This is a genomic window from Spirosoma luteum DSM 19990 (assembly GCF_000374065.1).
In the GTDB taxonomy this organism is placed as follows: domain Bacteria; phylum Bacteroidota; class Bacteroidia; order Cytophagales; family Spirosomataceae; genus Spirosoma; species Spirosoma luteum.
The window spans coordinates 1-57,671 of sequence record NZ_KB893264.1 but is presented as its reverse complement, the minus strand read 5'-3'; the positions used below and the strand labels follow the sequence as shown (position 1 = coordinate 57,671).

General features: G+C 50.3%; 52 protein-coding genes (1 of these 52 running past the window's edge). 27 read left to right on the top strand and 25 right to left on the bottom strand.

The genetic code is table 11. The annotated features are described in order from the left end of the window. Positions 1 to 800, top strand: the 3' portion of a protein-coding gene (locus B156_RS0116995; RefSeq protein WP_281167513.1) for a phytoene desaturase family protein. The gene continues 685 nt to the left of window position 1, outside the view; only the last 800 of its 1,485 coding nucleotides appear in the window; the start codon falls outside the window, past its left edge; its stop codon occupies positions 798 to 800. 6 nt (positions 801 to 806) lie between these two features. On the opposite strand, the gene purQ is transcribed toward B156_RS0116995, so the two are convergent. The 5 genes from purQ to ahcY form a co-directional block, all read right to left on the bottom strand. Further along, the gene (purQ, locus tag B156_RS0116990; RefSeq protein WP_018620963.1) at positions 807 to 1,493 is read right to left on the bottom strand and encodes a phosphoribosylformylglycinamidine synthase subunit PurQ; all 687 of its coding nucleotides are present in this window, start codon (positions 1,491 to 1,493) and stop codon (positions 807 to 809) included. Between the two features lie 104 nt (positions 1,494 to 1,597). Next, complete coding sequence (locus B156_RS0116985) at positions 1,598 to 2,527, bottom strand: bifunctional metallophosphatase/5'-nucleotidase (protein WP_018620962.1); 930 nt, start codon at positions 2,525 to 2,527, stop codon at positions 1,598 to 1,600. Then, positions 2,505 to 3,245: a 5'-nucleotidase C-terminal domain-containing protein gene (locus B156_RS0116980; protein WP_018620961.1), complete on the bottom strand. Its 741-nt coding sequence runs from the start codon at positions 3,243 to 3,245 to the stop codon at positions 2,505 to 2,507. The genes B156_RS0116985 and B156_RS0116980 overlap by 23 nt, the downstream gene beginning before the upstream one ends. A 78-nt stretch (positions 3,246 to 3,323) precedes the next feature. After that, positions 3,324 to 4,478, bottom strand: a complete 1,155-nt coding sequence (locus tag B156_RS0116975; RefSeq protein WP_018620960.1) for a hypothetical protein — start codon at positions 4,476 to 4,478, stop codon at positions 3,324 to 3,326. A 98-nt stretch (positions 4,479 to 4,576) separates the two neighbouring features. Further along, positions 4,577 to 5,887 carry an adenosylhomocysteinase gene (ahcY, locus tag B156_RS0116970; protein ID WP_018620959.1) on the bottom strand — a complete coding sequence of 437 codons (1,311 nt, stop codon included), beginning with the start codon at positions 5,885 to 5,887 and terminating at the stop codon, positions 4,577 to 4,579. A 192-nt stretch (positions 5,888 to 6,079) separates the two neighbouring features. Between ahcY and B156_RS0116965 the strand changes: the two genes are divergently transcribed. After that, the gene (locus B156_RS0116965; RefSeq protein WP_018620958.1) at positions 6,080 to 6,550 is read left to right on the top strand and encodes a GNAT family N-acetyltransferase; all 471 of its coding nucleotides are present in this window, start codon (positions 6,080 to 6,082) and stop codon (positions 6,548 to 6,550) included. A gap of 19 nt (positions 6,551 to 6,569) precedes the next feature. Here the strand turns inward: B156_RS0116965 and B156_RS0116960 are convergent, their stop codons facing one another. From B156_RS0116960 to B156_RS0116950, 3 genes are all read right to left on the bottom strand, one after another. Next, positions 6,570 to 7,208 (bottom strand): SGNH/GDSL hydrolase family protein, encoded by a 639-nt coding sequence (locus B156_RS0116960; RefSeq protein ID WP_018620957.1) that lies wholly within the window; start codon positions 7,206 to 7,208, stop codon positions 6,570 to 6,572. A gap of 66 nt (positions 7,209 to 7,274) precedes the next feature. Then, on the bottom strand, positions 7,275 to 10,025 hold the full coding sequence (locus B156_RS0116955; RefSeq protein ID WP_026260880.1) for an NHL repeat-containing protein: 2,751 nt from the start codon (positions 10,023 to 10,025) through the stop codon (positions 7,275 to 7,277). A gap of 354 nt (positions 10,026 to 10,379) precedes the next feature. Beyond that, positions 10,380 to 11,747, bottom strand: a complete 1,368-nt coding sequence (locus B156_RS0116950; RefSeq protein WP_018620955.1) for a UDP-N-acetylmuramoyl-tripeptide--D-alanyl-D-alanine ligase — start codon at positions 11,745 to 11,747, stop codon at positions 10,380 to 10,382. A 74-nt stretch (positions 11,748 to 11,821) separates the two neighbouring features. Between B156_RS0116950 and B156_RS0116945 the strand changes: the two genes are divergently transcribed. Together B156_RS0116945 and B156_RS0116940 are read left to right on the top strand one after the other, a co-directional pair. Then, positions 11,822 to 14,071, top strand: coding sequence for a T9SS type A sorting domain-containing protein (locus B156_RS0116945; protein WP_018620954.1), 2,250 nt, complete (start codon positions 11,822 to 11,824; stop codon positions 14,069 to 14,071). A gap of 91 nt (positions 14,072 to 14,162) precedes the next feature. Continuing rightward, on the top strand, positions 14,163 to 14,516 hold the full coding sequence (locus B156_RS0116940) for a hypothetical protein (RefSeq protein WP_018620953.1): 354 nt from the start codon (positions 14,163 to 14,165) through the stop codon (positions 14,514 to 14,516). Between the two features lie 90 nt (positions 14,517 to 14,606). On the opposite strand, the gene B156_RS0116935 is transcribed toward B156_RS0116940, so the two are convergent. The 3 genes from B156_RS0116935 to B156_RS0116925 form a co-directional block, all read right to left on the bottom strand. After that, positions 14,607 to 15,359: a GLPGLI family protein gene (locus B156_RS0116935; protein ID WP_018620952.1), complete on the bottom strand. Its 753-nt coding sequence runs from the start codon at positions 15,357 to 15,359 to the stop codon at positions 14,607 to 14,609. A 58-nt stretch (positions 15,360 to 15,417) separates the two neighbouring features. After that, complete coding sequence (locus tag B156_RS0116930) at positions 15,418 to 18,243, bottom strand: outer membrane beta-barrel family protein (RefSeq protein ID WP_018620951.1); 2,826 nt, start codon at positions 18,241 to 18,243, stop codon at positions 15,418 to 15,420. A 472-nt stretch (positions 18,244 to 18,715) separates the two neighbouring features. Continuing rightward, a complete protein-coding gene (locus B156_RS0116925; RefSeq protein WP_018620950.1) occupies positions 18,716 to 19,747 on the bottom strand; it encodes an NYN domain-containing protein in 1,032 nt (343 codons plus the stop codon). A gap of 368 nt (positions 19,748 to 20,115) precedes the next feature. Here B156_RS0116925 and hisB point away from each other — a divergent pair, with 368 nt between their 5' ends. Both hisB and B156_RS0116910 read left to right on the top strand, forming a co-directional pair. Beyond that, complete coding sequence (gene hisB, locus B156_RS0116920; protein ID WP_018620949.1) at positions 20,116 to 21,264, top strand: bifunctional histidinol-phosphatase/imidazoleglycerol-phosphate dehydratase HisB; 1,149 nt, start codon at positions 20,116 to 20,118, stop codon at positions 21,262 to 21,264. Positions 21,265 to 21,523: 259 nt separating this feature from the next. After that, positions 21,524 to 22,108 carry a 1-acyl-sn-glycerol-3-phosphate acyltransferase gene (locus tag B156_RS0116910; protein ID WP_018620947.1) on the top strand — a complete coding sequence of 195 codons (585 nt, stop codon included), beginning with the start codon at positions 21,524 to 21,526 and terminating at the stop codon, positions 22,106 to 22,108. On the opposite strand, the gene nspC is transcribed toward B156_RS0116910, so the two are convergent. The 5 genes from nspC to B156_RS0116885 all read right to left on the bottom strand — a co-directional run bounded on the left by nspC (position 22,105) and on the right by B156_RS0116885 (position 26,817). Then, positions 22,105 to 23,277 (bottom strand): carboxynorspermidine decarboxylase, encoded by a 1,173-nt coding sequence (gene nspC, locus B156_RS0116905; RefSeq protein ID WP_018620946.1) that lies wholly within the window; start codon positions 23,275 to 23,277, stop codon positions 22,105 to 22,107. The genes B156_RS0116910 and nspC overlap by 4 nt on opposite strands. Before the next feature lie 21 nt (positions 23,278 to 23,298). Further along, positions 23,299 to 23,700: an energy transducer TonB gene (locus tag B156_RS0116900; protein ID WP_245563762.1), complete on the bottom strand. Its 402-nt coding sequence runs from the start codon at positions 23,698 to 23,700 to the stop codon at positions 23,299 to 23,301. A gap of 127 nt (positions 23,701 to 23,827) precedes the next feature. Further along, positions 23,828 to 24,658: an energy transducer TonB gene (locus B156_RS0116895; RefSeq protein ID WP_018620944.1), complete on the bottom strand. Its 831-nt coding sequence runs from the start codon at positions 24,656 to 24,658 to the stop codon at positions 23,828 to 23,830. A gap of 57 nt (positions 24,659 to 24,715) precedes the next feature. After that, positions 24,716 to 25,492, bottom strand: a complete 777-nt coding sequence (locus B156_RS0116890; protein ID WP_018620943.1) for a hypothetical protein — start codon at positions 25,490 to 25,492, stop codon at positions 24,716 to 24,718. A 110-nt stretch (positions 25,493 to 25,602) separates the two neighbouring features. Continuing rightward, positions 25,603 to 26,817, bottom strand: coding sequence for a saccharopine dehydrogenase family protein (locus tag B156_RS0116885; RefSeq protein ID WP_018620942.1), 1,215 nt, complete (start codon positions 26,815 to 26,817; stop codon positions 25,603 to 25,605). A gap of 182 nt (positions 26,818 to 26,999) precedes the next feature. Between B156_RS0116885 and B156_RS0116880 the strand changes: the two genes are divergently transcribed. Further along, complete coding sequence (locus tag B156_RS0116880; protein ID WP_018620941.1) at positions 27,000 to 27,440, top strand: WapI family immunity protein; 441 nt, start codon at positions 27,000 to 27,002, stop codon at positions 27,438 to 27,440. Between the two features lie 351 nt (positions 27,441 to 27,791). After that, positions 27,792 to 28,406, top strand: a complete 615-nt coding sequence (locus B156_RS0116875) for a TetR/AcrR family transcriptional regulator (RefSeq protein WP_018620940.1) — start codon at positions 27,792 to 27,794, stop codon at positions 28,404 to 28,406. Between the two features lie 102 nt (positions 28,407 to 28,508). Here B156_RS0116875 and B156_RS0116870 read toward each other — a convergent pair whose 3' ends face one another. Next, the gene (locus B156_RS0116870; protein WP_018620939.1) at positions 28,509 to 29,804 is read right to left on the bottom strand and encodes an aminopeptidase P family protein; all 1,296 of its coding nucleotides are present in this window, start codon (positions 29,802 to 29,804) and stop codon (positions 28,509 to 28,511) included. A gap of 150 nt (positions 29,805 to 29,954) precedes the next feature. Here B156_RS0116870 and B156_RS0116865 point away from each other — a divergent pair, with 150 nt between their 5' ends. Both B156_RS0116865 and B156_RS0116860 read left to right on the top strand, forming a co-directional pair. Beyond that, on the top strand, positions 29,955 to 31,499 hold the full coding sequence (locus tag B156_RS0116865; protein ID WP_018620938.1) for a S8 family serine peptidase: 1,545 nt from the start codon (positions 29,955 to 29,957) through the stop codon (positions 31,497 to 31,499). A gap of 34 nt (positions 31,500 to 31,533) precedes the next feature. After that, positions 31,534 to 32,259: a hypothetical protein gene (locus B156_RS0116860; RefSeq protein WP_157627082.1), complete on the top strand. Its 726-nt coding sequence runs from the start codon at positions 31,534 to 31,536 to the stop codon at positions 32,257 to 32,259. Positions 32,260 to 32,275: 16 nt separating this feature from the next. Here the strand turns inward: B156_RS0116860 and rfaD are convergent, their stop codons facing one another. Next, entirely contained in the window at positions 32,276 to 33,241 is a 966-nt protein-coding gene (gene rfaD, locus B156_RS0116855; protein ID WP_018620936.1) for an ADP-glyceromanno-heptose 6-epimerase, read from the bottom strand. A gap of 272 nt (positions 33,242 to 33,513) precedes the next feature. Here rfaD and B156_RS0116850 point away from each other — a divergent pair, with 272 nt between their 5' ends. Both B156_RS0116850 and lpxB read left to right on the top strand, forming a co-directional pair. Next, positions 33,514 to 33,930, top strand: a complete 417-nt coding sequence (locus B156_RS0116850; protein WP_018620934.1) for a 6-pyruvoyl trahydropterin synthase family protein — start codon at positions 33,514 to 33,516, stop codon at positions 33,928 to 33,930. Positions 33,931 to 34,040: 110 nt separating this feature from the next. Further along, positions 34,041 to 35,162 carry a lipid-A-disaccharide synthase gene (lpxB, locus tag B156_RS0116845; RefSeq protein WP_018620932.1) on the top strand — a complete coding sequence of 374 codons (1,122 nt, stop codon included), beginning with the start codon at positions 34,041 to 34,043 and terminating at the stop codon, positions 35,160 to 35,162. A gap of 352 nt (positions 35,163 to 35,514) precedes the next feature. Here the strand turns inward: lpxB and B156_RS0116840 are convergent, their stop codons facing one another. Next, positions 35,515 to 36,495, bottom strand: a complete 981-nt coding sequence (locus tag B156_RS0116840) for a UDP-glucuronic acid decarboxylase family protein (RefSeq protein ID WP_018620931.1) — start codon at positions 36,493 to 36,495, stop codon at positions 35,515 to 35,517. Between the two features lie 118 nt (positions 36,496 to 36,613). Continuing rightward, a complete protein-coding gene (locus tag B156_RS0116835; protein ID WP_018620930.1) occupies positions 36,614 to 37,945 on the bottom strand; it encodes a UDP-glucose dehydrogenase family protein in 1,332 nt (443 codons plus the stop codon). Positions 37,946 to 38,307: 362 nt separating this feature from the next. Between B156_RS0116835 and B156_RS0116830 the strand changes: the two genes are divergently transcribed. Further along, positions 38,308 to 39,447 carry an acyl-CoA dehydrogenase family protein gene (locus B156_RS0116830; RefSeq protein WP_018620929.1) on the top strand — a complete coding sequence of 380 codons (1,140 nt, stop codon included), beginning with the start codon at positions 38,308 to 38,310 and terminating at the stop codon, positions 39,445 to 39,447. A 91-nt stretch (positions 39,448 to 39,538) separates the two neighbouring features. Here the strand turns inward: B156_RS0116830 and B156_RS0116825 are convergent, their stop codons facing one another. Further along, positions 39,539 to 39,781: a GlsB/YeaQ/YmgE family stress response membrane protein gene (locus tag B156_RS0116825; RefSeq protein ID WP_018620928.1), complete on the bottom strand. Its 243-nt coding sequence runs from the start codon at positions 39,779 to 39,781 to the stop codon at positions 39,539 to 39,541. A 68-nt stretch (positions 39,782 to 39,849) separates the two neighbouring features. After that, entirely contained in the window at positions 39,850 to 40,620 is a 771-nt protein-coding gene (gene pgeF / locus B156_RS0116820; protein WP_018620927.1) for a peptidoglycan editing factor PgeF, read from the bottom strand. Positions 40,621 to 40,832: 212 nt separating this feature from the next. On the opposite strand from pgeF, the gene B156_RS0116815 reads away from it, so the two are divergent. From B156_RS0116815 to B156_RS0116800, 4 genes are all read left to right on the top strand, one after another. Further along, positions 40,833 to 41,231, top strand: coding sequence for a T9SS type A sorting domain-containing protein (locus B156_RS0116815; protein ID WP_018620926.1), 399 nt, complete (start codon positions 40,833 to 40,835; stop codon positions 41,229 to 41,231). Positions 41,232 to 41,528: 297 nt separating this feature from the next. Beyond that, positions 41,529 to 42,206, top strand: a complete 678-nt coding sequence (gene bla, locus B156_RS0116810) for a subclass B1 metallo-beta-lactamase (RefSeq protein WP_018620925.1) — start codon at positions 41,529 to 41,531, stop codon at positions 42,204 to 42,206. A 62-nt stretch (positions 42,207 to 42,268) separates the two neighbouring features. Beyond that, positions 42,269 to 43,174 carry a LysR substrate-binding domain-containing protein gene (locus tag B156_RS0116805; protein WP_018620924.1) on the top strand — a complete coding sequence of 302 codons (906 nt, stop codon included), beginning with the start codon at positions 42,269 to 42,271 and terminating at the stop codon, positions 43,172 to 43,174. 63 nt (positions 43,175 to 43,237) lie between these two features. Beyond that, positions 43,238 to 44,437 (top strand): threonine synthase, encoded by a 1,200-nt coding sequence (locus B156_RS0116800; RefSeq protein WP_040585857.1) that lies wholly within the window; start codon positions 43,238 to 43,240, stop codon positions 44,435 to 44,437. A 28-nt stretch (positions 44,438 to 44,465) separates the two neighbouring features. Here B156_RS0116800 and trhO read toward each other — a convergent pair whose 3' ends face one another. Further along, on the bottom strand, positions 44,466 to 45,443 hold the full coding sequence (trhO, locus tag B156_RS0116795) for an oxygen-dependent tRNA uridine(34) hydroxylase TrhO (RefSeq protein ID WP_018620922.1): 978 nt from the start codon (positions 45,441 to 45,443) through the stop codon (positions 44,466 to 44,468). A gap of 171 nt (positions 45,444 to 45,614) precedes the next feature. On the opposite strand from trhO, the gene B156_RS0116790 reads away from it, so the two are divergent. Next, the gene (locus tag B156_RS0116790; RefSeq protein ID WP_018620921.1) at positions 45,615 to 46,244 is read left to right on the top strand and encodes a deoxynucleoside kinase; all 630 of its coding nucleotides are present in this window, start codon (positions 45,615 to 45,617) and stop codon (positions 46,242 to 46,244) included. A gap of 1 nt (position 46,245) precedes the next feature. On the opposite strand, the gene B156_RS0116785 is transcribed toward B156_RS0116790, so the two are convergent. Beyond that, the gene (locus B156_RS0116785) at positions 46,246 to 46,641 is read right to left on the bottom strand and encodes a response regulator (RefSeq protein ID WP_026260877.1); all 396 of its coding nucleotides are present in this window, start codon (positions 46,639 to 46,641) and stop codon (positions 46,246 to 46,248) included. A 253-nt stretch (positions 46,642 to 46,894) separates the two neighbouring features. Here B156_RS0116785 and B156_RS0116780 point away from each other — a divergent pair, with 253 nt between their 5' ends. The 7 genes from B156_RS0116780 to B156_RS0116745 all read left to right on the top strand — a co-directional run bounded on the left by B156_RS0116780 (position 46,895) and on the right by B156_RS0116745 (position 54,517). Continuing rightward, positions 46,895 to 47,293 (top strand): response regulator, encoded by a 399-nt coding sequence (locus B156_RS0116780; RefSeq protein ID WP_018620919.1) that lies wholly within the window; start codon positions 46,895 to 46,897, stop codon positions 47,291 to 47,293. A 49-nt stretch (positions 47,294 to 47,342) separates the two neighbouring features. Then, the gene (locus tag B156_RS0116775; RefSeq protein WP_018620918.1) at positions 47,343 to 47,717 is read left to right on the top strand and encodes a hypothetical protein; all 375 of its coding nucleotides are present in this window, start codon (positions 47,343 to 47,345) and stop codon (positions 47,715 to 47,717) included. 851 nt (positions 47,718 to 48,568) lie between these two features. Beyond that, positions 48,569 to 49,579, top strand: coding sequence for a YheT family hydrolase (locus B156_RS0116765; RefSeq protein WP_018620916.1), 1,011 nt, complete (start codon positions 48,569 to 48,571; stop codon positions 49,577 to 49,579). 93 nt (positions 49,580 to 49,672) lie between these two features. Next, positions 49,673 to 51,607, top strand: coding sequence for a phosphoglycerate dehydrogenase (serA, locus tag B156_RS0116760; protein WP_052635764.1), 1,935 nt, complete (start codon positions 49,673 to 49,675; stop codon positions 51,605 to 51,607). Positions 51,608 to 51,693: 86 nt separating this feature from the next. Further along, positions 51,694 to 52,773, top strand: a complete 1,080-nt coding sequence (locus B156_RS0116755; protein WP_018620914.1) for an aminotransferase class V-fold PLP-dependent enzyme — start codon at positions 51,694 to 51,696, stop codon at positions 52,771 to 52,773. 150 nt (positions 52,774 to 52,923) lie between these two features. Beyond that, positions 52,924 to 53,619: a porin family protein gene (locus B156_RS0116750; protein ID WP_018620913.1), complete on the top strand. Its 696-nt coding sequence runs from the start codon at positions 52,924 to 52,926 to the stop codon at positions 53,617 to 53,619. Between the two features lie 61 nt (positions 53,620 to 53,680). Next, positions 53,681 to 54,517, top strand: a complete 837-nt coding sequence (locus B156_RS0116745; protein ID WP_157627081.1) for a hypothetical protein — start codon at positions 53,681 to 53,683, stop codon at positions 54,515 to 54,517. A gap of 77 nt (positions 54,518 to 54,594) precedes the next feature. Here B156_RS0116745 and B156_RS0116740 read toward each other — a convergent pair whose 3' ends face one another. Further along, positions 54,595 to 54,900: a hypothetical protein gene (locus B156_RS0116740; RefSeq protein WP_157627080.1), complete on the bottom strand. Its 306-nt coding sequence runs from the start codon at positions 54,898 to 54,900 to the stop codon at positions 54,595 to 54,597. 353 nt (positions 54,901 to 55,253) lie between these two features. Between B156_RS0116740 and B156_RS0116735 the strand changes: the two genes are divergently transcribed. Together B156_RS0116735 and B156_RS0116730 are read left to right on the top strand one after the other, a co-directional pair. Further along, a complete protein-coding gene (locus B156_RS0116735; RefSeq protein ID WP_018620910.1) occupies positions 55,254 to 55,718 on the top strand; it encodes a hypothetical protein in 465 nt (154 codons plus the stop codon). Positions 55,719 to 56,466: 748 nt separating this feature from the next. Continuing rightward, positions 56,467 to 57,671, top strand: a 1,205-nt coding sequence (locus B156_RS0116730) for a DUF4331 domain-containing protein (protein WP_018620909.1), incomplete at its 3' end; no start/stop codon positions are given.

Below are 57,671 nucleotides of genomic sequence, written 5' to 3'. Positions count from 1 at the left end.
AGACCATTGCCAATGCACTGACCGCTTATTTTCGCTCACTGGGCGGTACCATAGAAACCAGCCACCCTGTGGAATCCCTCCGGGATATCCCACCCGCAAAAGCCGTTCTGTTCGACGTTACACCAAAACAATTACTACAGATTGCCGGAAGCCGCTTCTCTACGCTTTACCGTAAACAACTGGAACGGTATCGGTACGGCATGGGTGTTTTTAAGCTTGACTGGGCGTTGGATGGCCCCATTCCCTTTAGGGCCCCCGAATGCCAGCGGGCGGGAACGATTCATTTGGGCGGCACACTGGAGGAAATCACGGCTGCCGAGCAGGCCACATCGTCGGGAAAGCATCCGGAGCGTCCGTTCGTATTACTGGCGCAGCAAAGCCTGTTCGATACCAGCCGTGCTCCGGCCGGAAAGCACACAGCCTGGGCATACTGCCACGTGCCCAATGGGTCTACGGTCGATTGCACGGACGTGATTGAAAAACAAGTGGAGCGATTCGCGCCGGGCTTCCGCGACCTAATTCTGGCCCGGCATACGATGAACACCCGGCAGATGGAAGCGTATAATTCCAACTACATCGGGGGCGATATCAACGGGGGTATCATCGATATCCGGCAGTTGTTCACTCGACCCGTCATCAGTCTGTCACCCTATAAAACGTCGGACCCGGATTTGTTTATCTGCTCCTCCTCTACCCCACCGGGTGGTGGGGTACACGGCATGTGCGGGTATCACGCAGCCCGAACCGCTCTCCACGACCGATTCGGGCTGCCGGTTTCTATCGAACTGGCAACGGGTTGATAACCCTTACACCAGTACCGCCTTTAGAATCTGGTCCATGATTAACCGGCCGTCGGTGTTACCCAACGCCGGGTCGGCCGCCCGTTCGGGGTGCGGCATCATACCAAAGACGTTCTTGCCTTTATTCGTTACACCCGCAATATTTTCCAGACTTCCGTTCGGATTGGCCGCCTGGGTAACGGCACCGGTTTCATCACAATAGCGAAATAATACCTGCTGATTATCGTTCAGGGATTTCAGCGTGTCGGCATCGGCAAAGTAGCGGCCTTCGCCGTGCGCCATCGGAATTTTGTAGGATGGTCGGTCAAGGCCGGCCGTCAGCAACGCATCGGGCGATTGAGGAGTCAGGTAAATATTTTTGCAGATATACTGCTGATTGGCATTACGAAGCAGTACGCCCGGCACCAGTCTGGCTTCGGCCAGCACCTGAAATCCGTTGCAGATGCCCATCAGGTAACCACCCCGGTTGGCGTGGGCAATCACCTCATTCATAATAGGGGAAAACCGGGCCACGGCCCCCGTGCGCAGGTAATCACCGTATGAGAAGCCACCAGGCAGGATAATAAAATCGCACCCCTGCAAATCGTGGTCTTTGTGCCAGAGTTTAACAACTTCCTGGCCCATCAGTTCCAGGGTATCGACCGCGTCCTGATCGCAGTTGGACCCGGGAAAAACAACAACGCCAAATTTCATAGAATCAAAAGAGCGAAAGAGTGAACGAATGAAAGAGTGACAATCCGGCCTACCGGATGGCGAGTTCGCTTTTCGCTCACTCACTTTTTTATCCATTGGCAAAGTTACTTCACTTCGAGGGATGTTCCGTTGTTCAGCGTGGCTTTTCCCCGCTCAAATGTCAGGTCGATGCGCCCCAGGTTAATACCTGCAAAGCCAACCTGGTTGATCCAGATGGGTTGCCCGTCCAGGTTAGTAGCCACCACGGGAGCCTCCAGAAAGGTATGCGTGTGGCCGCCAATAATCAGGTCGATGTTCCGGGTCTTGCCGGCGAGTACCACATCAGAAACCTTCGGTTCATTGTCGTATTTGTAGCCGAGGTGCGACAGGCAAATAACGTAATCGCAGGCTTCATCGCTGCGTAGTTTCGCGGCTGTGTCGTTACCCATTTCAACCGGGTTGAGGTACTTGGTTTCCCGGTAGGCATCTTTGGGAATCAGGCCTTCGGGTTGGATTCCTAAGCCGAAAACCCCCACCCGGATACCGTCTTTTTCAAACACCTGCCAGGATTTGGTTCTGCCGTCGAGCACCGTGTTTTTGAAATCGTAGTTGGCAATCAGGAGTGGGAATTTGGCTTTCCCAAACTGCGTCACCATGTTGTCGATACCTCCGTCGAAATCGTGATTGCCGATGGTACCAGCGTCGTAGCCCAATCGATTCATGGCCAGAATTTCGGGTTCGCCTTTGTACAGGTTGAAGTAGGGCGTTCCCTGAAAAATATCACCTGCGTCGAACAGGAGCGAATTGGGGCTTTCCTGCCGGATTTTTTGTATGAGTGTGGCCCGCCGGGCTACTCCCCCTTTCCCCGCATTGCGACTGCCATCCATCGGAAACGGATCCAGCCGACTGTGTACATCATTGGTGTGCAGGATGGTCAGTAAGGCGTTTTTACTGGTTGCTTTATTTCCGAGCACATCCGGTGCCACCGCACCAATGACAGCGGCTGTGCCCAGCAATTTGAGAAACTGGCGTCTATTCGATGCTAATGCGTCCATCAGAAACAGGAGTAATGGGTTGACCGGATTTGCCCTGTTGCCGGAAATAGTCGATCAGGGCATCCCGAATAAGATAGTTTATGTTTTCCCGCCGAATGGCGTTTTTAAGAAAATCGGCATTATCGCCCCCATCCGCAATATAATCACTCATGGCAACGACGTAGGTCTCATTCGGCTGGAGCGTTCGGCCATTGGTAAATGTTACCGACTGCACTTTACCCTCATGAATTTTAGTCCGTAAGCCACCCACCACCAGCTTGTTGCCAGCCGAAAAATGGTTCAGTAACTGATACACCATATCACCGGTGAGGGTTAGTACGACCAACTGATTATCAAACGGCATTACCTCAAAAATAGAGCCGGTCGTGATGTTCCCTTCGGGCAAATTGTTTCGGATACCGCCAAAGTTCAGGTGCGAAAAATCAACCGGTTTGCCATAACGCAGAGACGCCTGTTGCAACAGGGCATCGGTCAATAAGTCATTCAGCGGGCCATCGGGCTGGCCTTTTTCAATGCGGCCGGTGGTGCGGGTCAGCACCTCGTTCATGGTCCGGTCAAGTCCCTGCCGGTACGGTTGCAGGAAGTTAGCAACACTCGTGTCGGCAGTAGCCGTCAGAGAATCGACTCCGATTCGGTTAGCCGTTCGATTGGCGAGGTGATACCCGGAATGACAGGCCGACAAACCAGCCAGCGCTACCAGCAGCAAATAATTCTTCATATGTGTCAGCAAGTTCGGAAACTCCCCGCAATCTTGTAGTAATAAATCGCCAGAAAGGGATAGGCAGACCGAAAAGACCTATATTATTTTGCCCGATTTAGCCGGCAGAGCAACCGTTGTATGGTGGGGCAGGTAATTTACTTTGCGTGTCCGACCGAAGCCGCCAAAGCCTACCTGTAGATTTAGCAGCCCCCCCGAAAAAGGCTTTGCGTTCAAAATAGGGCTGTACGATACTTTCGTTCGTATAAACAGGAAGCTATCGTCCGAATGATCGGGTTTACGGGTATTATCGCCCAGCTTAAAATCAAACACGATCCCGGCGGTGGGCATGTGGCTCACCAGCGACAGACCCCTGTAGCGTTCATCACTTCGGTCTCGTGCCGCCAGGTCGAGCAGTAAGTAGCCAACATAAGGCATTAGCCGGATACGTGGCACATCAAGTACAACCTGCCCCAGGCCCACCTCCAGTAGCCTGGGCCTAACGGGTAAATCTTTGTCCCAGGTCTGATTCTGATGGGAGAACCCGGCGCGAAGGGTACCCGTGTACAAAGTCGGGTGTACCATCAGTATCGTCTGTCGGAGGGCTATATCGATGCCGAAAGCAATTCCCCCCGCCGGGCTGAATGTTTGTGCCAATGGGCCGGTGGCCAGAATTCCCCCTCCGCCAACGAACATCCCGAAACCAATTTTCGACGAATGATACGTGCTCACTAAATCCGGTACGTCGTGCAGTCGCTGCACAATTTGTTTTTCCCAGCGTTCGAGTGCCAATACATCGTCTCCCCCGCCCGTTTCGGACCGGAACCGGTTTACTTCATCGCCTAGTTCAGAATTAGTCAGGTATTCAATTTGCCGGGCACGTTGTTTAAATCGCCGGTCAAATCCGAGGGCAATCAGTTTGGCCTTCATCTGTCGGGTATGCACCTCTACCAGATCGAACAGGACCTGATTATACACCAGCGTCCGTTCATTCTGAGCCGTTTTTGATACCCACGACATATTCCGGAACATGAGGCAAAACGACTCAATGGCTGGCTGGCCAAAAAGCGATGTGGGGTGTACTTCGTAGCCAATCTGATAATAAAACTCGGAGCCACCCAAGCCGGGTTGGGTTGGCGAGTGGAAATCCGACAGTTGCAACCGTCGGGTGGCGCTCCAGTGCAGCGTATCAATCGTCACCTGACCTAAAACAGCCAGTGGAGATAATAGCAGCACGAGGAGTAGTAATTTCATGGTTAGGCGTCGTTTCCTTGTTCAATACTAACAATTTTTACGCAAAAAAGCGCGGTTCCATTGCCGGAACCGCGCTTTTCATTCTACACTCTTCACTATTAATACCGGTACATATCCGACTTGAACGGACCTTCTACCGCTACCCCAATGTAGTCAGCCTGCTCCTTCTCGATGGTTTCGAGTTTGGCCCCTACGTGCGCCAGGTGCATAGCCGCAACTTTCTCGTCAAGAATTTTAGGCAGTACATACACTTTGTTTTCGTAATTGTCCGAGTTGGCCCACAGTTCGAGTTGCGCCAGCGTCTGGTTGGCAAACGAACAGGACATTACAAAGCTGGGGTGACCCATAGCGCAACCGAGGTTTACCAGACGGCCTTCGGCCAGTACGATAATCTCTTTGCCGTCAATCTCGTACATGTCCACCTGCGGTTTAATCTGACTCTTGGTACTACCGTACGCTTTGTTCAGCCACGCCATGTCAATTTCGTTGTCGAAGTGACCGATGTTACAAACCACTGCTTTATCTTTCATTAGGCGGAAGTGCCGCTCTTTAATGATATTCAGGTTGCCGGTTGCCGTAACGAAGATATTGGCGCGCGGAGCGGCCTCGTCCATTGGTACTACTTCATAGCCATCCATGGCAGCCTGCAAGGCACAAATTGGGTCGATTTCGGTTACCAGTACCCGAACACCCACGCCCCGCAGCGACTCCGCTGAGCCTTTGCCTACGTCGCCATAACCAGCCACAACGGCCACCTTACCGGCCATCATCAAATCCGTAGCCCGCCGGATAGCGTCAACCAATGATTCGCGGCAACCGTACTTGTTGTCGAATTTCGACTTGGTTACGGAGTCATTAACGTTGATAGCAGGCAGGTGCAGCGTACCATTCTTCATCCGCTCGTACAGGCGATGAACACCCGTAGTGGTTTCTTCCGACAGCCCTTTGATGTTCTGAATCAGTTCAGGATATTCGTCGAATACCATGTTCGTCAGGTCACCACCGTCGTCCAGAATCATGTTGAGGGGCTGACGATCTTCGCCAAAGAACAGCGTTTGCTCGATACACCAGTTGAACTCTTCTTCGTTCATGCCTTTCCAGGCGTATACCGGAATGCCGGCGGCCGCGATAGCCGCAGCGGCATGGTCCTGCGTCGAGAAAATATTACACGATGACCAGGTTACGTCGGCACCCAGCTCTACGAGTGTTTCGATGAGAACGGCAGTCTGAATCGTCATGTGCAGGCATCCGGCAATCCGTGCTCCTTTGAGGGGCTGCGACGGACCAAATTCGGCACGGAGGGCCATCAGACCCGGCATTTCGGCTTCGGCAAGTTTGATTTCCTTGCGGCCCCACTCGGCCAGGGCGATGTCCTTAACTTTGTAGGGGACGTAGGTTGATGTTTGCATAAAACAGTTTGATAGTTACAATTTTCGATTTGATCCGGCACGCTTACTACCTATCGACGTACAATTTTCGAACCAGCGTGCATTCTTAGTAAAGTACAAAAATAAGCAGTACCGCTTAGAATCCCTACAGGAATCCGGATTCGTTTATCTAATGGACACGTCTGATTCCGTACATTGCGCCAAAATAGCCTGATGACTTCTGTGAATGTCCTATCCGTCATACCCTACTCGCCCGAGTACCAGCCCGATTTCAAACGCCTGAATGTAGCCTGGATCAGTGCATTGTTTGCCCTGGAGCCACACGATCTGGAACAACTGGATCATCCGGAAATCCACATCCTCCCCAACAACGGGGCTATTTTCCTGGCCCAGCAAAACGGTGAGATCGTGGGAACAGTCGCCATGATTAAAACCGGCGATCGTGAATTTGAACTGGCCAAAATGTCGGTAACACCCGCCATGCAGGGCCGGGGTGCGGGCAACCTGCTGGCCCTGGCGGCCATTGAGTACGCCCGTCGGCAGAACGCCCGTATTGTGTGGCTCGAATCGAACCGAAAGGCTGAGGCCGCCCTGCGGCTTTACGAACGCGTTGGCTTTCGGGAAGTCCCCCTCATTCCCTCCCCCTACGCCCGGGCCGATATTCGGATGGAGATGGTGTTGTAATTGTTGCTTCTACGGGTTTCTATTTCAAATACGGCTTCACAACGGTAGTCCACCGCTCGTATCCAGCCGGGAGCATATGCAGGCTGTCCTGCCGGAACAGTTCGGGAACGGGCTGCCCATTTGCCTGAAGCATGACGGGGCGAATATCCACGAACCGGGCCTTTTTCTGTTTGGCCAGGTAGTCTTTAATGAGCCGGTTGGCCGTATCGTTTTCCGCGAAGTATTTCCGGCGCGATGGACTGGGTTTTATGGCAATAAAGGCGAACGGAACCCTGGGTAACTTCTGGCGTATGTACTCGAAAAGGGTAACAAACCGATCGAACGTTTGCTGCCCGGTCTGCCCGGCAGCAATGTCATTCTCGCCCGCGTACAAAACGATTTGTTTCGGATGATAGGGAATAACAATCCGGTCCACATAGCGCATGACATCGCTCAACTGAGAGCCGCCGAAACCACGATTTAACACGGGTTTGCCCGGAAAGTCCGTAGCCAGGCTGCTCCAGAACCGAATGGACGAACTGCCGGTAAACAGAATAGGCCTTCGGGGTGGTGGCGTAGCCGAATCGGTTTTTTCAAACGCCCGGATTTCATTCTCGAAGGGAGCATTCTGGGCAGTTACGCAGAAAGGAAACAGAAATAAAAAAAGGTATCGTAGCATTGACATATCAGGCTTTTCAATCAAAAGACCGAACTACTCATAAACTCATGCTTTAATCTCTGCTTTTCAAAACGTAACCTTCCCCCCCGTAGTGAATAATAGCGTTCCATTCTGTTTCAGCACCCGAGCCTGTACAGCCTGATTGACCGTCACAGTATGCCCCGCAGAAACGGTCACCACATCATTCGCAGTGGGCAGGCAGGAACAGTTCCAGGTGGCAGTACTCAACCAGTTGCCGCTTTGTACGCTGGTAATAACGCCATTTATGATGATAGTTTTTGTTGCCGAACAACCATTCGTAGTACCGGTTACCGAATAAACCCCGGCCGTATTGACCACGACAGAAGCCGTTGTAGCACCGGTCGACCAACTGTACGTGGTAGCTCCGGCTGCGGTTAGGGTTACGGCCTGCCCGTTGCTTACCGTTGTGCCGGGACTGGCCATTATAGTCAGATTAAGAGTAGGATTTATGGTTAGGGTAACACTGGCAACCTGACTGACAGACCCATCGGTTGCGGTGACGGTGAGGGTGTAAGTCGCCGGGTTATTCACGATCGGAGCCGTGAAGGCAGGATTACTGCCAGTGGCTGAGAATCCCGCAGGCTGGCTACTCCAGGTGTAGGTAGTCGGGTTGAAACCGGCGGCTACAGCTGTTACACTGAAAGGGCCACCGGAACAGACCGCCAGCGAATTAGTCGGCTTTATGGTCACCGAGGGAACAGTCACCTTACGGACACGTTGATTATCCGAATCAGAAATGTAGAGGTTACCCACTCCATCCACGGCCACACTGAACGGGTTATCCAGGATAGCGTCTGTAGCCAATCCGCCATCGCCACCAAAGCCGTGCGAACCGGTACCGGCCACGGTAGTGATGATACCCGAAGTCGCTACTTTACGAATTAGATTGTTGCCATAATCGGCGATGTACAGATTACCATTGCCATCCACCACCACACTGGCAGGGTTGGCCAGACTGGCAGCCGTAGCCAATCCACCATCTCCGCCATAACCAGCGGTGCCGGTACCGGCTACGGTGCTAACGATGCCATTGGCCGCTACTTTACGGATGCGATGGTTCCCCTGATCGGCGATGTACAGATTACCGCTACCATCAACTACCACACTGGCGGTATAATTAAACCCCGCAGCCGTAGCTAATCCGCCATCGCCACTATAGCTGTTGGTGCCGTTACCCGCTACGGTGGTGATAATGCCGTTAGTGGCTACCTTACGAATACGATGATTCAGCGCATCAGCGATGTACAGATTACCAACTCCATCGACCGTTACACCCACCGGATTATTCAGGCTGGCAGCCGTGGCGGCTCCCCCATCGCCACTAAAACCATAACTACCGGTACCCGCTACGGTGGTGATGATACCGTTGGTCGCTACCTTACGGATACGATGGTTCAGCGCATCGGCGATGTACAGATTGCCCAGGCCATCTACCGCTACACCGGAGGGATTGGCCAGATTGGCGGCAGTAGCGACTCCCCCATCACCACCGAAGGTAAACAGGCCATTACCGGCTACGGTAGTGATAACACCCGATGTAGCCACCTTACGGATACGTTGGTTCTGCTGGTCGGCGATGTAAAAGTTACCCGTGCCATCAAAAGCAACCCCAACGGGATTATACAGGCTGGCAGCGGTGGCAGGTCCTCCGTCGCCCCCGTAATTGACCGTACCATTACCGGCCACGGTGGTGATAATACCGTTGGTCGCTACCTTACGGATACGGTGGTTCAGCGCGTCTGCTATAAAGACATTGCCTGTACCGTCTATCGTTACTCCACCGGGCGAATACAGACTGGTCATCGTAGCCATTCCTCCATCACCACTGTAAACACCGATCCCGTTACCGGCCACCGTGGTGATAATACCCAAAGTCGACACTTTACGAATACGATGGTTACTCTGATCAGCAATATACAGATTGCCACCTCCATCCACCGCTAGTCCGGCAGGATTATTCAGGCTGGTTGTATTGGCAGCAACGCCATCCTCATTGTAACCAGCAGTACCGTTACCTGCCACCGTGCTGATGATACCACTGGCAGACACCTTGCGGATACGGTGGTTACTGGCATCGGCGATGTACAGATTGCCCGAGGCATCTACCGTCACACCAGCCGGGGCATTCAGCGTAGCGGCCGTAGCGGCTGCTCCATCGCCACTAAAGCCAGCCGTACCCGTACCAGCCACCGTAGTGATAATGCCGCTACTCGCCACCTTACGGATACGATGATTCAACGCATCAGCGATGTACAGATTACCCGTTCCATCAACCGTTACACCCACCGGATTATTCAGGCTGGCAGCCGTAGCAGCTGCTCCATCTCCGCCATAACCAGCGGTGCCGGTACCGGCCACCGTAGTAATGATACCGTTGGTCGCTACCTTACGGATGCGATGGTTCTGCGAATCGGCAATATACAGATTGCCACTTCCGTCGAGTGCTATACCGGCAGGATTGGCCAGGGTGGCGGCTGTAGCGGCTCCCCCATCGCCACTAAAACCATAACTACCGGTACCTGCTACCGTGGTAATGATGCCCGAAGGAGCTACTTTGCGAATACGATGGTTCTGCTGATCGGCAATGTACAGATTACCGCTGCCATCCACTACCACACCAGCAGGGTTAGCCAGATTGGCAGCCGTAGCCGCACTGCCATCCCCCTTCAGATCTGAGCCTGCCACGGTCGTGATGATTTGGGCGGAGAGCCTGCCCGGTGCAGTAATCAACAAAACCAGGAAAACGATACATGACACTACGATTGATACACTGCGGGATAGAAGAGGTAATTTCATAAGGAACGGGAGACAAAGATTACCTACATAAAACATGCACCGCGAACAAAACTACTACCTTATAGTCAGCCATGTATCACTAGCTTACCATGTGGGTTTGTGCTTATAGTAAACCTGTTCAAACTTTACCTTATGCGGGAAAGACAAGGTCGCTTTTTTCATTTCAACGCAGGAGAAATCTCCACATCGAGTACCAGCACAGCTTAAGATTTCTCCTGCGTTGAAATGAAAAAAAGGCGATTCATTGTAGCCCAAAATCTGTCAGCTTTGAGGTTGCATTTAGACGGTCCGCCAGGCAAAAATCAGTTCTGTAGCTTCACTCAAGTAGTCTGGTCTGACCTCAAAGCATTTACACTATATAAACGGCACGACCGACTCCAGACTCATGCCCCGCGAGCCTTTCACCAATACGTGCGTATCGGTCATCGGGTTATCCATGACCCAATTGTGGAGCGAAAATTTATCGGGGAAGTAGTATGCTTTGGGTAAATAGTCGAGAGCGTAATGAATATCCTTACCGGCCAAAATTACTAAGTCAAACTTACTGTCGGCAATGAGTTTACCCAGGGCTGCGTGTTCGGCTTCGCTTTCATTGCCCAGCTCGTACATATCGCCCAGAATTACGGCTTTGCGTTTAGCCGGGGTAGCGGCAAACTGGCGAATAGCAGCAGCCATCGAACTGGGATTGGCATTATACGCGTCGAGCAATATCGTATTTGAGCCTTTGCTAATCACCTGAGAGCGGTTATTGGTCGGGTTATAATCAGCAACGGCGTGGCTGGCCTCTAGGGACGATACCCCAAAATAATCGCCGATAGCGAGGGCTGCCAGCATATTTTCGTAATTGTACTGCCCCGGCAAGTGCGTAGTTATTTCGCGGCCATCCGCATCCCGAAAAACAACAACCGGCGATTCCTGAACTAATGCCATTGGTTCGGCGGGGGAATTAACCGCGGCCGATTCCACGGCGGCAGTATCCACTGCGGGGTAAAAAATAACTTCGGCGAAAACGGTTTCGGGACGGGCGCTTTTCAGCCGTTCGCGGTACATGGCCATCAGGGTTTTATCCCGTGAGTTAATGAATACCGTTTTGCCCTGCGCAATCAGGTAATCATACAACTCACCCTTGCCTTTCCGAACACCTTCCATCCCACCGAAACCGTCCAGATGCGCCTTGCCGACGTTGGTAATCAGGCCGTGCGTAGGTTGGGCAATGGAGCAGAGCAGCGCAATTTCCTGCTGGTGGTTAGCCCCCATCTCTACCACAGCCAGTTCGTACTGCTCATTCAAAGCAAGTATAGTGAGCGGCACGCCGATGTGGTTGTTCAGGTTCCCGATGGTGGCGTAGATCCGGTATTTTTTTGATAGCACTGCCGCAATCAGTTCTTTGGTGGTGGTTTTACCGTTGGAACCCGTCAGACCAATGACCGGAATGGTGAGCGTTTGCCGGTGGTGGCGGGCCAGGTCCTGCAAGGTCGTCAACCCATCCTCAACCAGCAGGCAGCGGTCTACATCCCGAGCGGCTACGGCCGGGTCGTCAACCAGGGCGTAACGGGCTCCGGATGCCAGTGCCTGTTCCGCAAATTGGTTACCGTCGAAACTGGGGCCTTTGAGCGCCACAAACAGGCAGTCGGACGTAATTCGGCGGGTGTCGGTCGAAACGCCGGTACATTCCAGAAATTTAGGGTATAGTTGGTCGGTTGACAGCATGCCGATAGACATAAAGAGAGACTATGTTCGTTGTTTCTGTGAACGTTGCGCACGAAGGCCGACGATTCACAACGTCCCAAAATTAGATGAAAAAGCTGTTTACGCTTTGTTTTTTGCTGTCGTCCTGTTTCAGTTACGCCCAGTCGGCGGGGAAAATTGCGTTTCGGTCCGACCAAAGCCCTCCGGTTAGCCTCAACGGTAAAGCGCTGCTGAATCCGTGGGCGGGTGGGCTGAACGCCCCGCAATACTCCACCATTCGCCTGAACGACGACACCCGCGACGACCTGGTGGTATTCGACCGGACAACCAGTAAAATCAGTACGTTTATTGCCATCGACAACCCGACCGGCAGCGGCATTGCCTGGCAATACGCCCCAGAATATGAGTCAGCGTTTCCTTCCTCTCTCTCTAGTTGGTTCCTGCTGGTCGATTACGACGGCGATGGCCGTAAGGACATTTTTACGAGTACTTCCAGCAATGTGTGGGTGTATCACAACGAATCACAGAATGGGCAAGTCGTTTTTAAGCTGGCTGCTAGTCCGCTCAAAACGGATAGTTTCAGTGGCCTCACCATTCCCCTGTACGTCAGTAGTGTCGACGTGCCTGCCATTACAGATTTTGACGATGATGGCGACATCGACATTATCACCTTCGATGCTGACGGCAACATCATTGCCTATCAGCAGAATATGAGCGTGGAGCGAACGGGTAAGAAAGGACTGGAGTACAAACGTACCGGCGACCTGTGCTGGGGCCATTTCCGGAAAGAATTCTGTAACGATTTCACCTTTGGGGTTCAGTGCGATGGCTCCGGGCGGGTAGGTACGACCGTTAGTCCAGGCCGGTTGCGCCCTCAGCACGTTGGCAATACGCTGACCGTAGTGGATACCGACGGCGACGGTAACAAAGACCTGTTGTTTGGGTTCGTAAGTTGCGAAAACATAGCCCGCCTTCGGAATAGCGGCCCCAATAGCGACAAGGCAAATTTTACGGGGTACGATAGTTTGTTTCCGGCTAAGGCCCCGATTCTGTTCCCGGCTTTCCCGGTAACTTTCTGGGAGGACGTGGATGGCGACGGGCAGAAGGATTTACTGGCCTCGCCCAATGTAAGTGCCAATGACGGGTATTTGTACGATTTCCGGGCATCGGGCTGGTTTTATAAAAATAACGGCACCACGCAGAAGCCATCTTTTCAACTCATTCAGAAAGATTTCCTGCAAGGCGATATGCTCGACCTGGGCGAACGGGCGGCCCCGGCCCTGGTCGACCTGGATGGCGATGGCGACCTGGATATGCTGGTTGGTTTTGGTGGTACGGGTTTCGGCTCTTCCTATCAGGCTGGATTATGGCAGTTTACTAACGTCGGAACGACGCAAAATCCGGCTTTCACACTCGTCACCACCGATTACCTGGGCCTAGCCAAATCATTGGTTCAAAGCAACACCGTTCCCTCCTTTGCCGATGTCGATGGCAACGGCAGTATGGATTTGATGCTGACCGGCGTTGGCAAGAGTGACGTTGAGGTGAGGGTATTCATCAATACCTCAGCCAAGGGGGCAGCCGTACAATTTGCGCTGGATAAAGCGATACTGTGGCCTACCCGTTCACTCATCGGGACAAACGATTTAGTGACCGTAGCAGACGTAGACCGGGATGGCAAACCTGATATGCTGGTTAGTAAATATAGTCTGGGTACGATTCAGTACTATCGGAATGCCGGAACCGCCGTTAGCCCTACGTTTCAGTTGCAGAATCAATTCTTTGGCGGCTTCAAAAACGATGATTTTTTGTACGCCAAAGCCCGCTCGCTGGTGGTGGCCGACCTGAACGGCGACCAGAAGAATGAACTGATTGCCGCTGCGGATAATGGTAGCGTTCGGGTGTACCAGTTTCCTGACCCAACCAGTGGTGCCCCCCTTACGCTTATCGACTCGCTGGCGGGCATTGGCCTGCCCGGCAAAGGGTTGATTGCCACCATGGGAGATCTGGACGGAGACCAGTTGCCCGACCTGATGCTGGGTAGCCTGGCCGGGGGACTCAGTTACCTGAAAAACACGTCGCAGAAAGTGGTCATTACGGCGGTGCAGGACGATGAGCCTATCAGCCCTTGGGCGTATCCGAACCCAACAGACCGATTCCTGACGGTACATGCCCCGTACAATGGCCGTGTCGAACTACTCTCTCTGTCGGGTCAGGTTATGTTACCTGCCCAACCCATTGTAACAGATACCGACACCCAACTCGACCTGGGAAGTCTGCCCGAGGGAACCTATCTGCTGCGGCTCCTAGCCGAAAACCACCCGCCACTGGTGCAGAAAATAGTTGTCTGGAAATAGGGTAAAACTCTTTTTCCTAACGATGGTTAGTACGTAAGAATGGTACCCAGCGAGGGTATAGGTACCCATTTTGGACAAAGCACGTACGACTATGGAAAACACGAATCAGCAAAGTCCCGACCAGGGTTCGGGCACGTCAACGAAAGGATTATCACCCCAGCATAACGACATGCCCGCCAATGAAGGCGACGACGCCGTAGTGTACGCAGGGCTGGGTGTCAATAATGAACCCGATATCAGGAACCAGGGCGACGAGGAAGGTACGGACACGCTGCTGTTTACGGATACCGCTACCGCCCGTCATGCTACGGACGGCGTATCAAACGATGCCGAACCCGATGAATTTCCGGTTGGGGTACTCGACGGAACCATGTCAGATGACGAGATCGATGAGCAGATTACTGAACTGGCCGAGGAAGAAGAGGAAGGCAATGAGCCTTATTAATTTATTACGATGGTGCCAGTAACCCGCTTACAGACCTTTGAGCAGGTTGTCTGTAAGCGGGTTGTCTTTAACGTATTCTGATCTACCCGTTTAATACCGAATTCTTGACCAGCCGAATGGGTTCCGGTGAGCGGTCATACTTTCCGCAATCTGTTCTTTGAGAAGTGTGTTGTAGCCCGCATCGTTCATTTTCTTACCTTTCTGTTTGGGTAGCTTCAAATCATCCGGCGTTATTTTTTTAAATGCTACGTTCGTCGCTTCAATAACTACGTCCCCATCATTGACATCCAGTTCCAGAATAAGCCCTGGCAAGCTATTCAGCATTTCGGGACCGGCGGGTATGGGAATGTCCTGGGCAAACCAGGCAACAATCTTTTGCTTCTTTATAGGATCTTCCGTTTCGGCTTTCATGCATATGTAGCCCGCTACCTCTTTAATTTGGTCACCAATTTTCCAGATGGGTGCGTGCAATGAATCCTCCACGATGTACGTTTTGCCCAGCATCTCGATGATGTCATTTTTTTTATCTTTCTCGAAATTTCGGTACACGAAAAAATCAGATTTCCGCCATGAGTATCCCCCTTCTTCGGGTTCATCGCTCAGATAGGTGTACAAACTTTCGTTGGGTGTAAACGTTAGTTTCATTTTAATACCCTTGTTATCTTCCTCCCAGTTCTTCCAGGTTTGAGCTTCCCGATCTTTCTGTTCCTGGCTCAGGAATGTTAGCCGGTTGGTAATTTTTATCCAGTGTTCTTTACGCACGTAGGTAGCAACCCCTTCGGTATTTTGAGCGTTGGCGACTATGGATAGCAATAGGCCAAATAGAATGACTAATTTTTTCATGGAGTCTGTTTTGTTCGTGTGTTTTTCCCGGGCAGTTTCTTTTACCCAACATGCATTACTAATAACTTTCCCGACGCATACTGGCTTTCACACCACGCATATTGTAGGTGAACCCTACTGTAAAATACCGCGCCAGCGTTTGAATCGTTTCCGACTGCGTGTAGTTGGCCCCTTGGTTAAGTGAAACAGCCACATTTCGATTCAACATATCCACCGCCGTCAACCGAATTTCTGCTCGCTTGGCTTTACCTAGAATATGATAGACTGATGCATTCCAGAGCGGAATACGCTGGTCGAAATTCAGCAGCGCATTTTTGCTGACTCTGTAATTCATGCTTGTATTGATATATAAATCGTGCGGGAGTTTCAGAGTCAGTTCACCACCGTAATTGTTGTTGGTAAAGTTCTGATTCCGGTCTGGATTGATTGAAAACTGAGTGTAATTGAAACCCAGATTGGCATTTCCATAAAAGGTTAGCCACTCAACGGGCGTCAGGCTCAATCGGGCTCCAGTGTAGTAGCTCTGCGAGCGGGTGGCATTAAGTACGCCGTTGATTCGAGTTGGGTTATCCCCAATGTTAAAGTTTCCATTCAAATCCAGTGTGGCCTTCGTCTTTTTCAGCGGAAATCCGAACCCAATGTACGACCCATAATTACTACCGCCCGACAGGTTTTCCGGCCTGATAACCGTAACCAGCGTTTGTGCATCGGTATTCTGACTATACACAATCTGATTTACGTACTTAGCCGCGTTTAATCCCACATACAGGTTCATGAAACTACCAGGATTGAAGTACTGAAAACCGGCATTCACATTGTGCGACAGTTGGGGCAGCAAATCGGGGTTGCCAACGTTGACATAGAGCGGGTTCGTATTGTTTATGATGGGCTGCAAATCGCGCGAAGTAGGAATCTGAACGTTTACGCTATACCCCCCGTAGAGATACCGGTTCTTTTTCAGATCGTAGTTAATGTTCACGTTCGGAATCAGCGTACTAAAAACCCGGTTAATCTGCCCGGGCTGGTAGGACTGATACTCCCCATTCAGGGTAAAACGCTGACTGGCCAGTCCCGCCGATACGTTCAACCCTTTGTAGGAATACCGAACACTGCTTCCCAACCGGTTATAGATGTAGTTATTCTTGTAGTACAGACTCAGCGTATCATTTCGGACGTACCGACTGTCACCCCGGTTAAATACATCGCGGTTTACTTCGTCATTACGCAAACTAAAATTGAAGAATGTTTCCCAGAAGAATCGTTTGGCAAAGGGTTCTACGTATTGCAAACTGGCTTTGTATTCGCTCCGAACAATGTCATTTTTCTGGTCCTGATGGATATCCGGCGACTTATCGGCCTGCGTTATGGGACCGGAATAGGTATTGTACGAATCCAGGTTCAGGGTAGCATTGTTTGTATTGACTTCATACGTGCCACTCACAGCAAAGCTCCGCCCTTTTTTGTGCATTTTTATCCGGTATATCAACGAGTTAGAGGAAGCAAACTGCCGCTGGTCGCTGGCATTGGTACTCCTATTATTCGTAATGGCTCCGTTACTACGGGTTAAATTCTGGTTTCGAAGCAGAAACGCGTTACCAATACCATACCGACTATTGTTGATAAATACCAGCGTACGCATCGTATCGAGTTGTTGCTCGTAACGCAGACTTACCCGGTGGTTGCCATTGAAATTAGTCTGATTACTGGCTTCATCTTTCGTGTACTGGCTTTGTGGTAGCGTGAAGTCGCTCAACCGACGGGCATCGAGTTGCAATCGGGTCTGATTATAATAATAGCTGCCACTCCATTTCTTCTCTTTTGTATCGAAGTTGTAGTTGGCTCCCCCGGCCGCATTTTTAGAAAAACCGACACCCTGCCGCCCACTCACCGGAATACCCAGTCCTTCGTCGCCACTATCCGAGAAATAGAAGTAGTTATTGCTAAAGCCAAAGTCGGCATTGTTATTAGCGTTGTAGGCATTACTCCCACGGAAATCCTGGTAATCATCGCGCGATAGGCCCTGTTGATTGGTGTTGTTGCCTAAGCCAACCAGGGAGAACTGATGCTTTGCGTTAAACTTATTGTAACTGGCCTTAACCTCTGCCCGGGGTGATACCTTGTTAGAAGCGGGTCCGGCGGCCGCCGTTATTTTGCCAAATCCCCCTTTTTTAAACTCCTCCTTCAATTCCAGGTTAACGGTCTTTTCCTTTTTACCGTCGTCAATACCGGTCAGTTTAGCCTGTTCACTTTTATCATTAAAGACCTGCACTTTGGTGATGGCTTCGGCCTGAAGATTTTTGGTAGCCTGCTTTGGGTCGTTGCCGAAGAAGTTCTTGCCATCCACCGTCACCCGTTTCACGTCCTGCCCCTGGGCTTTGATGTTGCCGTCCTGGTCGACCTGTACGCCCGGTAGTTTTCGCAACAAATCCTCAACGGTGGAACCGGGCGGCACTTTAAACGAACTGGCGTTGTACTCGATGGTGTCGCCCCGGATGGTGAGCGGTGCCTTTGCCGTTCTGACCACTACCTCAAACAATTCGCGGGTGATGGGTTTCATTTTCAGATCGCCCAGATCCATGACCGCATCCGTGGCCGGTTTGATAACCTCGTTGTAGGGAATGAACCCGACAAATGAGATTTTCAGAACGTAATTACCGGACTTGACATTTTTGAAAGCAAACGACCCGTTGCTGCTGGCTCTGGTGAAATTGACCAGGGAAGAATCTTTGGCACTCAGCAACATCACCGTCGATTCGGCCAGTGGAGCCGCCAGCGTGTCGACAGCGCGCCCCTGCAACGTAAAGCGAGCCGGACTCACCGGATTTTGGGCGTACAATACGCTGGTGATCAGGCAGAACACGGCCGGTAAGCAGATGTTTTTCATGAAATAACAAAGGGGAAGTTGAAATGGTTGAGGAAACAAATCTAAGGGAACACTTTAAACTATTTACATAGTTAACAAAATTTAACTAAAATTATAGTAGAATAATTTCTGCGGTTGTATACCGGTTTTTTTCAATGAGTCACAAATGAGTCAGAGGGTTGCAAGCCGTAAATCAAATGATGAAAAAAAATGCTTATTCCACACGTTCCACAAACAAGTTTATTTCCTATTGCCGTGGGTGGTTTAACTTCATTACAACAAACCGGAGAGCGAGCAGCGAACACAGACGAACCAGGGTGAATAGGTCCTCTGGACCGGTACACCAGGAATGACAGAAAATAAATCCCAAACAGATACTTCACCAGTATACGTCAGCCACTTAGATGGCAGCAAAAAAATCCCCGTTTCCGAACTGACACAGAGTCAATTCAGAAAGGGGGATTGTCAATTCAGCGTATGACGCCGGTAGTGGTTATCGTATCAACCGGACGTCAACGGCAATATCTTTTCCTTCCGCACTCTGGCTCACCGTAAATTCAACCTCGTCTTCTAACTGCAATTCGTTAAAATCCGTGTCGACCAGGCTGGTATAATGGAAAAACAAATTGTTGGGCGGGAAATTTACGAAGCCGTACCCCGTCTTTAAACTTCGGATGGTGCTTACTTTACGCCCATCCGGGTCATCGTCAATTAGTAGCGTATCGGCCAGGTTATAATTAGGTTCATCGGCTGGCGCGTAGGCAGACTCGTACGCATCGTTGGCCATCAACTCACCTCCATTACTGAAACCCGTTCCATTGCTATACGAACTCCCGTTAGCGGGCACGGCGGTAAACGTTGGACGGGTTTGCGGTTTCACGAATAAATTCTGAATGACAAGGTCGTTCCGGCGGCTCCGGTCATCAATCAGGGCGTGCATGCCAACGGGGTAGGATACTTCTTCCAGCAAATCCTGCGAGGTGCGCGTTACCTGCTTCTCCCCCTGTTCGTTCAGGAACTCAAAATCCCAGCTCAGCACCATAATACGCGAACCCAGGGTGTTCAGTTTACGGATGAGGGGCACGTAATCACCATCGGACGTGATAAGGACTACGACATCGAATTTCTTGTACTGAGCCAGTTCAAACGCTTCGAGTGCCAGCCATACATCAATCCCTTTCTCCTGCCGGTAACCCTGATACGTTTTTACGGGCAGGTAATGCGTAACAACTCCTTCCGACATGAGGATATCATCGAAAAGGCGGTCGTAAAAAAGTTGATTGCCGCGCTGATTAGCTTCGTGCGCATTAAGCCGCCCCCGAAAGTAGTGGGCATCGACAATCTGACAAAGGCGCTCATTGACTCCCTCCTCCTCGGCAACCTGACGACGGATGAAGGCGTGTAATCCTGAAATACTGATTCGGCTGCGACGCTCGTGAGAATAATTATAGTAATTACTTACATGCAAAAAATAGTTACCGTCATAAAAAACCCCAATACGGGTCAGTGTTGATGCTGAAGGCATATTTTACCTAAAATTTTATAGTTGTATAAATATGAGAGAATACAGGAGAAAAAATCCTCTTTAAGGTTGGGTGATAATAGATCGTGTGCACGGGTATAGCAACAAAGAATCAGTATAGGATAACCTGTTTAATTCGTATGCATCGAAGATGAAAGGAGCAATTCGGAATGGGGTAGTGACTGCTTATTTATGTACTCTTTAACCATTATACAACGAAAAAAGAACTGCTAAACTTACTTATAAATATATAGGATAGACGAATCAGTACTACTGGCAGTGGAAATAGTACCAAATGCCAGTTCGCAAATTTAGTACTTTTTTATAAGCATCGCATCAGACCTGTATCTTTGCGGCTTATTAAAGCCACTATGCAAAAAATTCTGTTTATCGACCGCGATGGTACGCTCATTCTGGAACCCCAGCCCGACCAGCAGGTTGATTCATTAGCCAAGCTCGACTATATCCCAAAAGCGATTTCGGCCATGCGCCGGATTGCCGAAGAAACCGATTACGACCTGGTGATGGTGACCAATCAGGATGGACTGGGAACAGATTCATTTCCAGAAGACACCTTCTGGCCTGCTCATAACAAGATGCTGGCTACGTTTGCCGGTGAAAATATCCATTTTTCAGCGGTCCACATCGACCGCCATTTCCCCCGCGACAACGCCCCTACCCGCAAACCAGGGACCGGGCTGCTTACCCGCTATTTTTCAGACAACTACGACCTGGCAAACAGCTACGTAATCGGTGACCGACTAACCGATGTGCAGCTGGCCATTAACTTGGGAGCCAAAGCGGTTCTTTTTCTCCCCCCAGGCGGGCTGGATACGGTACAAACAGCCGACATCGGCAGTCTGACCGAAGAGATGCAGCAGGCTATTGCACTCAGAACCGACGACTGGGATGAAATTTATGCGTTTCTGCGCCTGCCTGCCCGCATAGCCACCGTTGAGCGCAATACGAAGGAGACAAAAATTCAGGTTACCCTCAATCTGGACGGAACCGGTAAGGCCGACATTCATACGGGTGTCGGTTTTTTCGACCACATGCTGGACCAGGTAGCCAAACATTCGGGTGCCGACCTGACTATTCACGTAGACGGCGACCTGCACATCGACGAACACCACACCATTGAAGATACCGCCCTGGCCCTTGGCGAAGCGTACCGACGCGCCCTCGGCGATAAACGGGGCATTAGCCGCTACGGCTTTTTGTTACCGATGGACGAAGCACTGGCGCAGGTGGGTATCGACTTTTCGGGACGCCCCTGGCTGGTGTGGAGTGCGGAGTTTCGACGGGAGAAAATTGGCGATATGCCCACCGAAATGTTCTTCCATTTCTTTAAGTCCTTTTCCGATACCGCCCTCTGTAACCTGAATATTAAGGTAGAGGGTGATAACGAACACCACAAAATAGAAGCCATATTCAAGGCTTTCGCCAAAGCCATCAAAATGGCCGTTCGGCGGGATATTAACGAGCTGGATAACCTGCCCAGCACCAAAGGGGTTTTATAAAAAAACCTGTAAGGTCTTGAGACCTTACAGGTTTAAACCCTTACTTTTGTACCTGAATTCAACTTATACTTCGACATGGATTTATCAACCCCTTTGACACTTCTGTTCTACGCCGTTCTGCTTGCTGCTTCGTTTATGACGGGCCGGTGGCTGGAGCGCAACGACCGGAAATACTAGCCTTTAGTGAAGAGTTAGTAGTGAAGAATAAAACACTCTATTTGCAGTATTTTTCATTTTTCACTATCAACTCTTTATCACTATGCTCAGCGCCCTAACCCGTTGGCTGTTTAACCGTTTCGGATGGCGAATTTCCGGCCCCGTTCCCACCGTACCCAAAGCCATTTGGGTAGTAGCTCCCCATAGTACCAACTGGGATTTCCTGATCGGGCTGGGTATCCGCCCAACCATTCATATCTGGATTGAGTACCTGGCCAAAAGCTCCCTGTTTACCTGGTACTCAGGCTGGCTTTTTCGGGCGTTGGGTGGCAAGCCCGTCTACCGCGATAAATCCAATAATCTGGTGGATGCGATGGCCGCCGTGTTTCAGCAACACGATACACTGCACGTTTGCATAGCTCCTGAAGGCACCCGCAGTAATGTATCATCCCTGAAAACAGGCTTCTACTACATTGCGCTCAAAGCGAATGTTCCTCTTATTCTTGTTGGTTTCGATTGGCCCCGCAAGCTGGTTTTGCTAAGCGAGCCACTCTATGTTACCGGTAACTACGCAGCCGACATGCTCCCGTTTTATCAGTTTTTCTCGCAGGTTCAGGGCGTAAAAAAAGACTGGCTCAAGCGGTGGGAAGAAACCGGCCTTATTGACCAGCCAACCGGCCGTGTTTAACTCAGCCGGTCTTTGAAACTCTCGTAACCGTACGATTTCACTAACTGGAATTCCCCGTTTTCTTTCCAGATTCCGATGGATGGCAGGTTCACGCCGTTGAAGGTGGTAGTTTTCACCATCGTGTAGTGAATCATATCATCGAACACGATTTTATCCCCGATGTCAAGTGGCTTATCAAACGAATAATCCCCCATGAAATCACCGGCGAGGCAGGTCATACCCCCCAACCGGTAGGTGGGTTTGCCAGCAACCGGTTCATGGTATGAATCAATAATCCGGGGCTTGTACGGCATTTCCAGAGTGTCGGGCATGTGGGCGGCAAAAGACGTATCCAGAATAGCCACGTCGATGCCCTGACTATCAATCACATCGAGAACGGACGAAACCAGCACTCCTGTTTGCCAGGCGATGGCCGAACCGGGTTCCATAATAATATCCACGTTGTATTTCTGTCGAAACGTCATCAGCAAACCAATCAGGTGATTGGTGTCGTAGCCCTCGCGGGTCATCAGGTGACCACCCCCGAAATTGACCCATTTCGCCTGGTGGAGCAAATCACCAAACCGACTTTCTAGTGCGTCGAGGGTGCGTTCCAGCGTGAAGGAATCATTTTCGCAGAGCGTATGAAAGTGGATCCCTTCCAGCCCGTCGGGGAGTTGGTCGGGTAGCTGGTCGCGGGTGGCTCCCAGCCGGGAACCCGGAATGCAGGGATTATACATCTCCGTGGCCACTTCAGAATACTGCGGATTGACCCGTATGCCGCACGAAACCTTCCCCACGGCACGGCTACCGAACCGCTCCCACTGACTCCAGGAATTGAATGTCAGGTGACTGCTACGGCCAACGACTTCGTCAAAACTATCATCCTGATAGGCGGGAATGTAGGCGTGCGCTTTCACGCCCATGTACTCGTTCACGAGTTTGATTTCGTTGAGTGAACTGGCTGTTGCCCCGCTCAGGTATTCGCGTACCAGCGGAAACGCACTGTACATCGAGAAACCTTTTAATGCGAGAATAATGGTAACTCCGGCCGCCTGCTGAACCGAATCAATCAGGGCAAGGTTTCGGCGGAGTTTGGCTTCTTCCAGCACGAAGCAGGGCGAAGGAATGGGTCCCGCTCCGGCGTACCGGTCGGTACCATGTATATGGTCTGATAACGTCGTGTTCATGCCGCAAAGGTACGGCATCAATTACTTTGTTGTTCTTGGATAGTAGGTATAGTCGATACCAAAGAAAATGGGCAAGTTGTGTTTGACCCGCAGGATAACGTCCCCAGAAATGCCCGACTGACTACCAGGTTTCCAGCGGATCATAGCCTTGATAACGCGTACAGCTTCTTCATCGCAACCATAGCCAAGTTCCCTCAGCACCCTTACGTCGGCAATGTGGCCGTCTTTCTCCACGATGAATGACACAAACACCCTGCCTTTTATACCCACCTTCTGCGCTTCGGCTGGATACCGGACGTTTCCCTGCAAGTAATTTTTTAACGCACCCAATCCACCCGGAAATTCTGGCGGATGCTCTACAATCGTATAGACGGTTGTATCGGATAGACTGAGTTTTTGGGTAAATCCGTTACTGTTCAGCAACAACAGACAGATGATAAACGTAACAATTTGGCGTACTATCAGCTGACAACAGTAGCGGCAAAAGGACATGGCATATGATGTATGGTATGACTATGAGATGTAGAAAGACTCTATTTTCCACAGACCATCACTCCAGCGAGAACGAAATGGGCAGGTTGAATTTTACCCGTACCGCCCGACCCGACTGCCTGCCGGGTTGCCAGCGGGGCATGCTGTTGATTACCCTCCGTGCTTCTTCATCACAGCCAAATCCTATTCCTTTCAGCACCTGTATATCGGTCAGGCTCCCGTCTATATTGACCACAAAGCTAACATACACCCGTCCCGAAACATTGGCCGAAGTAGCCTGACGGGGGTAGTTCAGGTTTTTGCTCAGAAAGTTTCGCAGGCCATCCATGCCGCCGGGAAAGGCTGGTTGTTGCTCAACCACAACAAATGGCTCGTCCGTTTTGGGCACTACCTCAAGGGCTTTTTCCCCTACGGTTGGCGGGGACGCTTCGGGTGGAGCGATAATGGCCATATCGCCGGTACCCTCGGCGGTTTCGGCACCGGAAGTAGCATCCCTGAGTTGGTCTGTTGTGGCGGGTAGAACATCTTCTACCACATCGGCTTCGGGCATAACTATGGGGGGCAGGTTCCGAACGGTAGCAACTGCGGGAGCAGGCTCGGCCGGGGGAATGGAAATGGGTTGTTCGGCAGGCGGTTCGGCTACGTGCTGAAGTGTTACCTCCGTCATGGACTGGCTATTCGGGTTTAGTGACTGCGGCCAGAACCGATTGTACAGAATAGGCGTAGCGAGTCCGAGCAAAAACAAACCGATACCCAGCCAAAGAGCGAGGCTAAGCGTCGGTTTATACTGCTGGCGTAAGGCGAAAGCACCATAAGCCCGGTGGCGGGACTGAAAAATAATGTCGTCGTACGTGAGAGCGACTGTTTCGGGTGTATTGCTGGAGAACATAGCGTTGTTGATTTATACCGGATGGATGCCCGTTAGCGCTACTTTCCACAATCCGCCTTAAAAACTGTCGTACTTCTGCACGAGTTGAATGGCATCGTTTTCCGTTTTGCCGCTCAGCTTGTTTTGTTTTACAAATGCCTTCAGTTCATCGGTGTGGGCACCCAAGGCTTCGATAATTGACTTGTCAGACAGTTTTACTTTCTCCAGCGTCTGGTCCGGCTTGAGAATATAATAGGAAACGGCGTTTCTGAATTCGTCATAGCGCGTTCCATTTGAGTACGGGTTCTTGTAGTCGGCCGGTTTAAACGTTTTTAAAATCCGCTTCAACAGCGCTGATTTGTTTTGATACAACACCAGGAAATAACCTCCTTTCAGCACTTCGTCATCGGTTTTGGCCGTTGGAATATGACGAAACGTGTACACCTGCCCATCGCTGTTTTTGAACTGAAATGATTTTACCTGATTGGTATTCACAATAATGGAGTCATTACCCGCCTGGGGCCGGAGTAAAATCAGGTATTGACGATAGGCATCGAATTTTATCGGTACGTTGGTATAATGCTGTCCGGCTACCATTTCAATCTGCCCTTTGTTCCATTCCGGCAGGAAATAAGGCGTTCCCCGAAGTCCCTCATACCGATGGTCGATGGTGTTGATCATCGTATTAACCCCCTCTCCCACCACCTGATTCATCGACTGGTACGTTTCGTAGCCATTGCGCCGGTCATTGGGGTTAAAGGGCCGGGCTGGTTTTGCTTTGGTCGTATCGGTATTTTGGGCAGACGTGCTCAAAAAAATGAGTATGGCAGGGATGGTCAGGAACAGGAATTTCATGCGCTGTGGGATTGATAGAAAACAACGGAAACGTGGCGGTTCCCGGTTATGTTTATAACGAAAAATCCTGCCTTGTGGTAAAGCAGGATTCCCATTTTGGCTAATTTTTATCAGGCCGGGTACTCGTGCGGCAAGGTTGCATTCACCTGCTCATTCACGGGAAGCCCCTGTTTGTTCATTTGCTCGATAAACGGGTCGGGGTCGAGTTCTTCGCAGTTCCAGACCCCAGGTTTCATCCACACGCCGGTCAGCATCAACATGGCTCCAATCATGGCCGGAACGCCCGTTGTGTAGCTAACGGCCTGCCCGCGTACTTCGCGGTAGGTTTTGGCGTGGTCGCAGTTGTTCCAGATAAAGTACGTGCGCTCCTCATCGTCTTTCACCCCTTTTATCTGGCAGCCGATGCTGGTTTGCCCGGTATAATTCTCGCCGAGGGAATCGGGAGCGGGCAGCACTGCTTTCAGAAACTCAAGCGGCACAATATCCATCCCATTAAATTTAACCGGGTCGATGCGGGTCATACCCACGTTTTGCAGCACCTCCAGGTGCGTCAGATACGCCTGCCCGAAGGTCATCCAGAAACGTGCCCGCTTCAGGGTCGGAAAGTTCTTTACCAATGATTCCAGTTCTTCGTGGTACAGTACGTACGACTCCCGTTCGCCAATGCCGGGGTATTCGATGGGTTTGTGAATGCTCATGGCCGGGATTTCGATCCATTCGCCATTTTCCCAGTAGCGGCCCGGCTGGGTGATTTCCCGGATATTGATTTCGGGATTGAAATTCGTAGCGAATGCTTTGCCATGATCCCCGGCATTGCAATCCACAATATCCAGGTAATCCATCCGGTCGAAGTGGTGTTTGGCGGCATAGGCCGTAAATACCTGCGTAGCACCGGGGTCGAAACCACATCCCAGCAGGGCCATCAGGCCCGCCTTTTCAAAGCGTTCTTTGTAAGCCCACTGCCAGCTATACTCAAATTTAGCAACGTCTTTCGGTTCATAATTGGCGGTATCCATGTAGTGAACACCCGCTTCCAGACAGGCATCCATAATGGGCAGGTCCTGATACGGCAATGCTACATTGATTACCAGTACAGGATTGAATGAGTTGATCAGAGCTACCATGTCGGGAACCTGATCGGCATCAACCTGATCAGTTTGAATGGTTACCCCGTGCATTTCCCTGATTTCGGCCGCAATCCGGTCGCATTTTGCTTTGGTACGGCTGGCCAGCATAATGGACGTGAAAACGTCGCTATTCATAGCGCATTTATGCGCCACAACGCTGCCTACACCACCGGCTCCAATAATGAGCACCTTTGCCATCTGTCTGAGTTTAGTTGATTGAGTATTTTTTTACCGATGGCAAAGATAGGTAAAGTCGGGTACCAGCTATGGCATATAGTTGATTTCTGATGGGGTATGGCGAAGACGAGGAAGTGCAGTTCCTCAACAAATACTTAGTATATTTGTTAAGTAGACAAGACTCCTTCCAAACGATACTCAGCATGAAATTCATCTCTTCCTCCGACTCGACCGCTACCTTTGAACTAGCTATTCTGGGATACAGTACCACCACTAAAACCTGGCGGGACCGCAACCGGCTACAGTGCCGGTTTTCAACGCTTTGGGGACACAAGGCAGACACGCATTCGGCTCCCCTGCAAACCTGGGAGATCCGGCGTTTGTTGAGCGGGTTACAGCTACTCTGGACGAAAGCGACCAAGCATCTGACCCTTAGCTTTCCGGCGCCGGGACTGAGCCTGGATGCGAAAGTGTTGTCCAATGATGCATTTCGCCTGCAAATCCAGCTGGATTATGACCTTACACCCTCGTGGCACAAATACCCCGATTTCCCGATGGAAATGGCTATTTTTTTGAGCCGGGATCAACTACAGGAGGCCATTCAGGAATTAGCCGGCCAGGTTGACGCCTACCCAGAGCGATAAGCACTAATTCTGCCGCCGGTGCTTAGTCTTACTGCCTTGTTATTAACCAACAACAGGATCCGTTACGACAAAATCAGGCCGTTTACAGCACCCGCAGGCTTTTTTCGTCATTTTCACGGGAATTATGCTGGTTTCGTATATGGCCAGTGTTTACTTCTTAGTCTACTTTTCCCTTTTACTAAGTATTGTTACAAACTTCAGGAGAATGGTTGACAACACAGTGCCTAATACCCATATTTGTAACTATTGCCTACAGACTGGTGAATCCCCATCGTTCCCCATTATGAATAAACCTGATACGAATTAAAACTATACAATTCTATGAAAGTCGTTAAGCGAAGAAATCGCCAAATGACCATGGAACGCATTTTGCGCGCTATGGGCGATGTAATGGCCGAACGGGGTACCGACAAAGCAGGAATAAACGCCGTTGCCGACCGCGCGGGCGTTAACAAGGTACTTATTTACCGGTATTTCGGTGGCTGGAATGGTTTGCTGGAAGCGTACGTACAACGGGGATTTTTCCTGTCGATGTTCAATGAGAAGTTTCTGGATTCGGTACCCAATAACCTGGCTCCCGAAGCGCGTAGCAAGGCCTGGTCGGAATATACGATTCAATTCATGCGCGAGTTCCGAAGCCGTAAGTCATCACAGGAATTGATCCGCTGGGAAATGTCGAACGGAGGCACTGAGCTGGCCCGCCGACTGGCCGATTTTCGCGATCAGTCGTACAGTAACATGGTGAGCAAGCTGGCTCCTTATTCCGATTTCGACCCTACGGCTATTACCAGCCTAATGGTGGCGGCTGTTACGCATATTGTGCTCACCAGCGACCAGCGCGATCACATCGGCGACATTGACCTGCGTTCCGATGCGGGCTGGGAGCGCCTGGAGAAGGCCATTCGTCGGATTTATTCCAGCCTGAGCATCGCCCTCGAACGTGAAAACACCAAGCAGGTAGAATAAAATAGTTCGAGGTTTGATGTTTGTGGTTCAGGTGCCTTACTGGCAAAGTCCTGGGCCAACATCAACCAGCAAACATCAAACCTCTGGTATAGCGCTTAAATCCTACCTGTTCATTATCGACTCAATCTCGTCGGCTTCGACCGGAATGTTTTTCATCAGGTCAATATTGCCTGATTCCGTCAGGAGTACGTTGTTTTCCAGCCGAATGCCTAATTTTTCTTCGCGTATATAAATACCCGGCTCCACCGTAAACACCATTCCCGGTTCCATTTTCCGGTACTTGTTGCCCACATCGTGTACATCGAGGCCCAGAAAGTGTGAGGTGCCGTGCATGAAGTATTTCTTGTACAAAGGAGCATCGGGGTCCTGTTTGGCTACTTCTGCCTTATCCAGCAGGCCCAGCCCAATCAGTTCGGACTCCATCACCCTGCCCACTTCCCGGTGGTACTCGTCCCACAGGTTGCCGGGCCGCAGCATCTGGGTTGCTTCGTTCATTACCCGCAACACGGCATCATATACCGCCCGCTGCCGCGGAGAGAATCGACCGTTTACAGGCACTGAACGGGTCATATCGGCATTGTAGTTAGCATACTCTGCACCAATATCGAGCAGAATAACGTCCCCATCGTTGCACTGAGCACTGTTATCGATGTAATGCAGCACACAGGCATTGGCCCCGGAGGCAATAATCGGGCTGTAGGCCGCCCCTCGTGAACGATTTTTGAGGAACTCATGCATCATCTCAGCCTCAATCTCATACTCCCACACGCCCGGTTTAATGAATGTCAACAATCGGCGAAACATCGTTTCCGTCGTGTCGATGGCTTTTTGAATAAGGGGCAATTCCTGTGGCTGTTTGATGGCCCGCAACTGATGCATGAGTGGAGCCAGCCGTTCCAACTGGTGGAGTGGGTATTTCTGCCGGAATTCATCTACATACCGGGCATCCTGAGTTTGCACCGCCACGCCCGCCCGGGTGTGTTCGTTCGTGTTCAGGTACACGAAGTCGGCCTCATAGACCAGCTGGATAAAAATGGTCTCGAACTGATTCATCCAGAAAATCTGCTTCTGCGGTATACCGGTCACCTGCTCCGCTTCGGCCTTGGTTAATTTGTGGCCCTCCCATATTTCGATGAGTTCGCTGGTTTCACGCAGGAACAGCAGTTCCCGGAACTTCGGGTCGGGGTGTTCCGGAAAGAGTACCAGTCGGGTTTCTTCCTGATCGACACCACTGAGGTAAAAAAGGTCGTTGTTTTGCCGAAAGGTCATCGTACCGTCGGCATTGGTCGGCATAATATCATTGGCATTGAGTACTACCAGTGATTTTGGTTTCAGCAGTTGAGTAAGACGCTGACGATTGGTTATGAGAAGCTGATTATCAATGGGCAAATAGCGCATGCGTCCGACGGTTGAGGCTGATTTTCTGTTTATTCTTTATTTTTGCAAATAAACTCAAAAGCCGTAACAGTATCTACGGGTTTTCATGTTTAGTCTATCAGCAGCTTTCTGCCGAAAGGCCCTGCTCTTTTTCTGCCTAAACCTATTCTGATGCGCCAATTAATCGTATTCTTCTGCCTTTTTATTTCGTTTGCGGAGGCCCAGCCTGGTGCAGCCCAGGCTGGTGTCCCTAAGTATTGGGTATTGCTTCGTGGTAAGGAACAGACATCGACTCCGGCCCTGTCGAAGCAATCCCTGCTTCAGCGACAGCAGCAGCAGTTACCGGTTGACGAAACGGACCTGCCGGTGTCAGCGACCTATCTGGCTCAGTTAAAACAGGCGGGTGTTCAACCCGTTTGCCAGTCACGCTGGCTGAACGCGGTATCGGTTCGGCTAACTAGCGAGCAATACGTGCGGGTTTCGGCTATGCCTTTCGTCTCTCAGATTTTGGCCATCGACCCCGCTATTGTCGTAACTTCCCTCGGCGTACCGGCCAACCCGCAGATGGCTCCGGTACTTACCCAGATCCAGGCCCCCGACTTTGTGCAGGCTGGTCTGACGGGTCGGTTCGTTAACATTGGTATTATCGATGCCGGTTTTTTCGGAGCCGACTCGGCCAGTGCGCTCAAACACGTATTTGCCCGCGACGGGGTAAAGCGGGTGCGTGATTACGTCAACGAAAAGAAAACGCACGACAACCTTTTCCGCACCCTCGAAACCATGTCCGATTTCCACGGAACGGAAGTAATGGCCGCCATTGCGGGGAACGACCCAACGGAAAATATCCAGTTTGGCATGGCTACCGATGCTACGTTCTACCTGGCCCGCACCGACCAGGGAAACCGCGAATACCGGGGCGAAGAAGATTACTGGGTATCGGCTATGGAGTGGATGGACAGCCTGGGTGTGCGGCTCATAAACACCTCGCTGGGCTACGCCAAGGGCATGAGCAACCCGAAGGAAAATTACGAACCCAGCCAGATGAACGGCCATACGAGTCTGATTAGTAAGGCGGCTCAGATTGCCGCCGACAAAAAAGGCATTCTCATTATCGTGTCGGCCGGGAACGAGGGCGAAGACCGGTCGTGGCGCATCATCAGCACCCCCGCCGATGCGCAGGGGGTACTCGCCATCGGTGCCACCAACGGGCGACTCTGGAACCGCATTGGCTACAGCAGCATCGGGCCGGAAGAACTGCCGTATCTAAAACCGAATGTATCGTGCTTTTCGTTGTACGGCACCTCGCTGTCGGCACCGGTCATTACGGGATTTGCCGCCTGTATTATGCAGGCCAACCCCAAACTGACGAATAAACAGGTGATGGACATCATCGAAAAATCGTCGCACCTGTACCCCTACGGCAATAACTATATTGGCTATGGTGTGCCACAGGCATCACGGGCACTGGCATTACTCAAAAACCAGGATTCAACACCAACGGCCCGGTCGGTGAAGGCTACCGGCAAAACGCTGACGTTGCCCGTTGGGACACCGGAATCCATCGTATCGGTCTTTCACAAGAAAGATGCTACGCACGTGCTGAATCAGGAAGCAGGCAAGGTGAACAACGGCAAAATCACCCTGCGCCGGTCGACTGGCGAAAAACAGACGACGGTCGATTTAAAGAAAGAGGTGATCGAGGTGATCTGGGAGTGAGATGAAAAGTTGATGTGCATTAACGTCTTTAAAAATGTCATCTAACAAGCATCACGAATTCACAAAACTGGCTATGAATCAGTTGGCTGATTCGCTGTCTGATTTCACGATCCAGCAGGCGAATAAGTTCGTCAATGTACGAGGTGAATTCCCGCTGATTATTAAGCTTGATTATGTTGGTAAGTGGCGACTTAAAGGGGAAACACGCCTATACGTAGTGGCGGGTGTCGAGATCGCGGCTGACTACAGGTATTTCAATCCAGCCCGTACCTGGGTCAACGCTAAACAAAAGTTCTACATTACAAATTTTATGTGCGACCGGGCTTGCCTCCTCCCCAACGCTACACAATGGTATATATTGGAGAAAGGGGCTGATGGGCAGATTGATGTTGAAATGCTAAAGTATGAGTTGAGGCATTTTTTTCTACCCTATCTGAATCAGCTCACAAGCTTGGAAGGAATGATTGGTATACTCAGACGTAGCAAACTAGGTCCGAATGAACTGATAAATCCATCGCTTTATGGGCGCAAACATATTTATGACTGGTTTACTGTTATCTATCTACTACTTGAATTACGGCAAACGACCAAGGCTGAGCAATGCATTGATGAGCTCATTTCGCTCATTCACGATAATAATCTACCTGACCATGAACTACAAAACGTAGTTGTTATTCTTAACAGGCTACAGTTGGATTTTGGAACGAGCAAAATTTATCGGCACAGTGCAGGGACTCACACAATTGAGGTTATTGAATAGGCAACAATAGTACTATTTACAAATACGCCCCTTTGCTCAGGTAGTTCTTTACGTAGTCGGCGATACCATCCTCAAGCGTGTGAAAGTGTTTTTGATACCCGATGGAACGCAGTTTGGACATGTTTGCCTGCGTGAAATACTGATATTTATCGCGAATGTCGACGGGGGTGTCGATGAAGTCGATTTTGGGTTCCAGATCGAGGGCGCAAAACGTGTTTTTAGCCAAGTCGAGGAAGGTGCGGGCTTTGCCGCTGCCGAGGTTGTAAATGCCGGAGTTCCGGCGGTGGTGCATCAAAAACAGGCAAATATCTACTACATCTTTTACGTAAACGAAATCACGCATCTGCTCCCCATCGGCAAAATCAGGATTGTGGGAACAGAATAATTTCATCCCGCCCGACTGCCGTATCTGGTTATACGCATGAAATATAACGGATGCCATCCGGCCTTTGTGGTATTCGTTGGGGCCGTATACATTGAAGAACTTCAGTCCCGCCCAGAAGAAGGGTTTCCGCTCCTGCTCTAGCACCCAATTATCGAACTCGTTCTTTGAGTCGCCATACGGGTTGAGCGGTTTCAGCTGCGGAATTAGTGACTCATTATCATCATAACCCAGTTCGCCCAGGCCGTAAGTAGCGGCCGAAGAAGCGTATACCATTGGTATTTGGTACTCGATGCAGCGATGCCATATTTGTTTGGAGTATTCTACGTTCAGATGCTCAAAAATCTGCCGGTCAAACTCAGTCGTATCGGTACGGGCACCGATGTGAAAAATAAACTCTACCTCCTGATAATTCTGATCGAGCCAATCGAAGAAAACCTCCCGATCTACCCGTTCCTGAATACGTTTACCGACTAGATTTGCCTCCTTTTCAGGATACGAAAAATCATCAACAGCTATAATAAAATTGAAATTTTCCTGATTCAACCTGCTGATTAAACAGCTCCCAATAAAACCGGCGGCTCCCGTAACGATAATCATAAACTGGTGGTCGTAAACGTGTTCGTATTGATAACTAGCTAAGTACCACTAAATACTAAGTAAAACAGGCTGTAAAGATACAGGTTTTATATTGGAGAATGGACTAGCGTATTTAGAGATTAAATTGTACATTTCCAATACGGAGTCCAATACAGGCCAGTCTCATATTTATACCCATACTTTTCTGTTTACGGAGGGTCATTCCGTTTGTATCTTTGTGGCTTATTTTTCAAACCGGCGTTTCTGGCAACCGCCCCATCTAAACCAGACGAATGGTCTATATCAATCGAATTGAACACTTCAACGCGGCCCACCGGCTTTATAATCCAGCCTGGTCGGAAGAGCGGAACAAAGAAGTTTTTGGCCCCTGTGCGAACATAAACTGGCACGGCCATAATTTTGAACTTATCGTAACGGTAAAGGGAGAGCCCGACCCCGATACGGGATTTGTAATCGACCTGAAATTACTGGGCGACATCGTCAGGCGGGAAGTTATCGAGAAAGTAGATCATAAAAATCTAAACCTCGATGTCGATTTTATGCACGGCAAAATGGCCAGTTGCGAAATATTCATCACGGAGATTTGGAAGATTCTGGAGCGTGCGCTCGAACCCGTTACCGACGCCCATCTCCACCAGCTTCGGCTGTACGAAACTCCGAAGAACTTTGTTGATTACTTTGGTGAGTGAATCAAGTTAACCAGTCAGACGGTTAGTTGGTTAATAAGTTAATTCAGTAGCTAAACACGGACCGACTGGTTATCTTACTGGCTGCCGGGCTTACTAACTCACTATCGGTTATGACTTATTATTTGATAGCCGGTGAACGCTCCGGCGACCTGCACGGTGCCAACCTGATCCGGGCCATTCATGCCCATGACCCTCAGGCCAGTTTCCGGGCTTATGGCGGAGACCTAATGGAAGCCGCTGGTGCTGTGGTGGTGTGCCACTACCGTACTATGGCCTTTATGGGTTTTCTAGAGGTCGTAAAAAACCTGGGAACGATCCGACGCAACCTGCGCCAATGCCAGACCGACTTGCTGGCCCATCGGCCCGATGTGCTTATTCTGATCGATTATGCGGGTTTCAACCTACGCATGGCCCGGTTTGCCAAGCGGCATGGTATTCCTGTTTTTTACTACATATCGCCCAAAGTGTGGGCCTGGAACCAGCGTCGGGCATTGACTATCAAAGCTACTGTCGATCGGTTGTTCACAATATTACCCTTCGAAACCGAATTCTTTGCCCGGTACAACTTCAACGTCGAATACGTAGGTAACCCGCTGTTTGATGCGCTGGCTGAATTCCGGCCAGACCCGGCCTTTCGGGAAAAACTGGGCTTATCGGAACAGCCGGTCATTGCGCTCCTGCCCGGCAGCCGCCATCAGGAGATTACGGCCATTCTGCCCATTATGCTGCGGGTTACCGAACAGTTTCCCGCCTATCAGTTTTTGGTGGGCACTGTTAGCAACCTGCCTGCTACCCTGTACGACAATTTTCTGGTCAAGTACCCCACGGTAAAACGCGTTGACGACGCAGCGTATGACCTGCTGCATATAGCCACAGCCTCGTTGGTTACGTCGGGAACCGCTACGCTCGAAACTGCCCTGCTAAACGTTCCGCAGGTCGTGTGTTACAAAACAACACTGGTTTCCTACGCCATTGCCAAGCGGCTGATTGCCGTTCCCTTCATCTCGCTGGTCAATTTGATTGCCGACCGGGAAGTGGTGAAAGAGTTGATTCAGAATGCACTTACCCCGGAACGAATAACGACCGAGTTACGCGCTATTTTACCGGGTCAGCCGGGTCGGGAGGAACAACTGGCCGGTTATGCCGACGTACTGCAAAAAATGGGCGAGCCGGGCGCGTCCGAACGGGCGGGGAGGATCATGGTGGAAGAATTACGGCAGATGGCTTCATAGCCCTCTTCAGAACGGAACATCGCCCCAACTTACATACGAGTGTGTCAAATCATATTTCCATACCGCTCTCATATTAAGCGAAATACAGCTCCGGCAGTAGCATTTTTCGTTATAAAATCCCGAATACCAACGCATTACTGCTTTGTTCCGCATCAACTGTACCTGGCCTTTTTCCTGACATACTAACCATGTAGGCTCCGGTCAGATTCAGACCTGGCCTATGGCAAAAACCGAGGGGTCCTAAAAATGATTGGCGAACCATCTGGTTCGCCAATCATTTTTAGGACCCCTCAACGTTTACTATTCCGGATAGTTACCGTTACTGTATTCTTGTACAGTGAGCAAACTCAGGCTACTGTTTGTTAAACTCCCGGTGATAGGCCGCTTTGTAAAGTTCTTCCTCGGGTAAGCTTTTAAAATAATCGTACGTAATGCGCAGCCCCTCCTCACGGGTCACTTTAGGCTCCCAGTCCAGGATGGCTTTTGCCTTTGTAATATCCGGTTGACGCTGCTTGGGATCATCAGTAGGCAGGTCTTTAAAAATTAACTGCTGCTTCGTACCGGTCAGTTTGATAATCTCTTCGCCAAATTCTTTAATGGTAATTTCCGACGGATTCCCCACGTTGACCGGATAGGCGTAATCGCTGAGCAACAGCCGATAAATTCCCTCTACCAGATCATCTACGTAGCAAAACGAGCGGGTCTGGCTACCATCACCAAAAACGGTCAGGTCTTCGCCCCGCAGGGCCTGCCCAATAAAAGCGGGCAATACCCGACCATCATTCAGGCGCATACGCGGGCCATAAGTATTAAAGATTCGGACAATGCGGGTTTCCACACCGTGGTAGGTATGGTAGGCCATCGTCATTGCTTCCTGAAAACGCTTGGCTTCATCGTACACACCACGCGGGCCTACAGGGTTAACATTGCCCCAGTACTCTTCATTTTGTGGGTGAACCGTTGGGTCGCCGTACACTTCCGACGTGGAGGCAATCAGCACCCGTGCTCCCTTCACCCGCGCCAGACCCAGACAGTTATGAATACCCAGCGAGCCAACTTTCAGGGTTTGAATGGGTATTTTCAGGTAGTCGATTGGACTGGCCGGGGAGGCAAAATGCAGGATGTAATCCAGATTACCCGGTACATGGATAAACTTGGATACGTCGTGATGGTAAAATTCAAAGTTAGCCAGATGGAACAGATGCTCAATGTTACGGATATCGCCCGTAATGAGATTGTCCATCGCTATCACGTGGTAGCCTTCTTTAATAAACCGGTCGCAAAGGTGCGAGCCAAGAAATCCGGCCCCGCCGGTGATTAGTACTCGTTTCATTCTTTAAGATTAAGGTTTATAGTTTATGGTTTACGGTTGCGGCTCCCCGCTGGGACTGACGCGTAAGCTGCTCATGCGCCAGCTAACGTAAACCATAAACCGTAAACGACAAACTGTTTTATACTTTCTGCTCGACCGGTGCCAGTATAGCTTCCCGACCGACGCTGTAATAGGTATAGTTCTGTTCGCGCATCTGCTCAAGCTCGTACACATTCCGACCGTCGAAAATCACCTTGTTTTTCATCAGCAGGTTCATCTTGTCGAAGTCAGGTGTGCGGAACAGGGGCCATTCGGTAATGATGAAAAGCGCGTCGGCATCATCCAGGGCTGCGTATTGCGTATGCGCGTAGGTAATGGAATTACCCAGTTGATTACGAACATTGTCCATCGCTTCGGGATCATAGGCGGTAACTTTTGCCCCGGCATCAAGCAATGCCCGGATGTTATCCAGCGCGGGTGCTTCCCGAATATCGTCGGTATAGGGTTTGAAAGCCAGCCCCCAAACAGCGATGGTCTTCCCTTTCAAGTCGCCCCCGAAGTGATCCAGAATCAGCGGCATCATCTTGATTTTCTGCTCGTCGTTCACCTCCATCACCGATTTCAACACCTTGAAATCATAGTTGAAATCTTTGGCCGTTTTTGCCAGTGCCTGCACATCTTTGGGGAAACAGCTTCCCCCGTAGCCAATACCCGCAAACAGGAATCGCTTGCCAATGCGGCTATCCGTACCAATACCCCGCCGAATATCATCGACATTGGCACCGGCCCGCTCGCACAGGTTGGCAATCTCGTTCATGAACGTGATTTTAGTAGCCAGAAATGCGTTGGCCGCATACTTGGTCATTTCGGCAGAGCGTTCGTCCATAAAAATCACGGGGTTGCCCTGACGCACCAGCGGTGCATACAGTTTGTTCATCACCGCTTTGGCCCGGTCCGATTTTGTTCCAATGACTACACGATCAGGCTTCATGAAATCTTCAACGGCCACGCCTTCCCGCAGGAACTCGGGGTTCGAAACAACGTCGAAATCAACTACGGCATTGTCGGCAATGTGCGCATGAACTTTCTCGGCGGTGCCAACGGGTACCGTACTTTTATCGACAATAACAGCGTACTGACTAAGGATAGGGCCGAGGTCGCTGGCTACTTTCAGAATATATTTCAGGTCGGCAGAGCCATCTTCACCAGGCGGGGTGGGCAGGGCCAGAAAAATAACTTCCGCGTCTTTAATCCCTTCCTCGAGATTCGTCGTAAATAAGAGACGACCTTCTTCTACGTTCCGGTGAAACAGGGTTTCCAATCCTGGTTCGTAGATGGGCACAATGCCGTTATTTAGTTTCTCAACTTTTCGCTCGTCAATATCAACACAGGTCACCTGGTTGCCGGTTTCGGCAAAACACGTACCCGTAACGAGACCCACATATCCAGTTCCAACTACAGCTAATTTCATATCGATAGATTAACTAATATTTTTATAATGATAACAGACTGGCAGACTTACCTGATGTCACAAAAATAGGAGTTTTTTAATAGCCACCCCTATCTGCCTGTCAATAGTGACTTACCGGTACCGGAGTCCATCACCGGCAGAATCAGTTCTTCACCCATGAAATTGCACTATACCCATTAAACCAATTGCCGATAAACGAATCTAATCAGGTACAAAGACCCTGTTTTTCGCCCTTCTGCCCACCCCAACTACGAAAACAAACGACCAAACCCGTCAATAGGACCGGGCGGCAACAAAAGGTGAGCTTAATTGCTTACTTTGTATAAACCACAGATACGGTATTTTATCAGATCACTTCTTTCATGACAAACGAAATTGTAGAAAACCAAGAATTAATAGCCCAATCGGTACATGACCTGGGAGAACGGCTCATTAGACCAAATATCCGACAATGGGATGAAGACCAGCATTTTCCAGCAGAGTTATTTCAGCAGTTAGGTCAGCAGGGGCTAATGGGCATGCTGGTGCCGGTTGAATACGGTGGTACAGGCCTGGGCTACCGTGAATACGTGGCGGCTATTGTAGAATTATCTAGAATCGACGGGTCGGTTGGCTTATCAATGGCCGCCCATAATTCCCTTTGTACCAACCATATTCTTATGTTTGGTAACGAGGATCAAAAACAAACTTATCTGCCCCGGTTAGCCACCGGCGAATGGCTGGGAGCTTGGGGTCTTACCGAGCCTAATACCGGTTCTGACGCGGGCAACATGCGCACAACAGCGGTTCGGGATAATGATGGCTGGGTGCTGAACGGGGCTAAAAACTTCATAACCCACGGTAGAAGTGGCCATGTAGCCGTAGTAATTGCCCGGACCGGCGAGCCAAATGCCCCCCATAATGCCACGGCTTTTATAGTAGAACGGGGAACCCCCGGTTTTACGGGTGGCCGTAAAGAAGATAAATTGGGCATGAGGGCTTCAGAAACGGCCGAGATGTTGTTTCAGGATTGCCGGATCTCGGATGCTCAGCGACTTGGTCAAGTGGGCGAAGGGTTTATTCAATCGCTCAAAATCCTTGATGGTGGCCGGATATCGATTGCGGCCCTCAGCCTCGGAATTGCCTATGGAGCCTACGATGCAGCTCTGGCGTACGCCAAAGAGCGGGAACAATTTGGGAAACCCATTGCCAGTTTCCAGGGCATCAGTTTCAAACTGGCCGACATGGCTACCGACATCGAAGCGGCCAAACTCCTGACCTATCAGGCTGCCGATTTGAAAGATGCTGGCAAACCCGTGACCAAAGAATCAGCGATGGCCAAGTTATTTGCCTCCGAAACGGCCGTTCGGGTGGCCAATGAGTCGGTACAGATTTTTGGTGGCTATGGGTACACAAAAGATTTTCCGGCGGAGAAATTTTACCGGGATGCCAAACTCTGCACTATCGGGGAAGGAACCAGCGAAATTCAAAAACTGGTCATCTCCAGACAGATTTTGAAATAGAGAAACAAAGGAAAAAGGGGTAGCAAAGGGGGAAGGATAACTCCTATCCTTCCCCCTTTGCTACCCCTTTTTCCTTTTAATTTCTTCCTATCTATACCGCGCTGCTACGGCCTTTTATCAGCGCAGCAATACCAAGAATAATAACAGCCCCTACAAACGAAGTCAGAATCTGGTCAAGAACGCTGCCGTCACGGCCAAATAGCAGACCGCCAACAAATCCACCGGCAATACCGAGCAGAATCTGAACGATTAGCGAGAATGAAAACCGCTTGAAAACAAGGTCAGCCAGCCAACCGGCAATGGCACCTACTAAAATTGAAATTAAGATTCCCATACCTGTTGCGTGTAAAATGAAAAGTTGTTTAAGAAACAGTTACCTAACGGGCAATCAGGAGACATTGTTTAGTTTTTCAGCCCGATAACTGCCAGCATCCTGCCGGTTTGCCCATTTTCAGCGCGGAACGAATAGTACGTATCGTTATTCAGCACCGTCGAAAAAGACGACACAGCTATCTGCTTCGCCGGTATACCAAAGTCGATCAAACAGGATACGTTAGCACCTTTCAGATCAACACACGCTTTTCCTGTGCCAGACTTAGTTTGTTTATACGTTGCGGCAAACTGTTCGGCCACTTCCGGTCCAACCTCAAACGAGCATTCGTCAATACAGGTCCCGACGTAGGCGTAACACGCCCCCGACACCGTACCAAACCGCTGCTGCATCATAGTCAGCGTTTTCGTCACTATGCCCCCTACCGTTCCCCGCCAGCCCGCATGGATAGCTGCAACGGCCTGATGAGCCTGGTCGTAAATCAGGATAGGGACACAATCGGCAACGGTAACGCCAATCAGCAAGCCGGGTTGGTTGGTTATCAATGCATCGTACCCGTCAAAACGCCCCGCTTTGGTCGCGTATAAAACGTCCGTGCCGTGAACCTGATTGGAATACGCGAAGGAATGCGCATCAGCACCAATAGCGTCGAAAAATCGTCGTCGGTTTTCAGCTACGTTTTCTGGCGTATCCATCGTATTGATGCCTAGGTTGAGCGAGTCGAACGGAGCCGGACTAACTCCCCCATGTCGGGTGCTTTCGGCGGCAATGAGATCAGGGAAGTCGGCGAGGATGGCAGGAGTATAGTATAAACTGTTGGGTGTCTGAGTCTGAATGGACATATAATTGTAGCTACAAAGCAAATTTGCGACTTAACAAGCATCATTCCAACTAACCGTTCCCTCAACTAGCCCTGTATAATAACCACTCATCCAGCCGGAAAACCGTTCCGGTAGTTTGCTATGCATAGTACCGGCTAGTGCCTATATCTTTGTTTCACCAACCGGGAAGAACCCGGTGGAAAAATCGAAACAATCAAAAAACTATAATCACCATGAAAACGCTTATCAAATCCCTCGCCTTAGCCCTTTCACTGGCTGCTATTACCTCATCGGCTACTTTTGCCGAAACCAATCCAGGTGGTAAAGTAAAAGCGGCAGTTACCTACAAAACCGGCATTTACATGACCCAAAGCGGAAAGCTGAGTATTGCCCTCGATAAAGAGAAAGGAGGCACTGTATCGATTAGCCTGAAAGGTGCCGATGGTCGGCTACTGTATAGTCAGCATCTTGGCAAAAACGAGCAGATCTACCGCACCCGGTTGAATTTGAACCAACTGGAAGACGGCGTGTATCAGGTAGAAATCACCAACGGGGTAGAAACTACTACGCAAAGCGTAATCATATCGACCCAACAGCCTGCCACGCCCAATCGGCTTGTCTCAATCCGGTAAAGCAGTAGTTACAACATCAGAAAAGCCCTTATCCCGCATGTGGATAAGGGCTTTTTTCGGGCCTGACGGTCAACAATTGAAGTTATATCATCAGGCAAAAAAAGTTATCTGTAATTTTGCCCAACAAGATTGCCAGTGCGCTTCCTTACAGTTACTATACTGCCAGCCCCTACCATGGTAAAGTCTGCTCTGCTTCTAACGTTGCTAGTAAGCAAGTCGCTGTTTTTTAGCGATACACACCTGAGCGAAGGAAATTCAATAAACGGGAAGCTACCTTCAGAAGCAAACTTTTGGCTAATGGGGGACTCAATCGTCTATAAATCTGAAGAGTTGCACATCCGGCAGCTTTCCGATCATGTTTACATTCATACGTCCTTCCTGAACACCGATAGCTTTGGACGGGTGGCCTGCAACGGAATGCTTATCGTCAATGGTAATGAGGCCGTTATTTTTGACACACCCGCCGATAATAAGAGCTCAGAAGAACTGATCCAGTACATAACCGGGACGCTAAAAACGAATGTGAATGCCCTCATTCCCACCCACTTTCATGCCGATTGCGTGGGCGGTCTGGAAGCATTCAACGCGCATAACATCCCCGCCTACGCATCCAGTCAAACGATAGCACTCCTGAAAAGTAAAGGACAAAAATTCACTAAACCCATCAAGGCGTTTAAGGAAACCCTTACGCTGCCCGTTGGCGATAAAAAAGTGTACGCGGAGTATGTTGGCGAAGGGCACACAAAAGATAACGTAATCGGCTATTTCCCGGACGATAAGGCGCTGTTTGGGGGTTGCCTGATAAAAGAAGTGGGCGCAGCGAAAGGAAATCTGGAAGATGCCAACGTAGCTGCCTGGCCGGGTACGGTCAGCAAGCTCAAACAAAAATACCCGCAGGCAAAAATTATCGTTCCGGGGCATGGCAAACCGGGCGGAACGGAACTACTGGATTATACAATCCACCTGTTCCAGTAAAAACCCAACCCTACTCATTGGGTCAGCTTTGGCTCCAGGCTGGTCCATCAACAGTTCCCCTTATGCTCTCCTCCCGCCACCTTATTTTTATGGAAGTGGCCCGGTTACTAAGCTTCACCAAGGCCAGTCAGACCTTGTTCATTAGTCAATCGGCCATTAGTAAGCACATTAAGTCGCTGGAGTATTTTTACAAAACGGGCCTGTTCGAGCGGCACGGCAACCACATCAGCCTAACTAAAACAGGGCAGGCGCTGTACGATAAACTCCTGGAGGCAAGCCAGTTGCAGGAATCACTACACCAGGAAATTCAGCAACTCAACGAAACCTTCCGGCCACCCACCAAACTGGCCATTGGTGCCAGTACCACCATTAGTCTGTACGTGCTGCCCTCCGTGCTCTCTGCTTACCTGCGGCAATACCCTAACCTGCAAATCAATGTGCTCAACCGAAACTCAAACAACATTCAGAACGCCCTGCTGGCGCATGAAATAGACGTGGGGATTGTAGAGGGATTGACGCAGGTAAACACACTAACCTACACCCCGTTTATGACTGACGATGTGCTGGCGGTGTGTTCGGGGAAAAGTCCTTTACGCGGACGGGCACTCGTTGTTGCCGACTTGCCTACCATTCCGGTGGCGCTGCGCGAAAACGGGTCAGGCACGCTGGCGGTGATTGACGATGAGCTGGATAAAAGAGGAATTCCTGTGGCCTCATTGCCCGTGTTGATCCGACTGGGCGGGACCGAGGCCCTGAAAAATTTCGTTTTGGCCGATACCTGCCTGGCTTTCCTGCCCAAGCGAGCTATTCTGAAAGAACTGGCCGCAGGCGAACTAGTTGAAGTACCTATTCAGGACCTGACCCTACAACGCACGTTTTACTTTATTCAGCGCAAGGGAACGGAGAGCAATCAACTGGTCAACACCTTTATTCAGTTCACAAAGCGTCATTATTCCAACAGGGAATAACTCATATCAAAATGCTATTTGCTTCATGCGTTGATTACCGGGACTTTTCGGAAAAATACAACCATGACTACCCTTACCACTTCATCACTACTGGAAGACCTGCACTGTTCGAACTGCGGCTCCGTGCACAATGCGCTCGTGCGCCAGACGCTGTCGACCTGCTGTCAGGCTCCGCTCCTGTGTCAGTACGCGCTGGATACCGATACACTTTCTCCGTCGGTACTCCTGAATCGGCCTAAATCAATGTGGCGGTACGAAGAGTTTTTGCCCGTTATTCAGTCCGAAAATCAACTCACGCTGGGCGAAGGGTTTACACCCATACTACCCCTGAACCGGCTGGCGGCCAATGCAGGATTCGATCACCTCAGCCTGAAAGATGAAGGATTGAATCCAACCGGGTCATTCAAGGCGCGGGGGCTTTGTATGGCCATAGCGAAGGCGAAGGAAAACGGTGAGCGAGCCTGCATCATTCCCACTGCCGGTAACGCTGGTGTGGCTATGGCGGCCTATTGCGCCAGGGCGGGGCTGGAAGCGATTGTGGTGATGCCCTCCCATACGCCCGATGCCTTTAAGGAAATGTGTATCGGCTATGGCGCCACGCTGATTCTGGTGGACGGACTCATCAACGACTGTGCCGCTAAAGTGCATGAACTGAATCGAGATGGACGGTATTTCGATGTTTCAACCCTGAAAGAACCGTATCGGCTGGAAGGAAAGAAAACGATGGGCTACGAAATAGCCGAACAATTGAACTGGCACTTACCAGATGTAATCATGTACCCAACGGGGGGCGGAACCGGACTAATTGGCATCTGGAAGGCGTTTCATGAACTGAAAGCACTTGGCTGGCTACGTCCCGAACAGCGTTTGCCGCGCATGGTGGCGGTGCAGGCCGAGAACTGCGCCCCCGTTGTAACGACCTGGCAGGGAAAGCAACTCAACAGCAAACAGTACGTGGGCAAAGCTACTCTGGCCAATGGGCTGGCCGTGCCGCGCCCCATTGGCGAGCCGCTGATGTTGAACGTGCTCCGCGAATCGGGCGGAACGGCTATTGCCGTTTCGGAAGATGATATGTTGGTCGGTGTCAGTGAGCTTTGTCGGCACGAAGGTTTATTTGCCGCTCCAGAAGGTGGCGCAATCTGGTCCGCAGCCAAAAAACTATTGCAACAGAACTGGCTCCAGCCGCAGGAGCATGTACTACTGCTGAACACGGGCGCGGGTCTGAACTACCTGGAAAACCTGAAAGGACAATGGCGCCGTTAGTTGATACAAAACGCTAATGACCAACCCGTTATCCAACCAACCGACTATCCGTCCGTTGCCCCTGCCGACTCCTGAACCCCTGCACGGGAGAATAGCCCTGCGTTTGTTTGCCGTAGTACCCCGACCCATCGTACGAGCGTATGGCAGGGTCCTCTTTGCAGGCATCCGTACAGGTGCCTCCGTGATCGTGGCCGCAGGTATCGCACAGAGTAATGTGGTTATTACAAACCGGGCTGGCGCAGTTTATCATCCGGCTGGTGGGCGTACCACAGCGGTAGCAACTTGACACCGTAACCGGGTTTATGTGGTTGACGGGTACCGTTACGCGGTTATCGAACACGTAGCACTCGCCATCAAAATCCTCCCCCCCCGTTTCCAGGCCGTAGCGGATAATACCCCCGTGAAGCTGATACACATTTTCGAAACCCTGCGCCAGCAGATAGGCCGATGCTTTTTCGCACTTGATGCCGCCCGTGCAGTAGGTAACTATTTTTTTGCCCGTGCCACGCAGGTGGTCCAGTTCGGCCACGTGTTCGGGAAGTTCGCGGAGGTTCTCCATGTCGAATGTGATGGCATTCTTAAACTTTCCGACCTCATGCTCGTAATTGGACCGCATATCAACCAGTACCACGTCGGGGTCATCTTTGAGTTGCCGGAACGCGTCGGGTTCAAGATGGATACCCGTTTGCCGGAGTGGATCGACGGGGAGTTCGGAGTGTACAATTTCCGATTTTACCCGAACGTGTAATTTTTGAAAGGTATGCTGGTCCGTTTCATCCACTTTAAATTCAACCCCCGCAAAACGGGAATCGGCCCGGAGTGTATCCATATAGGCATCGCAATCAGCGGTGAGTCCCGATACAGTTCCGTTTAGCCCTTCGGGCGCAACGATGATACGACCAAGCAAATTGAGCCGCAGACACAGCAAATGATGCTCTTCCCGGTATTGATCCGGATTTTCGATGGGTGAGTAGATATAGTATAGAAGAACGCGGTATGGTTTCATGGCATAACCAGTAAAATCAGATGGCCAACACAGAGCGAATAGCCAGTCTGAAACACAATTTCGATTACAAAATTAAGCAAAATGGGCGTGAAAACGTTGTGATGACAGACATACCGGCGCAGCTAACGATGGTATGCCAGCCATTTATAACATACTCACTCAGCACGCACTATGCACATTGCGATTACGGGAAACATTGGCGCGGGAAAAACAACACTGGCCAAATTATTGGCGACCCACTATGGTTGGGAGGTGCTGTATGAAGCTGTAGAAGGGAATCCTTACCTGGCCGATTTTTACGAGGATATGCCCCGCTGGTCGTTCAACCTGCAAATCTACTTCCTGAACAGCCGCTTCGCGCAGATGAAAAAAATCATCAGCCGGTTGCAAACAGAAAACGTAACAACACTGGTGCAGGATCGAACCATTTATGAAGATGCGGCCATTTTTGCCCGAAACCTCAGGCAAAGTGGTTTTATGAGTGAGCGCGATTTTGATACCTACCAGGATTTGTTTACAAACATGATGAGCATCGTGCGGCCACCCGACCTGATGATTTACCTGCGGGCCGACCTATCCAAACTTCGCCGGCAAATTCAGAAACGGGGCCGGTCCTTCGAGCAGACTATAGCCGATCAATACCTGGCCAATCTCAATAAGCTCTACGAAGAGTTTGCTGATTCGTACGTCCTGGGCCCCCTCCTGGTGCTGGACATGAACGCTCTGGATTATGTCGATCAGCCGCAGGATTTTCTGGAAGTTATCCGGCAGGTAGATCTGCACCTACAAGCCAATAAATAAATCAGGCTAGTTTCCAACGGCTGCTCAATTCCTGAGCCAATACTTTCAGCTGGGTCATAGAAAGTGGCTTTGTCAGGAACTGGTTAGCGCCCAGGGCCAGTGAGCGCGATTGTTCGGCTTCGGTAGCTGAGGTAGTGAGCATCACAACGGGCAGCTGCTTGTACCTGGGTAAACTGCGTAATTCTTTAAGCGTCTCAAAGCCGTTTTTGAGTGGCATATTGATGTCTAACAGAATCAGGCGGGGCAGTTCGTTGCACTCGGCCAGTTTAGGGAGTAGTTCGACCCCATCGTTGAGTATCATGACGCGGATAGGAGGCTCGCCACTCTCAAATGCGGAGCGTATGAATAGCTGATCGTCTTCGTCGTCGTCAACGACCCAAACTGTCGAGGTAGTCATTTTTGGTAAACAGGGAGAGTAGCAGTCGTCAGCCGGAAACGAAAAGCTGAACAGCAATACTACTGGATAAAAATTCTTTATCCAAGTACCTACCTTTTGGTAATACGCCTATCCACTTGTGTCTCAAAAGAAACCGATTCGATTTTTTCCAAAAGAAGTATACAGAGTATCACATTACCCTATTTTCCAGTCGTAAAATAGAACAGGCTGCCAGTTACGTTGTTTCCAATAATAACTTAACACCTGAATAGCTATGAACCAGACAATACTTGTAGCCGATGATGATGATGAAGACTTCATGTTGCTGAAAAATCACATTCAAAAATGTCATCAGCACGTGAGCCTGACGTACGTGTCAACCGGCGAAGAAGTACTTGCACATTTACAGACCCTTCCACTCCCTAACCTTATTATACTGGATGCCAAAATGCCCCTGATGAATGGCTATGAAACGGTGACGTTGATACGCGCTTCACCAAACCTCCAGCATATCCCTATTTTGGTCTGGTCCGGCTCTCTCTCCAATGATGACATTGTCCATTTTTACCAGGCTGGCGCTAATTCAGTAATACTCAAACACAGTATGCTCAAACAGATCGACATAGTCTGTAAGTACTGGGTGGAATTGGTCGAGTTACCCGTTATGCCATGACCACGTCATCAACCTGCTAAATTCCTCTCAAAAGATAAACTGAAACAGCATGAAAACTACCTACGAATGGTTGCTCCATAATATGGGCAACGAGGCAAACTACCTAACAATCCTGAACGTACAGCAACAAACGAATGAAGTTGGTATAGCCCGCATCGACGTAATGGCCCGCACGGAAGATTTCAAGGTTGTAAACCTGGTTATTGGTCCTGAAGATACAGGTAATGGGGCAAACAGTACGCTGGAAGACACAGCGGAAAAATCGATTTCGGCTAGCTACCTTTTCAGCAATGAACAATCCGTGATTACGTATTTATCGGAAGGTCAGTCAGCCGCTATGGATACAGCAAGGTCAGGTATCCGGCTGCTAGTACTGGAGCCGGCCGACGGCGCAGGAGAGATTACTTTTCCACCAGGGCGGTAAAAAGTGGCTTAAAAAAAGAGAGCCCAGGCCACCCCTGCCGTCAGAAACAGGGTAATGAAGAGTACCATAAACCAGGTGATGGCATTTACTACGCTGAAGGAAGATGTGTTTGCGAGTTTCATCGTATAAATAATGGACAAATACACAGTTGTGACTAACAGAGTGACGTTGTGACGCTGCTATGCATCTACGTCACTTATACAGATTGAGATTTCTGTACTGTTACTTTTTTTTATATAAGAATAACAGTACAGGTATTCTTACCTCATTTAGGCAAAAAGGTTTACAAAAAAACGTGTTAGAGAGATAAAGTCCCTCTGCCTGTGGGGGATCAATCAATTTTCCCCTGCTTTTCCCCGGCAGGAAGCATAAATAAAGTATGCGAAATTCACCGGCGCGGGTTAATCGTCCCGGTCTAGTTACGCCAGAATCGGCGCGTGTGTAGTCCTCTCACCCGGTGCTCCGGAGAAACTTCTCCAATTCGCGGCATACCCAACCAAACGAATTATTATCAGCAGGTTAGCCGATCCATTTCCGATACCTCTAAGCTAATCTCCCTCCTTCGATATTGACACTATACCCGACTCAACACGCGTGTGTGATCATACTCCGATTGACGAGCGTAACTCATATTCGAAACATTTTCTATCAAAATAATTGTATTAATTCTTTTTATTTGCCAATTTTGCCTCACTTGTTGCTATGGCAATAGACAATATTGCTTTTTTCAATTCAGGTTGTATTCAATGGGAAAGGCTGGTCGCTCTACGACCAGCCTTTTTTTATGACTTTGTTAGTCTTCTAAGCTGCATAGCTCGTACCTTTGCGGCTTCAATCGACCGCGTTACCTGATGCCGCTGATTGCCCCGTCAAGTTATGAGCCGCCTGCCCGTTTATGGAATGGCCATCTGCAAACCATTATTCCCTCGCTGTTTCGCAAGGTATCGATTCCCTACGTCCGGGAACGTATCGACACACCGGATGATGACTTCCTTGACCTGGATTGGGCTTTTTCCAATGATGAATTATTAATGATGAATGATGAATGGAAGGTTAGTAATTCATCATTAGTAATCCTTTCCCACGGCCTTGAAGGGAGTTCTACCAGTCCGTATCTGGCGGGCATGGTGCAGCATCTAACGCAACAGGGTTTCACCTGTCTGGCCTGGCACTACCGCTCGTGCAGCGGGCATATGAATCGGCAACAGCGATTTTACCACGTTGGTGAAACGGTCGATCTGGATTTAGTCGTTCAATATGCCCTCACCAAGGGCTATCGAACAATTTATCTCGTCGGGTTCAGCGCAGGGGGTAACGTAACGCTTAAATACCTGGGCGAAAAAGGGGCAGCCATCCATGACGCGCTGAAAAAAGCCGTTGTCTTCTCGGTACCTGTCGATTTGATGGGGTCATCCCGGCGGCTCGAACAATGGGACAGCCTGGTTTACAACTACCGGTTTAGCCGGACTCTCAAACGAAAAGTACTGGCAAAGGCAGCTGTTATGCCGGGTATTTTCCCAACAGAAGCCATCCGGGAAGCGCGCAATGTCCGGGAATTCGATAATTCGTTTACGGCACCTATGAATGGCTTTCGGGATGTAGCGGACTATTATACCCGGAGTAGTTCGCTCCCGTTTATTCAGTCTATCGCCATTCCCACGCTGATTATCAATGCTAAAAACGATCCGTTTTTATCGCCGGAGTGCTTTCCTGAAGCTCTGGCGCGGGAACTACCCAACGTCTGGATGGAGTTTCCTGCAAAGGGTGGTCATTGCGGTTTCCCTTCACGCACTGGCGGTATTCAGGGAACGTACTGGTCAGAAGAGCGGGCAGTGACGTTTTTCAAGACCACTGCAAACTAAGTACCAATTGCCTGTTTACATGGCAGGTACGCTGTTAACTAAAAGTAAGCGAATTGCCCGCCCAAAATGGCGGCTGTTCAACCTAACGATACTATGACTACCACAGAACTAACCCTCGGCCAGAGTGCCGTACCAGCGGCTGAACAGCCCTATTACATAATCGACTTCGACAGCACCTTCACCAAGGTAGAAGCACTGGATATACTGGGTGGAATCTCGCTCGCGGGGCGGCCCGAAGGGGAAGATGCAATCCACCAGATAAAGACCATTACCGACCGGGGTATGGCAGGCGAAATATCCTTTACGGAGTCGCTGAACCTACGGTTGGGTCTGCTGAAGGCGCACCGCGACCAGTTGCCTGCCCTTATCGAAAGCCTGATGGGTAAAATATCCGATTCGTTTCAACGCAATAAAGAGTTTCTAACCGAAAACGCCGATCGCATTTATATTGTATCAAACGGGTTTCGGGAATTCATTTTGCCCATCGTAACGTCACTGGGTATTCAGGAAGGACACGTCTTTGCCAATACGTTTGTGTACGATGAAAACGGAGCGATTATTGGTTTCGACCCGGAAAACCCGCTGTCAGCCAATGATGGCAAATCGAAGGTAATCCGGGACCTGAACCTCAGCGGGGAAGTGTACGTCATCGGCGATGGCTACACTGATTACGAAATCCGGGCATCTGGGCTGGCCAACCGCTTTTACGCTTTTACCGAGAATGTGTTGCGACCCAGCGTCGTTGAAAAAGCCGACCACGTAGCGCACTCACTCGACGATTTTTTGTATCACAATAACCTGAGCCGGAGCCAGTCGTACCCTAAAAGCCGGATTAAAGTGCTGTTGCTGGAGAATGTGCATCCGGTAGCCGTCCAGCTTTTTGAACTGGAAGGATTCAACGTGGAGATCAGGAAGGAGGCATTGGACGAGGACGAACTCATTGAAGCCATCCGCGACGTATCCATTCTGGGAATCCGCTCCAAAACGAACCTAACGGCCCGCGTTTTGGAAAATGCCAATAAGCTGATGGCGGTGGGTGCGTTCTGCATCGGCACGAACCAGATTGACCTGGACACCTGTACCCAAAAAGGCATTGCCGTATTTAACGCTCCCTACAGCAATACCCGCTCGGTAGTGGAGCTGGCCATTGGCGAAATCATTATGCTCATCCGCAGCATCGTGCCCAAAAGCAATCTGATGCACAAAGGTGGCTGGGACAAGTCGGCCAAGAACAGCTTTGAAGTACGCGGTAAAAAGCTGGGGTTGGTTGGGTATGGCAATATCGGCACGCAGTTGTCGGTAGTGGCCGAAGCCCTGGGTATGGAGGTGTATTTCTATGATATTGTGGACAAGCTGGCGCTGGGAAATGCCCGGAAATGCAAATCGCTGGACGACCTGCTGGCCGTTGCCGATATCATAAGCCTGCACACCGATGGCCGTAAGGAAAACAAGAATCTGTTTAGCTACCGAGAGTTTTCGCTCATGAAAAACGGGGTTATCTTCCTGAACTTATCGCGGGGGCACATCGTCGATATCCCCGCGCTGGTGGATGCCATTGAGCGGGGAAAAATTGCGGGCGCGGGCATAGATGTATTCCCGCTGGAGCCAAAAACGAACAACGAAGAGTTTACCAGTGCTTTACGCAAACTCCCCAACGTGATTCTGACTCCGCACATTGGCGGCAGCACGGAAGAAGCTCAGGTAAACATTGGCAACTTCGTACCGGGCAAATTGCTCGAATACATCAATAATGGCAGCACGTACGGCAGCGTAAACTTTCCCGAATTACAATTACCCATGCTGAAAGGGTCGCACCGTCTGTTGCATATTCACGCCAACGTGCCGGGTATTCTGGCCAAAATGAACGCCATTTTTGCTAACTACCATATAAACATTCATGGTCAGTACCTCAAAACCAATGAGCAGATTGGGTATGTCATCACGGATGTGGCTAAAGAATATGCCCACGAAGTGGTAGAAGAACTCAGAAGCATTGACAACACAATTAAGTTTAGACTGCTTTATTAAACAAAGAGCGAAAGAGTGGAAGAGTGAAAGAGTGATTTACACCGCAGACGCTCTTTCGCTCTTTTACGCTTTCACTCTTTAGACTTATGAAAAACACTTACTTTACACCTGGCCCGGCCGAACTTTACCCAACTATTTACCAGCACCTGCAACGGGCAATGGACAAACAGATTGGCTCGATTTCGCACCGGAGCGAGCAGTTTCGAAATTTATACCGGTTTCTGGATGAGCAGCTGCGCACCCTTCTGTCCATACCGGATACCCACGGCATTTTCATTACCGGCTCGGCTTCGGAAGTGTGGGAGCGGATGCTGCTGAACTGCGTAGAGCACGAAAGTTTTCACCTCGTCAATGGCTCCTTCTCGCAAAAATTCTATGACTACGCCAACGCCCTGCACAAACACGCTCACGTACTTGAGAAGCCGTTTGGGGAAGGGTTCGATGCGGCCGATATTCAGGTGCCAGACTACGCCGAGGTCGTTTGCGTAACGCACAACGAAACCTCATCGGGGGTGCAGATGAAGCCAGCCGAAATTCATAAACTCAAGCGGAAGCATCCAAAAAAGCTGTTCTGTGTCGATATGGTCTCCTCAGCTCCCTACCCCGACCTGGATTTCAGCCTGATTGATTCGGCTTTTTTCTCGGTACAGAAAGCATTTGGTATGCCCGCCGGCATGGGAATCTGGATTGCCAGTGAGGCCTGTTTGGCCAAAGCCGAGCGATTACAAAAAAACGACACGCTCACGGTTGGGGCGCATCATACGCTTCCTGCACTCTGGAAACACTACCGGACCTTCGAAACCCCCGCCACACCAAATGTGCTGTACATGTATCTGCTGGGCAAGATTGCGGAGGATTTTAACAAAATCGGGATAGATACTATTCGGAAGCAAACCGAAGAAAAAGCGCGGATGCTGTATAAATTCATTGACACGTCCGACGCCTATGAGCCTTTCGTGAAGCAGGAGCGGCATCGGTCACAAACGGTCATCGTGGCCACTACCCAAAAACCTTCCTCCGACGTTATTAAGCTTGGAAAAGCCGCCAACATGCTTGTTGGGAGCGGGTACGGGAAGTTTAAAGAATCGCAAATCAGGATTGCCAACTTTCCGGCGGTATCGCCTGAACAGGTAAACGAACTGATAAACCAGTTGAACAACGTATAACAGTACACGAACTGTTTTCATCAAAGCACCTTTCTCCTATAGAATAAGGTGCTTTTTTTCGTCCTACCCTGCAACCGTAATTGACCAACAAACCTTATGAGGATATTATCGTTAATTAAGTAGTGACTCTAAGACATAAACTCAACTGTGATGAAAACGACAATTACGATTATTCTATTCTCGATGGGGCTTGCAACAGCGGGTTTGGCGCAGAACAGAACGGACTCAACCGGCCAGACCAAACCGCTTATTGATGAGCGCACAAAACAGGACATTCGCGAAACGGCAAACCAGGCTAGTGATAAACTGGAAGATGAAGTAGACAAGTCTATTAGCTACCAGGATGCCAATCAGTTAAATTGGTTCCAGCCCGGAAACGTGTTTATTGGTGCTGGCCCCGGCTTTGGTACCAACAATGGTCAGGTTTACTTCGACGTGAACGCGCGCATCGGTTATTTTTTCCAGCCGGGCTTCATGGCTGGCCTTCGGTACGACTCCGACCGGCTTTTGGCTAAAAGTTATCATGCCCGGCAGTTTGGCGCGTATGCCCGCTATTATCCCTTTCGGACCCGTATCAGTAGTTTTGTAGGAGCCAGTTTAAACAGCGGCCGTGAATTCGCGGATAATATTCCAGCCGACACCAAATCCAAATATACCAGCGTAGGGCTTGAGTTGGGCATAATGGCCTGGATTGCGCACCGCCTGGGGGCCGAACTGTCCTTTGAAAGCAATTTCTACAACAAAATAGACCCGACCGTAAGCCGGGGCAAAGGGGGACGATTGAAACTTGGCGTCAACTATTACTTTGGTTCGGTTGGCAAAAAGGGGGCGAAGCTAGCCCGTTAATCAATATCCGGCATTCCTGCGCTACTGCCATGTATGGGTCGGTGGTACCAACGTGATGCCCATGAAAACTTTACACGTACTGAATGGCGACGCCACAGCGCATGCATTTGTTGGCGCCGGGTTGCCGGGCGATGTAGCCATTTGGCGGGAGATGCTATCCGAAGGGCCTTTGCTGGTGGCACCCCGAACGGATGATGAACTGTGGACGCTGCGCCGTAACTGGCTGACTACCGCTTTTGGGACTAAATTTCAGGGCGAACAACCCGATTACACAATCTATGTCGTCCGCGAATTTGAAAAGATTTGTCGGTATACTGATTATGATGAAGTTGTTTTCTGGTTCGAGCATGACCTGTTCTGCCAGATTAATCTGGTCTTTTTACTAGCCTGCTTCGACCGGGTCGACTTAGGTCAAACCGTACTTCGGCAGGTATCGGTCGACCGGATCGAGGGGGTTGCCGACTTTAAAGGCTACGGCCAGTTGACCGGCACTCAACTGGCGGCCCTCTATCCGCAGGCCGAAACACTGACCACCCACGAATTAATGCTGGCTACCCGCGTTTGGTCGGCTTATGCCGCGTCGGACAAGGCGGCACTAACGGCGCTATTGACGACGAATGTTGGCCGGTTATGTCATTTGCCCGCAGCCCTAACGGCTCACCTGGCCCGGCTGACGGTGGCTTCCAATGGGTTATCCCTCATTCAACAGCAGTTGCTCAGGCTGATTCAGGCATCGCCCAAAACGCCCCGTCAGGTTGTGAGTGAGTGGCTGAGCCACGACCGGATATATGGGTTAGGGGACTGGAGCCTGGAGAACTACCTCACCGAATTGGCTGAGCAGGGCATTATTGAGGAACGGGATGGGCTGCTGGTAAGCACGGCTACCCAGCAGGCCTGACCCACGTCAGAAGCGCGTTCACGTCGGACTGAGTAATCAGCTGAACCAAGAAGGGTGTTGTACAGAAAAGAAATTGACTATTCCATCAGTTTCAGTTGGCCACGGGCGTCAAACCGGATACGGCCACCCATGTTATACCGAATACTACCAACTGTTACCTGATAATCATTAGGAACCTTGATCAAGTGCCCGATTCGGGCGGCCTGACCCGCAATGGGTGTGGCTCCGCACGACCACACAGCCGGGTCATTCCAGGCACCATCACGAAGCGTGTAAATTTCGCCGGGACCCCCTACGGAGATACTGGCGCTCACCGGTGGTGAGCCGAAGATTGATGTGGGACCGAGAGAAGAAAAGGTGAATCGGCGTAAATAGTGCTTCATGTAAGAATTGGAAGAAAAGCGGGATAAAAGGCCCACTTATAAAACCTCAACTTTAAGACAAGTTGAACATATAGTTTAGATTGTTTTACCGGCAAGGTGGGCTTTCCTACAGCATATTCGCCGTAACCTCATTGGCTTGAGCCGGAAATAAAATTTGTCCGTAAAAAAATTTCTCTGTGACCGTGAAAAGTCCCGACGTACTATGAATGATACGGAAGAAAATAGCAATTCAGGCAGCAGAAGAGTCATTTTACCGGGGCAACAGTAGAAAACAGGTTGATGGAAAGAGAAATGTTGTAATTTCCATCGCTACGTGACCAATGCAGCGAGCCAGTCGCTCAATCAACTACTATATGCACAACCTGTATCTTGCTACGTTTCTATTGCTCTTTGTTTCTGGTGCCCTTCATGCCCAAACTCCTCCCGCCCGCCCCACAGCCTCGACCCCGCCCGTTGATTTAGCCGAACGCATTCGATTACTGGAAGAAAATCTCCGGTTTGCCAACCAGAGCCTGGCCAAAAGTGTCGATGATTTGCTCTGGTACCAGAAGCTGGGCGACGTAGCCATCATTGATAAGGTTCGGTATGATAGCAAGCCGCCCCACATCATCAAAAACCCAACTGGACAGGGTGCCAGCAACCCGGTCGTCATTCCAGCCTATACGTTTGTGTCGAAGAAGTTTGAGTATAAAATTTATCAGGATGCCCCCGGCGGCCACAGCTTCAACCGGCTCGATACGAAACTGGCCCGCGATTCGCGGGAGGATATCTACCGGTTTCTGGCCCGCTATCTGAGCCCACCGGCGGCTATCAGGTAAAATAAGCCAAGTTTGGTAGCCCAAACGTATAATACGATTGGGCTACCAGTTTCCGGGCCTGTTTCTACGCTGGCTGCCATCCTACCGGCAAACGCCTAGGCCATCGAGTCAAAGACCCATCTGGCCGAAAGGTAGTTGATGAAGCTATCTGGTACTTTCGGCAAGGAAACAGCACTGGCTGAGCCCGTTCCTGCTCCCCGTTATGATTCGGACGGTCCGCTGACTTTCCGGCGTGACCGGCTACTTGGCGTAGTCATACAGAAAAAAAGCCTTTCAACTTTTTGAACCGGCACACACTGCCGGAACAGTTACTAATGCGCTGATTTCCTATTATGCTACGGAACAGATCTTCTGCATAATTCACGCTGTAAATGCGCTTATGAAACGCCCCGGGATGTGGTAGACCACGGGAAATCTTTCTGAAAAATTAAATATTCCTGCGTCTCCAGAATTACTAAATCTATTTTCCCGGCCTGAGAGTATATAAAGTTACTTTTCAATACCAAATTCTGGCGCTAAAGACGGGCCGGGAACAACTCATCTGAAAAATTTGCCCTGTCTGGTACCTCTTGTAGCGATAAATGAGTCACAAAAAAGCGCTTATACTTCTCAAAAGCCCACATTTAGGTACTTCTATTATATCCACAACATTAAATTCCTCCAAAGTAATAACTTATTCATAGTCAGTGCTGTTTATTTCTCGTACCTTTAACAAGTACAATTTTTTCACTTTTAATTTAACTTTACTATGCAGGTAATTCCTTTACTTTCTGGTCGGCTCAGGAGTTTATTCCTTGGCTGTGCCTTGTTAGGACTGGCGTTTGGCAGTTATGCCTCCAGCCACCGCGAAGCCCCGCTGATCTCTAATGATCCGCTGGCCGATAATACCGACGTGTACGCGTTCAAGAGCCCGGATGACCCGAACACGATTACAATTCTTGCTAACTACATTCCATTCGAGTCGCCCGAAGGCGGCCCAAACTACTACAATTTTGGCGAGCGAATCCGGTACGAGATTCACATAAAAAACAAAGCCAATACGGCCAGTGACGATATTACATATCGGTTTACGTTTACTAAAGTAAACGAAGACCCAAGTACATTTTTCAACATCCGGCTCGGTAAAGAGAACCTCAAGACCTCCTACATGTGTCAGAAGAGTGTAAATGGGGGACCTTTTACAACTATCGTTCAAAACGGCATCGTACCGGCCTACAACATCGGGCCCCGGTCTATCGATACGCCGGGTCTGGGACTGGGCAAGCCGTATGAGAAGCTTATTGAAGAAGCCATCGCCACGGCCACGTCGGGCGAGAAGGTTTTCTGTGGTCCTGCCGATGATCCATTCTTCGTGGATTTGGCGGGCGCTTTCGACGTGGGTAACTTCCGTCCCGAAGGGAACTCCGTTAACAAACCGAAAGATGGACTGGCGCGGTACAACGTACACACCATTGCTCTGAAAATTCCGGTTAACATGTTACAGAAAGACGGAAAGGGCGTTTCTCAGGCAGCTAACATTCTGGATGGTGATTTCGTCATCGGCGTATGGGCATCGGCCAGTCGCCAAAAAATTACGACCCTATACAACGGGGGCGATGTAGGTTTTGACGGTGATTGGGTACAGGTATCCCGGCTGGGCATGCCCCTGACCAACGAGGCTGTTATCCCCATCGGAGACAAAGACCGCTGGAATGCTACCTCACCGTATGGTGGTGCTGATTTGCAGTTTGCCAAGTACTTCACCAACCCTGAGCTGGCCCTGTACATGGACGATTCCAAATTTGGTGGTGCGGTTCCTTCGCTGAAGGCACTACGCATTCAGTCCAAGTCGCTGGGTTCGTTTGACTTCCGCAATGGCAAACCCGGCCTGTTCGGCCTGAAAGGCAATTCTGCCCTGGATGGCACGGCACTGGCCGAAGCCGCCTTCGGTGGCGTCCTGCTGCCCGACAACGC

Bases quoted from the DNA above. Each gene is read 5' to 3' on its own strand.
- B156_RS0116780 (WP_018620919.1), top strand. From the start codon at position 46,895: ATGAACCAGACAATACTTGTAGCCGATGATGATGATGAAGACTTCATG.
- trhO (WP_018620922.1), bottom strand. From the start codon at position 45,443: ATGAAACCATACCGCGTTCTTCTATACTATATCTACTCACCCATCGAA.
- serA (WP_052635764.1), top strand. From the start codon at position 49,673: ATGACTACCACAGAACTAACCCTCGGCCAGAGTGCCGTACCAGCGGCT.
- B156_RS0116925 (WP_018620950.1), bottom strand. From the start codon at position 19,747: ATGCCTTCAGCATCAACACTGACCCGTATTGGGGTTTTTTATGACGGT.
- B156_RS0116785 (WP_026260877.1), bottom strand. From the start codon at position 46,641: ATGACTACCTCGACAGTTTGGGTCGTTGACGACGACGAAGACGATCAG.
- B156_RS0116910 (WP_018620947.1), top strand. From the start codon at position 21,524: ATGCTCAGCGCCCTAACCCGTTGGCTGTTTAACCGTTTCGGATGGCGA.
- B156_RS0116815 (WP_018620926.1), top strand. From the start codon at position 40,833: ATGAAAACGCTTATCAAATCCCTCGCCTTAGCCCTTTCACTGGCTGCT.
- B156_RS0116945 (WP_018620954.1), top strand. From the start codon at position 11,822: ATGAAAAAGCTGTTTACGCTTTGTTTTTTGCTGTCGTCCTGTTTCAGT.
- nspC (WP_018620946.1), bottom strand. From the start codon at position 23,277: ATGAACACGACGTTATCAGACCATATACATGGTACCGACCGGTACGCC.
- B156_RS0116860 (WP_157627082.1), top strand. From the start codon at position 31,534: ATGTCATCTAACAAGCATCACGAATTCACAAAACTGGCTATGAATCAG.
- purQ (WP_018620963.1), bottom strand. From the start codon at position 1,493: ATGAAATTTGGCGTTGTTGTTTTTCCCGGGTCCAACTGCGATCAGGAC.
- hisB (WP_018620949.1), top strand. From the start codon at position 20,116: ATGCAAAAAATTCTGTTTATCGACCGCGATGGTACGCTCATTCTGGAA.
- bla (WP_018620925.1), top strand. From the start codon at position 41,529: ATGGGGGACTCAATCGTCTATAAATCTGAAGAGTTGCACATCCGGCAG.
- B156_RS0116875 (WP_018620940.1), top strand. From the start codon at position 27,792: ATGACCATGGAACGCATTTTGCGCGCTATGGGCGATGTAATGGCCGAA.
- B156_RS0116935 (WP_018620952.1), bottom strand. From the start codon at position 15,359: ATGAAAAAATTAGTCATTCTATTTGGCCTATTGCTATCCATAGTCGCC.
- B156_RS0116775 (WP_018620918.1), top strand. From the start codon at position 47,343: ATGAAAACTACCTACGAATGGTTGCTCCATAATATGGGCAACGAGGCA.
- B156_RS0116865 (WP_018620938.1), top strand. From the start codon at position 29,955: ATGCGCCAATTAATCGTATTCTTCTGCCTTTTTATTTCGTTTGCGGAG.
- B156_RS0116750 (WP_018620913.1), top strand. From the start codon at position 52,924: ATGAAAACGACAATTACGATTATTCTATTCTCGATGGGGCTTGCAACA.
- B156_RS0116880 (WP_018620941.1), top strand. From the start codon at position 27,000: ATGAAATTCATCTCTTCCTCCGACTCGACCGCTACCTTTGAACTAGCT.
- B156_RS0116850 (WP_018620934.1), top strand. From the start codon at position 33,514: ATGGTCTATATCAATCGAATTGAACACTTCAACGCGGCCCACCGGCTT.
- B156_RS0116885 (WP_018620942.1), bottom strand. From the start codon at position 26,817: ATGGCAAAGGTGCTCATTATTGGAGCCGGTGGTGTAGGCAGCGTTGTG.
- B156_RS0116985 (WP_018620962.1), bottom strand. From the start codon at position 2,527: ATGGACGCATTAGCATCGAATAGACGCCAGTTTCTCAAATTGCTGGGC.
- B156_RS0116955 (WP_026260880.1), bottom strand. From the start codon at position 10,025: ATGAAATTACCTCTTCTATCCCGCAGTGTATCAATCGTAGTGTCATGT.
- B156_RS0116965 (WP_018620958.1), top strand. From the start codon at position 6,080: ATGACTTCTGTGAATGTCCTATCCGTCATACCCTACTCGCCCGAGTAC.
- B156_RS0116870 (WP_018620939.1), bottom strand. From the start codon at position 29,804: ATGCGCTATTTGCCCATTGATAATCAGCTTCTCATAACCAATCGTCAG.
- B156_RS0116975 (WP_018620960.1), bottom strand. From the start codon at position 4,478: ATGAAATTACTACTCCTCGTGCTGCTATTATCTCCACTGGCTGTTTTA.
- rfaD (WP_018620936.1), bottom strand. From the start codon at position 33,241: ATGATTATCGTTACGGGAGCCGCCGGTTTTATTGGGAGCTGTTTAATC.
- B156_RS0116790 (WP_018620921.1), top strand. From the start codon at position 45,615: ATGCACATTGCGATTACGGGAAACATTGGCGCGGGAAAAACAACACTG.
- pgeF (WP_018620927.1), bottom strand. From the start codon at position 40,620: ATGTCCATTCAGACTCAGACACCCAACAGTTTATACTATACTCCTGCC.
- B156_RS0116745 (WP_157627081.1), top strand. From the start codon at position 53,681: ATGAAAACTTTACACGTACTGAATGGCGACGCCACAGCGCATGCATTT.
- B156_RS0116940 (WP_018620953.1), top strand. From the start codon at position 14,163: ATGGAAAACACGAATCAGCAAAGTCCCGACCAGGGTTCGGGCACGTCA.
- B156_RS0116835 (WP_018620930.1), bottom strand. From the start codon at position 37,945: ATGAAATTAGCTGTAGTTGGAACTGGATATGTGGGTCTCGTTACGGGT.
- B156_RS0116765 (WP_018620916.1), top strand. From the start codon at position 48,569: ATGCCGCTGATTGCCCCGTCAAGTTATGAGCCGCCTGCCCGTTTATGG.
- B156_RS0116800 (WP_040585857.1), top strand. From the start codon at position 43,238: ATGACTACCCTTACCACTTCATCACTACTGGAAGACCTGCACTGTTCG.
- lpxB (WP_018620932.1), top strand. From the start codon at position 34,041: ATGACTTATTATTTGATAGCCGGTGAACGCTCCGGCGACCTGCACGGT.
- B156_RS0116735 (WP_018620910.1), top strand. From the start codon at position 55,254: ATGCACAACCTGTATCTTGCTACGTTTCTATTGCTCTTTGTTTCTGGT.
- B156_RS0116840 (WP_018620931.1), bottom strand. From the start codon at position 36,495: ATGAAACGAGTACTAATCACCGGCGGGGCCGGATTTCTTGGCTCGCAC.
- B156_RS0116830 (WP_018620929.1), top strand. From the start codon at position 38,308: ATGACAAACGAAATTGTAGAAAACCAAGAATTAATAGCCCAATCGGTA.
- B156_RS0116980 (WP_018620961.1), bottom strand. From the start codon at position 3,245: ATGAAGAATTATTTGCTGCTGGTAGCGCTGGCTGGTTTGTCGGCCTGT.
- B156_RS0116825 (WP_018620928.1), bottom strand. From the start codon at position 39,781: ATGGGAATCTTAATTTCAATTTTAGTAGGTGCCATTGCCGGTTGGCTG.
- B156_RS0116960 (WP_018620957.1), bottom strand. From the start codon at position 7,208: ATGCTACGATACCTTTTTTTATTTCTGTTTCCTTTCTGCGTAACTGCC.
- B156_RS0116740 (WP_157627080.1), bottom strand. From the start codon at position 54,900: ATGAAGCACTATTTACGCCGATTCACCTTTTCTTCTCTCGGTCCCACA.
- B156_RS0116895 (WP_018620944.1), bottom strand. From the start codon at position 24,658: ATGTTCTCCAGCAATACACCCGAAACAGTCGCTCTCACGTACGACGAC.
- B156_RS0116755 (WP_018620914.1), top strand. From the start codon at position 51,694: ATGAAAAACACTTACTTTACACCTGGCCCGGCCGAACTTTACCCAACT.
- B156_RS0116930 (WP_018620951.1), bottom strand. From the start codon at position 18,243: ATGAAAAACATCTGCTTACCGGCCGTGTTCTGCCTGATCACCAGCGTA.
- B156_RS0116890 (WP_018620943.1), bottom strand. From the start codon at position 25,492: ATGAAATTCCTGTTCCTGACCATCCCTGCCATACTCATTTTTTTGAGC.
- ahcY (WP_018620959.1), bottom strand. From the start codon at position 5,887: ATGCAAACATCAACCTACGTCCCCTACAAAGTTAAGGACATCGCCCTG.
- B156_RS0116805 (WP_018620924.1), top strand. From the start codon at position 42,269: ATGCTCTCCTCCCGCCACCTTATTTTTATGGAAGTGGCCCGGTTACTA.
- B156_RS0116950 (WP_018620955.1), bottom strand. From the start codon at position 11,747: ATGTCTATCGGCATGCTGTCAACCGACCAACTATACCCTAAATTTCTG.